The sequence below is a fragment of the Paracoccus chinensis genome, from assembly GCF_900102885.1.
GTDB classification, from domain to species: Bacteria; Pseudomonadota; Alphaproteobacteria; order Rhodobacterales; family Rhodobacteraceae; genus Paracoccus; species Paracoccus chinensis.
The window spans coordinates 56,313-99,288 of the sequence record NZ_FNGE01000012.1 but is presented as its reverse complement, the minus strand read 5'-3'; the positions used below and the strand labels follow the sequence as shown (position 1 = coordinate 99,288).

46 protein-coding genes, 1 tRNA gene and 2 pseudogenes are annotated in these 42,976 nt (G+C 67.0%); 35 read left to right on the top strand and 14 right to left on the bottom strand.

Annotation, left to right across the window (positions count from 1 at the left end):
* Together BLQ03_RS12970 and BLQ03_RS12965 are read left to right on the top strand one after the other, a co-directional pair.
* A partial coding sequence (locus BLQ03_RS12970) for an integrase core domain-containing protein (RefSeq protein ID WP_139166738.1) occupies window positions 1-288 on the top strand: 288 nt, incomplete at its 5' end.
* A gap of 57 nt (window positions 289-345) precedes the next feature.
* The gene (locus tag BLQ03_RS12965; RefSeq protein ID WP_090756758.1) at window positions 346-1,053 is read left to right on the top strand and encodes an IS6 family transposase; all 708 of its coding nucleotides are present in this window, start codon (window positions 346-348) and stop codon (window positions 1,051-1,053) included.
* Window positions 1,054-1,734: 681 nt separating this feature from the next.
* Here BLQ03_RS12965 and BLQ03_RS12960 read toward each other — a convergent pair.
* A complete protein-coding gene (locus BLQ03_RS12960; protein ID WP_245688898.1) occupies window positions 1,735-2,778 on the bottom strand; it encodes a pseudouridine synthase in 1,044 nt (347 codons plus the stop codon).
* Between the two features lie 93 nt (window positions 2,779-2,871).
* Here BLQ03_RS12960 and BLQ03_RS12955 point away from each other — a divergent pair, with 93 nt between their 5' ends.
* The 17 genes and pseudogenes from BLQ03_RS12955 (at window position 2,872) to BLQ03_RS12900 (ending at window position 12,025) form a co-directional block, all read left to right on the top strand.
* Window positions 2,872-3,399 (top strand): PCC domain-containing protein, encoded by a 528-nt coding sequence (locus BLQ03_RS12955; protein WP_090756744.1) that lies wholly within the window; start codon window positions 2,872-2,874, stop codon window positions 3,397-3,399.
* Window positions 3,396-3,701, top strand: coding sequence for a c-type cytochrome (locus tag BLQ03_RS12950; protein WP_217629740.1), 306 nt, complete (start codon window positions 3,396-3,398; stop codon window positions 3,699-3,701). Before BLQ03_RS12955 ends, BLQ03_RS12950 begins: the two co-directional genes overlap by 4 nt.
* On the top strand, window positions 3,698-4,978 hold the full coding sequence (locus tag BLQ03_RS12945; protein WP_090756743.1) for an NAD(P)/FAD-dependent oxidoreductase: 1,281 nt from the start codon (window positions 3,698-3,700) through the stop codon (window positions 4,976-4,978). The genes BLQ03_RS12950 and BLQ03_RS12945 overlap by 4 nt, the downstream gene beginning before the upstream one ends.
* The gene (locus BLQ03_RS18670) at window positions 4,975-5,208 is read left to right on the top strand and encodes a hypothetical protein (RefSeq protein ID WP_217629739.1); all 234 of its coding nucleotides are present in this window, start codon (window positions 4,975-4,977) and stop codon (window positions 5,206-5,208) included. Before BLQ03_RS12945 ends, BLQ03_RS18670 begins: the two co-directional genes overlap by 4 nt.
* 6 nt (window positions 5,209-5,214) lie before the next feature.
* The gene (locus BLQ03_RS18665; protein ID WP_217629738.1) at window positions 5,215-5,358 is read left to right on the top strand and encodes a hypothetical protein; all 144 of its coding nucleotides are present in this window, start codon (window positions 5,215-5,217) and stop codon (window positions 5,356-5,358) included.
* Window positions 5,319-5,702: a hypothetical protein gene (locus BLQ03_RS18660; RefSeq protein ID WP_217629746.1), complete on the top strand. Its 384-nt coding sequence runs from the start codon at window positions 5,319-5,321 to the stop codon at window positions 5,700-5,702. The genes BLQ03_RS18665 and BLQ03_RS18660 overlap by 40 nt, the downstream gene beginning before the upstream one ends.
* Complete coding sequence (locus tag BLQ03_RS19200; RefSeq protein WP_217629737.1) at window positions 5,585-5,941, top strand: YeeE/YedE thiosulfate transporter family protein; 357 nt, start codon at window positions 5,585-5,587, stop codon at window positions 5,939-5,941. The genes BLQ03_RS18660 and BLQ03_RS19200 overlap by 118 nt, the downstream gene beginning before the upstream one ends.
* A complete protein-coding gene (locus BLQ03_RS18650; protein WP_217629736.1) occupies window positions 5,938-6,255 on the top strand; it encodes a hypothetical protein in 318 nt (105 codons plus the stop codon). Before BLQ03_RS19200 ends, BLQ03_RS18650 begins: the two co-directional genes overlap by 4 nt.
* Window positions 6,230-7,282, top strand: a complete 1,053-nt coding sequence (locus tag BLQ03_RS12935) for an NAD(P)/FAD-dependent oxidoreductase (protein WP_217629735.1) — start codon at window positions 6,230-6,232, stop codon at window positions 7,280-7,282. The genes BLQ03_RS18650 and BLQ03_RS12935 overlap by 26 nt, the downstream gene beginning before the upstream one ends.
* Window positions 7,275-7,760, top strand: coding sequence for a thiosulfate oxidation carrier protein SoxY (locus BLQ03_RS12930; RefSeq protein ID WP_217629734.1), 486 nt, complete (start codon window positions 7,275-7,277; stop codon window positions 7,758-7,760). The genes BLQ03_RS12935 and BLQ03_RS12930 overlap by 8 nt, the downstream gene beginning before the upstream one ends.
* A gap of 9 nt (window positions 7,761-7,769) precedes the next feature.
* The gene (locus tag BLQ03_RS12925; protein ID WP_090756741.1) at window positions 7,770-8,096 is read left to right on the top strand and encodes a thiosulfate oxidation carrier complex protein SoxZ; all 327 of its coding nucleotides are present in this window, start codon (window positions 7,770-7,772) and stop codon (window positions 8,094-8,096) included.
* Between the two features lie 111 nt (window positions 8,097-8,207).
* Complete coding sequence (locus tag BLQ03_RS12920) at window positions 8,208-8,816, top strand: MarR family winged helix-turn-helix transcriptional regulator (RefSeq protein WP_245688897.1); 609 nt, start codon at window positions 8,208-8,210, stop codon at window positions 8,814-8,816.
* Window positions 8,806-9,942: an FUSC family protein gene (locus tag BLQ03_RS12915; protein WP_090756740.1), complete on the top strand. Its 1,137-nt coding sequence runs from the start codon at window positions 8,806-8,808 to the stop codon at window positions 9,940-9,942. The genes BLQ03_RS12920 and BLQ03_RS12915 overlap by 11 nt, the downstream gene beginning before the upstream one ends.
* 187 nt (window positions 9,943-10,129) lie before the next feature.
* Window positions 10,130-10,237, top strand: a pseudogene (locus BLQ03_RS19035) (LysR family transcriptional regulator); the annotation flags it as partial.
* 33 nt (window positions 10,238-10,270) lie between these two features.
* Window positions 10,271-10,921 carry an aldo/keto reductase gene (locus BLQ03_RS12905; protein WP_281201008.1) on the top strand — a complete coding sequence of 217 codons (651 nt, stop codon included), beginning with the start codon at window positions 10,271-10,273 and terminating at the stop codon, window positions 10,919-10,921.
* Entirely contained in the window at window positions 10,897-11,034 is a 138-nt protein-coding gene (locus tag BLQ03_RS18645; protein WP_217629733.1) for a hypothetical protein, read from the top strand. Before BLQ03_RS12905 ends, BLQ03_RS18645 begins: the two co-directional genes overlap by 25 nt.
* 50 nt (window positions 11,035-11,084) lie before the next feature.
* Window positions 11,085-12,025: pseudogene (locus BLQ03_RS12900) on the top strand (glutathione S-transferase family protein).
* Window positions 12,026-12,085: 60 nt separating this feature from the next.
* On the opposite strand, the gene BLQ03_RS12895 reads toward BLQ03_RS12900, so the two are convergent.
* Together BLQ03_RS12895 and BLQ03_RS12890 are read right to left on the bottom strand one after the other, a co-directional pair.
* Window positions 12,086-12,508, bottom strand: coding sequence for a hypothetical protein (locus BLQ03_RS12895; protein WP_217629732.1), 423 nt, complete (start codon window positions 12,506-12,508; stop codon window positions 12,086-12,088).
* Between the two features lie 967 nt (window positions 12,509-13,475).
* Window positions 13,476-14,495 (bottom strand): GlxA family transcriptional regulator, encoded by a 1,020-nt coding sequence (locus BLQ03_RS12890; protein ID WP_090756738.1) that lies wholly within the window; start codon window positions 14,493-14,495, stop codon window positions 13,476-13,478.
* Between the two features lie 94 nt (window positions 14,496-14,589).
* Between BLQ03_RS12890 and BLQ03_RS12885 the strand changes: the two genes are divergently transcribed.
* The 4 genes from BLQ03_RS12885 to BLQ03_RS12870 are packed head-to-tail and all read left to right on the top strand — an operon-like array spanning window position 14,590 to window position 19,710.
* Window positions 14,590-15,843, top strand: a complete 1,254-nt coding sequence (locus tag BLQ03_RS12885; RefSeq protein WP_090756737.1) for a sarcosine oxidase subunit beta family protein — start codon at window positions 14,590-14,592, stop codon at window positions 15,841-15,843.
* Window positions 15,844-15,854: 11 nt separating this feature from the next.
* Window positions 15,855-16,157 (top strand): sarcosine oxidase subunit delta, encoded by a 303-nt coding sequence (locus BLQ03_RS12880; protein ID WP_090756736.1) that lies wholly within the window; start codon window positions 15,855-15,857, stop codon window positions 16,155-16,157.
* Entirely contained in the window at window positions 16,154-19,150 is a 2,997-nt protein-coding gene (locus BLQ03_RS12875; protein ID WP_090756735.1) for a sarcosine oxidase subunit alpha, read from the top strand. Before BLQ03_RS12880 ends, BLQ03_RS12875 begins: the two co-directional genes overlap by 4 nt.
* A 5-nt stretch (window positions 19,151-19,155) precedes the next feature.
* Complete coding sequence (locus BLQ03_RS12870) at window positions 19,156-19,710, top strand: sarcosine oxidase subunit gamma (RefSeq protein WP_090756734.1); 555 nt, start codon at window positions 19,156-19,158, stop codon at window positions 19,708-19,710.
* Window positions 19,711-20,009: 299 nt separating this feature from the next.
* Here BLQ03_RS12870 and BLQ03_RS12865 read toward each other — a convergent pair whose 3' ends face one another.
* The 3 genes from BLQ03_RS12865 to BLQ03_RS12860 all read right to left on the bottom strand — a co-directional run bounded on the left by BLQ03_RS12865 (window position 20,010) and on the right by BLQ03_RS12860 (window position 22,277).
* A complete protein-coding gene (locus BLQ03_RS12865) occupies window positions 20,010-21,209 on the bottom strand; it encodes a Hint domain-containing protein (protein WP_245688895.1) in 1,200 nt (399 codons plus the stop codon).
* An 83-nt stretch (window positions 21,210-21,292) separates the two neighbouring features.
* Entirely contained in the window at window positions 21,293-21,433 is a 141-nt protein-coding gene (locus BLQ03_RS18365) for a hypothetical protein (RefSeq protein WP_175558865.1), read from the bottom strand.
* Between the two features lie 79 nt (window positions 21,434-21,512).
* Window positions 21,513-22,277 carry a DeoR/GlpR family DNA-binding transcription regulator gene (locus BLQ03_RS12860; RefSeq protein WP_090756733.1) on the bottom strand — a complete coding sequence of 255 codons (765 nt, stop codon included), beginning with the start codon at window positions 22,275-22,277 and terminating at the stop codon, window positions 21,513-21,515.
* A 121-nt stretch (window positions 22,278-22,398) separates the two neighbouring features.
* On the opposite strand from BLQ03_RS12860, the gene glpD reads away from it, so the two are divergent.
* From glpD to BLQ03_RS12810, 11 genes are all read left to right on the top strand, one after another.
* The gene (glpD, locus tag BLQ03_RS12855) at window positions 22,399-23,949 is read left to right on the top strand and encodes a glycerol-3-phosphate dehydrogenase (RefSeq protein ID WP_090756732.1); all 1,551 of its coding nucleotides are present in this window, start codon (window positions 22,399-22,401) and stop codon (window positions 23,947-23,949) included.
* Window positions 23,946-25,013, top strand: a complete 1,068-nt coding sequence (locus BLQ03_RS12850; RefSeq protein WP_090756731.1) for an ABC transporter ATP-binding protein — start codon at window positions 23,946-23,948, stop codon at window positions 25,011-25,013. Before glpD ends, BLQ03_RS12850 begins: the two co-directional genes overlap by 4 nt.
* Entirely contained in the window at window positions 25,014-26,093 is a 1,080-nt protein-coding gene (locus BLQ03_RS12845; protein ID WP_090756730.1) for an ABC transporter ATP-binding protein, read from the top strand.
* Window positions 26,093-26,959, top strand: a complete 867-nt coding sequence (locus BLQ03_RS12840; protein ID WP_090756729.1) for a carbohydrate ABC transporter permease — start codon at window positions 26,093-26,095, stop codon at window positions 26,957-26,959. Before BLQ03_RS12845 ends, BLQ03_RS12840 begins: the two co-directional genes overlap by 1 nt.
* Window positions 26,956-27,768, top strand: coding sequence for a carbohydrate ABC transporter permease (locus BLQ03_RS12835; RefSeq protein WP_090756728.1), 813 nt, complete (start codon window positions 26,956-26,958; stop codon window positions 27,766-27,768). Before BLQ03_RS12840 ends, BLQ03_RS12835 begins: the two co-directional genes overlap by 4 nt.
* Window positions 27,768-28,268, top strand: coding sequence for a hypothetical protein (locus BLQ03_RS17980; protein WP_139166736.1), 501 nt, complete (start codon window positions 27,768-27,770; stop codon window positions 28,266-28,268). Before BLQ03_RS12835 ends, BLQ03_RS17980 begins: the two co-directional genes overlap by 1 nt.
* Window positions 28,265-28,669 carry a DUF2160 domain-containing protein gene (locus BLQ03_RS12830; protein ID WP_245688893.1) on the top strand — a complete coding sequence of 135 codons (405 nt, stop codon included), beginning with the start codon at window positions 28,265-28,267 and terminating at the stop codon, window positions 28,667-28,669. Before BLQ03_RS17980 ends, BLQ03_RS12830 begins: the two co-directional genes overlap by 4 nt.
* A gap of 38 nt (window positions 28,670-28,707) precedes the next feature.
* A complete protein-coding gene (locus tag BLQ03_RS12825) occupies window positions 28,708-30,423 on the top strand; it encodes an ABC transporter substrate-binding protein (RefSeq protein WP_090756727.1) in 1,716 nt (571 codons plus the stop codon).
* A 52-nt stretch (window positions 30,424-30,475) separates the two neighbouring features.
* Window positions 30,476-31,963, top strand: a complete 1,488-nt coding sequence (gene glpK / locus BLQ03_RS12820; RefSeq protein ID WP_090756726.1) for a glycerol kinase GlpK — start codon at window positions 30,476-30,478, stop codon at window positions 31,961-31,963.
* A gap of 147 nt (window positions 31,964-32,110) precedes the next feature.
* Complete coding sequence (locus tag BLQ03_RS12815; RefSeq protein WP_139166735.1) at window positions 32,111-34,486, top strand: AI-2E family transporter; 2,376 nt, start codon at window positions 32,111-32,113, stop codon at window positions 34,484-34,486.
* 49 nt (window positions 34,487-34,535) lie between these two features.
* Window positions 34,536-35,243 (top strand): type 1 glutamine amidotransferase domain-containing protein, encoded by a 708-nt coding sequence (locus tag BLQ03_RS12810; protein WP_090756724.1) that lies wholly within the window; start codon window positions 34,536-34,538, stop codon window positions 35,241-35,243.
* Between the two features lie 153 nt (window positions 35,244-35,396).
* On the opposite strand, the gene BLQ03_RS12805 is transcribed toward BLQ03_RS12810, so the two are convergent.
* The 5 genes from BLQ03_RS12805 to leuB form a co-directional block, all read right to left on the bottom strand.
* Window positions 35,397-35,882: a hypothetical protein gene (locus BLQ03_RS12805; RefSeq protein ID WP_090756723.1), complete on the bottom strand. Its 486-nt coding sequence runs from the start codon at window positions 35,880-35,882 to the stop codon at window positions 35,397-35,399.
* A gap of 25 nt (window positions 35,883-35,907) precedes the next feature.
* The gene (locus BLQ03_RS12800) at window positions 35,908-36,825 is read right to left on the bottom strand and encodes a CBASS cGAMP-activated phospholipase (RefSeq protein ID WP_090756722.1); all 918 of its coding nucleotides are present in this window, start codon (window positions 36,823-36,825) and stop codon (window positions 35,908-35,910) included.
* A 247-nt stretch (window positions 36,826-37,072) separates the two neighbouring features.
* Window positions 37,073-37,149 (bottom strand) — tRNA-Pro (locus tag BLQ03_RS12795).
* 48 nt (window positions 37,150-37,197) lie between these two features.
* A complete protein-coding gene (locus BLQ03_RS12790) occupies window positions 37,198-38,139 on the bottom strand; it encodes a DMT family transporter (RefSeq protein ID WP_090756720.1) in 942 nt (313 codons plus the stop codon).
* Window positions 38,140-38,145: 6 nt separating this feature from the next.
* The gene (leuB, locus tag BLQ03_RS12785) at window positions 38,146-39,270 is read right to left on the bottom strand and encodes a 3-isopropylmalate dehydrogenase (protein ID WP_090756719.1); all 1,125 of its coding nucleotides are present in this window, start codon (window positions 39,268-39,270) and stop codon (window positions 38,146-38,148) included.
* 139 nt (window positions 39,271-39,409) lie between these two features.
* Here leuB and BLQ03_RS12780 point away from each other — a divergent pair, with 139 nt between their 5' ends.
* A complete protein-coding gene (locus BLQ03_RS12780; RefSeq protein WP_245688892.1) occupies window positions 39,410-39,814 on the top strand; it encodes a hypothetical protein in 405 nt (134 codons plus the stop codon).
* Here the strand turns inward: BLQ03_RS12780 and BLQ03_RS12775 are convergent.
* The 3 genes from BLQ03_RS12775 to leuC are packed head-to-tail and all read right to left on the bottom strand — an operon-like array spanning window position 39,768 to window position 42,915.
* Window positions 39,768-40,859, bottom strand: a complete 1,092-nt coding sequence (locus BLQ03_RS12775; protein WP_090756717.1) for an endonuclease/exonuclease/phosphatase family protein — start codon at window positions 40,857-40,859, stop codon at window positions 39,768-39,770. The two genes, BLQ03_RS12780 and BLQ03_RS12775, sit on opposite strands and share 47 nt — an antisense overlap.
* The gene (gene leuD, locus BLQ03_RS12770) at window positions 40,850-41,455 is read right to left on the bottom strand and encodes a 3-isopropylmalate dehydratase small subunit (protein ID WP_090756715.1); all 606 of its coding nucleotides are present in this window, start codon (window positions 41,453-41,455) and stop codon (window positions 40,850-40,852) included. Before leuD ends, BLQ03_RS12775 begins: the two co-directional genes overlap by 10 nt.
* 17 nt (window positions 41,456-41,472) lie before the next feature.
* Window positions 41,473-42,915 (bottom strand): 3-isopropylmalate dehydratase large subunit, encoded by a 1,443-nt coding sequence (leuC, locus tag BLQ03_RS12765; RefSeq protein ID WP_090756713.1) that lies wholly within the window; start codon window positions 42,913-42,915, stop codon window positions 41,473-41,475.
* Window positions 42,916-42,976 lie beyond the last annotated feature (61 nt).

The following is a 42,976-nucleotide window of genomic DNA, read 5'->3' as shown; positions in this document are numbered from 1 at the left end:
CGGCATCCGTATGAACTTTATCTCGACCTCAACGGTATCGAGCATCGCCGCACCAAGGTCCGAACGCCCCGCACCAATGGCTTCGTCGAACGCTTCAACGGCACCGTGCTGGATGAATTCTTCCGCGTGGCCATGCGGGACAACTTCTACGATGGCGTCGAGGCACTGCAGGCCGATCTCGGTGCCTGGCTTGTCCGCTACAACACCGAACGGCCGCATCTCGGCTATCGCAACATGGGACGCCGACCCATCGAGACCGTTATGTCTTTCGTAAGCCAAGAAGGTTAAGTGGACAGAAAAACTCGGCTTGCCCGGCTGGTAACACCAGTCCCCTACCTTTCCGGCATGACCCAGCGCTCACCCTTCCGGTACTTCAAGACGTCTCCCGAGATCATCCGGCTGGCCGTGATGCTCTATGTCCGCTTCCCACTCTCGCTGCGCAATGTCGAGGACCTGCTCCACGAGCGGGGCATCGAGGCCACCCACGAAGCGGTGCGTTTCTGGTGGCACAGGTTCGGCCCGCTGTTCGCCGCCGAGATCCGCAGGAAGCGAGCCTCCGCCATGCGCTTCGGTCCACAATGGAGGTGGCACTTCGACGAGGTCTTCGTGAAGATCAACTGCATCCAGCATTATCTCTGGCGCGCCGTCGATCATGAGGGGGAGGTGCTCGAATCCGTGGTGACAAAGACCCGGGATTGCAAGGCTGCGTTGAAGTTCCTTGGGAAGCTGATGCGCCGGTACGGGCGCCCTGAGCAGATCGTCACCGACCGGCTGCGCTCTTACGGGGCCGCTCTTCGGGAACTCGGCGCAGGCGCCCGGCAGTACTCGGCACGGCACGCGAACAATCGGGTCGAGAACTCGCACCTGCCGTTCCGGCGACGAGAACGTGCCATGATACGCTTCCGGCGGATGAAAACGCTTCAGATCTTCGCCGCCGTCCATGCCTCCGTCTCCAACCACTTCAATCAGGATCGCAGCCTCCCCCGACGCCAACACTTCAAGGACAATCGCACCGCCGCCCTCGTCGAGTGGCGCCAACTCGGTTTCGCCTGAAGGCTCGTCTCGCCGCAAACACTGAGACGAGTTCGCATTCGTCTGACAGCACACGGGCGCCGGCTGCGGTTATGAGAGCAAGACCAACCGCAAGAGCTCGGACACATTCGTCTGTGACGCCTGAGGCATGACAATGCATGCCGACCTGAATGCATCCCGCAATTTGCCGGCTGAACGTTTTAGGTTCAACAGGCGTGCGCGTGTCAAGAAAACGGCAGGTTTCCAAGCGATCGTGATCCGTCATCTGGAACAAATTTCTACATACTAATCAATATTTAATAAGAATTTGGCTAGTGCATCCAAGAGGTTGTCGCGCCTGCTGTTCAGCCTGCCAAGCATGATTTCGGCCCTATCACGCCGATTGTGACGTCGTGCTCGACCGCGCATTGTCGCCGGCAAGATTCGATACCGGCGAGCTTGTCCTAGGCTGACAAGATGCGATCTCAGTTCCAATTTCCCGCTGAACCAGGAAAAGGAAAAACGTGCTTCAAGCGTTCAAATCAGGGCGTTTCCCTTAGGGTCAATCGCCTGAGACGACGTGGCGCGATGGACGAATTGGCTGCCGTCAGATTGCTCCGGCCGGACGTCCAAGATGGCCGCAAGCCGGATGGCTCTGCCCTCAGAAGATGCAGAAAGAAACCGTCGGCATGTCCTCCGCGCAGATGGATGTCGTTCATCCTTTCATGCCGAGATCACGCCGCTCTCGGACTGTTCAAAGATCAGGGCGATCTCTTCTTCGTTCAGCAGGGTCCACTGACCGGGCCCGAGGTCGTCAGGCAGGGACAGACCGCCCAGGCGTTCGCGGTGCAGTTCCTCGACATGGTTGCCGCTGGCAGCAAACATGCGGCGCACCTGATGGTATCGGCCCTCGGTGATACTGAGCAGGGCTTCGGTTTCCGAGACCACCTCCAGTTCGGCAGGAGCAAGGGGCTTGTCCTCGCCCTGCAGGATCAGATTGCCCGAAGCAAACATCTCGGCTTCGGTGCCATCGAGCGGGCGGGCCAGCCTGGCGCGATATGTCTTCCTGATGCAGCGCCTGGGGCTGATCACACGGTGCAGCAGGTCGCCATCGTCGGTCAGCAACAGAAGACCGGACGTCTGCTTGTCCAGACGGCCAATGGTCGAGATCGCCGGATCCCGCCGTTTCCAGCGCTCCGGCAGGAGGTCATAGACGAGTGCGCCGTTTTCCTTGTGCGAACAGGTCATGCCCAGAGGCTTGTTCAAAAGGATGACCATGCCAGGAAGGGGATCGAGCGCCTCGCCGTTGATCTTCATGCGGGTCGGCAGATCCGGCGTGACCGGAATGCGTCGGGTGACGTCCAGAAGGGCGGCAGCGTCCAGAGTGATGGCGCCCGCCCTGGCCAGTTGCGCCACTTCCTTGCGCGAGCCATAGCCCATGGAGGACAGGAGCTTGTCGACGCGGAAGGTCGGGATCTTCGCCATTACTTTCGGCCCCTCAAACAGCCCGAAGGGCGACAGCAGCCATTCATTTGACGCCTCGAGGATTCTGAAACCGCCTTCGGCGACGGCTATCGTCACGCCTTTGAACGCGTCTTCGATCTCTGTCTCATAAGGCAGGTGACGATCGGTGACCATCAGCGCAACGCAGACGTTCTTCAGCCGCTCGGCAAAGTTGCGGCTCTGTTGGAAGAAGGCGGGGCTCCTCGGACAGGGGCGCGGCCAAGTTTCGGCCGTCGACGAGGAAGCTAGGGCTGCGTTGGCCATCGCCTCAGGCCGCCCCGGCCCATGGTCGGCCCTCTGCCCCGGTTCGATTGACAAGCCGCCAAGGGGGGGAGCAAGAACAGACAAAGGCTGCGGATGCACCTTGAATGTCTCATGCCCCGGTGGGGCTGCCTGGTTCAGTCATCTGCAGGGCGAGTTCGCGTGACCTCCCGGTCCTCATCATCATTTGGCGATACGCAGGTCATGCACTCTGGCGGCGTCTTCGCCGCCGTGCGCCTGTTGCCCGGCGACGAACTAATCGCCGGTCTCCGGTGCCTTCAGCCGGATACCGGCAACGAAGCCATGACCGTTGTGACCTGCGCGGGCCGCCTCCGGTCAGCGAATATCGGGCATGCCGATGTGAACTGCGGCAGGCTTTACGAAGGGCGGTCCGAGATCGTTTCCCTGGCGGGCACGATGGACCGGCACCACCGGCACCTTCACATTTCGAACGTGGACACGGAGGGCGAGGTCTTCGGCGCGCATCTGCTGCCGGGTTCCGCGGTTTGTACGACGGCCGGGATCGTGGCGCTGATCCTGCCCGATCTCAGCTTCGGCCGCGCGCCCTGCGACCGCTCGGGCTTCGACGAACGAACCATCACCAAGCGGAAGGCCGAGGCATGATCCGTCTTCTTTCCATCATCCCCCTTGCCGCCGGGCTGGGGGCCGCTCATGCGCAGGACCTCGATCCTGCGGCCGTGCAGGTGCTCGCCGGTCCCTGCGCGAATTGCCATGGGCCAGACGGCCGGTCGCCAGGGGCCATTCCCTCGATTGCCGGGCTGCCCGAGGCAGACGCGGTCAAGCGGATGCTGGCCTTCCGGGACGGCACCGATCCGAGTGCCACGGTCATGCCGCGGCTGATGAAGGGCTATGACGAGGCCGAGATCCGGGCGCTCGCCCGCTGGTTCGCGGAGATCGGGCAATGAAGATGACGATGCGGCGGGACGTGCTTCTGGGGATGGGTGCGGGCATGGGCGCGATGGCGCTGCCCGGGATCGTGCGGGCGCAGGGGGCGGCCCGCGTGGTGGTGGTCGGCGGGGGTTTCGGCGGGGCGACGGCAGCACGGTATCTGCGGCGGCTGAACCCGGAGCTGCGGATCACCTTGGTCGAGCCGCAGGAGCGGTTCGTGACCTGCCCCTTCTCGAACCTTTACCTGGGCGGATTGCGGGACTGGGACAGCATTACGCATGGCTATGACGGCTTGCGTGCGGCGGGGGTCGAGGTGGTCCATGCCTTGGCCGAGGACGTGGACGGCTCGGCCCGCACGCTCACGCTGGCGGACCGCACACGGCTGGACTGGGACCGGCTGGTGCTGTCGCCCGGCATCGACTTCCGTTGGGGCGAACTGGCGGGCTATGATCAGGCGGCAGCGGAGCTTGCGCCCCATGCCTGGAAGGCGGGACCTCAGACGCAGCTTCTGCGCAGACAGCTCGAGGAGATGGAGGATGGCGGCACCTTTGCCATCGTCGTGCCGCAGGGCGCCTTTCGCTGCCCGCCCGGCCCCTATGAGCGGGCCAGCATGGTTGCGCATTACCTCAGGACCCACAAGCCGCGGTCCAAGGTCCTCATCCTGGATTCGCAGGACAGGTTTTCCAAGCAGGCGCTGTTCCAGCAGGGCTGGCAGGCGCTTTACGGCGACATGATCGAATGGATCGGCCAGTCCGACGACGGGCTGGTGGTCGAGGTGGACGCAGGGGCCCGCGAAGCCGTCACCGCCTTCGGCACCCGCCACAAGGCCGACGTGCTGAACATGATCCCGCCGCAAAGGGCCGGTCTGATCGCGGACCGCGCGGGCGTCACCGATGAAACGGGCTGGGTGCCGGTGCGGGCGGACCGCTTCGAATCCGCGCGGGTTCCGGGGGTTCATGTCCTGGGCGACGCCACCATCGCAGCGCCGATGCCCAAGTCGGGCTTCTGCGCCAACGCCCAGGCCAAGGTCGCGGCGGCAGCCATTGCCGCCGACCTGGCCGGGCAGGAACCGCCGCCCGCGAGCTTTGCCAACACCTGCTACAGCCTGGTCGGCCCGGGCTATGGCATCTCGGTCGCGGGCGTGTACCGCGCCGAGGGCGAGAAGGTGATTGAAGTCGAGGGTTCCGGCGGGGTCAGCCCGCTGGAGGCGGGCCCCGGGTTCCGGCAGGCCGAGGCGGATTATGGCGCGGGCTGGTATGCCTCGATCTGTGCCGACGTCTGGGGCACGGCATGAACGCAGTGCTGCCGGGCCGGGTCCTCGGCGTGATCTTCGGCGCGGCGGCAAGGGCCGGCGGCTTCTGCCTGCTACGCGGCCTCAGGGGTCTGCGGCCCGGCGGCGACCTGTCGGCGCTGCTGGCCTTCGGCCTGGCCATGCTGGTGGCGCTGCTGGCGACGCAGGCGCTGAACCTTGCGGGCGGCACGGACCTGAGTGCCGGGATGCCGTTGAGGGCGAACAATCCCTGACCCTCCATGCTGGCGGGGGGCGTGATCTTCGGAATCGGCATGGGGCTTGCCAATGCCTGCGATGCGCGCCCGCTGGTGCTGCTGGCGGGGGCAACCTACGCGCGCTTCCTGTGCTGCTCTGTCTCGGCCTCGGGGCACAGACCACGCTGACCGAGGTGCTGGCGCCCCTGCGCGCGGTGGTGCAGCAACTGGGGCAGGCGCCTGCCGCTTCGTCCCTGCCGCAGCTTCTTGCCGACGCGGGAACTGTTTTTCCCCTTCTGCTGTCGGTTGCTCTCCCTGCCCTGCTGCTTGGCTGGTTCGCCCTGCCCCTGCTGCGCCGCAGCCCGCGCGAGGAGGTAATGGCGGCAGTCATCGGACTGACCGTGGCGGGCGGCTGGTGGATCACCTTTGCCACCGACGATCCTTTCGACCCGAGGCCCCTGACCTCGATCAGCTTTGTCGGACCGATGGGCGAAAGCCTGCTCTGGACGATGCTTTCAACACGGCGATCCTGACCTGCAGCTTCCATCCGGAAAGCTTCAGCTCACTCCGCCAGATGCTGCGCGCCATCGCGGGCGGCGTCCTGATGGGCTTCGGGGGCGTCCTACCCCTTGGCTGTTCCATCGGCCAAGGGCTTTCGGGTGTTTCAACCCTTTCACTGGGCAGCATCGTTGCCCTTGCCGGCATCGCCGCAGGGGCCTTGGTGGCGCTGTCGCCTTTTCCCCAACCCACTTCCGCAGGAGCCACGACATGAAGATCCGCCGCCGCACCCTTCTCACGGCCGCGCCCGGCCTTGCCGTGGGCGGCGCGCTGGCCGGCATCTCGCCCGCTCTTGCCGCGTCCGCCGCGCTGACGGGCGACACCATCCTCAAGCCGCGGAGCGGAAAGAACCCACGCATTATCATCTGCGGTGGCGGCTGGGGCGGACTGACCGCGGCCCGCTACCTCAAGGCCGAACTGCCCGAGCCCAAGGTGATCCTGCTGGAGCGCAACCCCCTTCTTCCGGTCCGCGCCGTTTTCCCACAAGTGGCTGATCGACGTGGTGGACACGGGCTTCCTTGTCCATGACATGCAGCGGCCCGCCAACAGGTACGGCTATACCCTTGTCCAGTGCGACGTCACGGGGATCGAGCGCGACCGCAAGGTCGTCCGCACCTCGAAAGGCGCGGTGGACTACGACTACCTGATCCTGTCGGGCGGCATCCGCGATGCCTGGGACGCCTGGTTCAGCGGCGACCAGACGGCGATCGGCCATACCCGCGCGCATTACGCCTCGGCCTATATCCCGCAGGGGCAGATGCTGGGGCTGAAGGACAGGGTTCGCAGCTTCAAGGGCGGCACCATCGTGATAACCCTGCCCCCGCCGCCCCACCGCTGTCCGTTCTCGCCTTACGAACGCGCCTGCCTGATGGCCTGGCACTTCAAGACCAACAACATTCCGGCGAAGATCGTGATCCTTGATCCCAAGCCCCAGGTCGCCCCCATCGGCGAGGGCTACCGCACGGCGTTCCAGGAGCTTTACCCCGACATCATCACCCATGTGCCGAATGCGAAGGTGAAGGAGGTCGATCCCTTCAACAAGCGGATCATGACCGAGGCGGGCGACTTCGGCTTCGACGACGCCACCTTCATGCCGCCGCACAAGGCATCCGACATGGTCTTCCACGCCGACCTGATCGGCCGCGATGCCGAAGGGAAATCCACCGGCTGGGCCGATATGAACCCGCGGCTTTACCACGCCAATGCCGACGACAGCGTCTGTATCGTGGGCGACAGCATGGGCCCGATCTCGCCCCATTTCGGGCATTACCCGAAAAGCGCCCATGTCGCGAACTGCATCGGCAAGATCGTGGCAAGGAACATCGGCGAGCGCGTGCGCGGCGAGGAGGTCGTGGCGCGGCTGCCCGACAACCTGTGCTACATGCTGGTGAACGGCGACCCGCGCGAGGCCATCTTGGTCGAGTTCGCCTATGAGGTCGGGGCTGACGACCTCGTGCACCGGACGCAGATTGATATCGACGTCCGTACCCCCGACCTGATGGAAGAAGACTTTGGCTGGATCAACGGGATGTTCGATGACTTTGTCCGTGTCTGACCCCGACCGGCGGCGCCTTCTGGCAGGGGGCGCTTCGCTTGCCGGTATCGCTGCGCTGGGGCTTTGCCCCGCGCCTGCACGGGCGCAGTCCTCGCTGGCGATGCCGCAGCCCGACTCGGCCGAAGCGGACCGCCTTGCCGCCGAATTTGCAGACGGGGCCGAGCCGCTGGCCGAAGGGCTGACACTTGATCTGCCCGCCCTCGGCGACAACCCCGCCGCCGTGCCGGTCCGCGTTCATGTCACCGAGCCGATCACGGAAGCCTCGTGGTGCGAGGAAATCATCCTGATCGCCGATCTGAACCCAAAGCCCTTGGCCTGCCGCTTCCGCTTCACCGCTGCGACCGGGTCGGCCGATGTCGCGGTGCGGGTGCGGCTGATCCAGTCGATGCCGATCCGGGCCTATGCCCGCATGAGCGATGGCCGTGTGCTGATGGCCCGGCAGGACATCACCGTCGCGGCCGGCGGCTGCGGCCTGTAGGAGACAGTCATGGCCCGTCCCCCCCGTATCTGGATCAGCAACGAGGCCCCGGCACCGGGAGAGGTCGTCCGCGTCCGTACCCAAGTGGTTCACGTTATGGAAAGCGGCTTTCGGCTGGATGCCGAAGGTGAGCCGATCCCGGAGGACCTTCTGACCGGCTTCACCGCGACGCTCGACGACGCGCTGCTGATGGAATGGCTGCCCGAAACCGCGATCTCGCAGAATCCCTATATCGAGTTCACCTTTGCGGCCCGCCAAGGCGGTACGCTGCGCATGATCTGGTCAGATACCAAGGGCGTCGTGGCGGAAGCGGAACGTGCGGTAAAGGTTGGTTGAGGGAAGCATCCGCATGAGCGGGCAACCGCTGCACCTTGGCGAGATGTTTCAGAATTCGTCTCCATCGGGCGGCGGATCTGCAGCACGCGGCGCCCGGCAGACCCAGGCCGGATGTTGGCTGCCGCTGCATCAGCACCGGTCCGGCGGCGCTTGAGGGCAGCAGGAACACAGGCTGAGCCACGATCACGGCGGCAGATGATTTGTATTGCAATACAAATCACCTACTCCTACATGCTTCCGATGACACATCCTGCATCCTCTTCTCGCTCGCGCTTCGGTTTCCGCTTCTCCCTGCTCGGAAGGCGCTGGCGCCGCACGATGGAGGCCGAATTGTCCGCCGCGGGACTGACCGATGCCACCTGGGTTCCGCTGGTCCATCTCAACGAGACCGGGGGCGGCATCACCCAGAAAGAACTGGCCGGCCTTGTCGGGGTGGATGGGTCCAGCCTCGTGCGCGTCCTTGATATCCTGGAACGCGAAGGGCTGATCGAGCGGCGCCGGGACGAAAGCGACGGCCGGGCGCGCCTGATCCATCTCACATCCCAGGGCGAGCGCCGGGTCTGCCTGATCCGCAAGGAACTGGCTCGCGCCGAAGAGGCGGTCCTGTGCGATCTTTCGGACGAAGAGATCGCCCGGATGCTGGATTGCCTTGACAAAATCGATCACCGCATGACCGCCCTTGCCGCGGAGGACAAGGCGGTAATACCCCATGAGGACTGACCGATCCGGCAGCCGGGCGGTCACGGCCCGGGCCAGGCGCCGCGATGCCGCGCGCCATCTTCTGCATCCTGACCAGCTGCGGGACAGCGCGGCGCTGGCGCGGCAGCCCTCGCTGCGCAACTCGGCGCTGGCAGGACTGCAGGCCGCGATCACCTCGGCGATCGCCCTGCCGCTGTTCCATCTCTCGCCCTGGTCGCATCTGATCGGCTTTGCCTCGCTGGGGGCGCTCGTGGCGCTGTTCGGGCGCTTTGCGCCTGCCCGCAGGCGGAACCGGATCGTGCTTCTGTGCGGCATCTGGCAGGTGCTTGCGGTGCTGGTCATGTCCGGCGCGGCATGGATGGGCGCCCCTGTCGCCCTGCAACTGCTGCTGCTGGCAGTTTCTTGCGGGGTTTTCCTGTTCGTGGCGGTCACGGGCAGGTTCGGCGCGCCGGGTCCGCTGATCTTCGTCTTCGCCGCCGGCGCCTCGATGTCAGCCGGAGGACTGACGGGCCCGGAGGTCGTCGAGCGGGTCCTGGCGACGGCCACCGTCGCGGCCCTGGCCCTGCTGGTCTGCACCGTGACCGAGGCCTTCCGCCATCATCCGACACCGGACCACCCCCTTCCTGCCGAGCCGGTCCGCCCTCTGAGCCACCGCCTGGCCGCAGCCGCCCGCAGCAGCATCGCCGCCGGGATCGCCGTCTTCCTCGGCCATGTCCTCGGGGCCGACCATCCCGCCTGGGCGGCGATGGGGGCCCTGGCGGTGATGCAGGGGGCGCATCTGCACATCACCATGAACCGCGCACTGCAGCGCATGGCGGGGACGGTTGTCGGCTCTCTGCTGGCCTGGGTGCTGCTGGTGCAGGATCCGTCCGTCTGGACCCTGATCGCGGTCCTGATCCTGCTTCAGGTCGCCACCGAGATGGTGATCGGCATCAACTATGCCTTCGGCCAGATCCTCGTCACGCCCATGGCGCTGCTGATGACCCATCTGGCCGCGCCCCAGGGGGCGGGGCCCGCCCTGGTCCCCGAGCGTGTCTTGGACACGCTTCTGGGCGCAGGCGCGGGCATCGTGATCGCGGTGCTGCTGTCCACGATGGACGACCGCCGGTACCTGGCAGAGCTGCGGAAGGAAGCAGCGGACACATAGCCCCTTCACGCGACGCATGGCAGCGCAGGGATCGCTAAGGGGCCAGAGCCGCCGGGGTTTTCCCCTTCCGCTGAGTTCGGCAATGATGAGGCAGGGGTTCGGGCATCGGGTCGAGGAAACATGAACCGACTGGATTGCGACCGGATGTTCCTCTCGGTGATGGAGGCGGGCAGCTTCACCAGCGGCGCAGATGCTCGGCACCAGCTCGGGCCAGGCGTCGAAGCTGGTCTCGCGCCTCGAGGCGGAACTGGGCGTGCGGCTGCTGAACCGCACCACGCGCTCGGTTTCCCCGACCGAGGCGGGCCGGGCCCATCACGACCGGCTGCGGGTGCTGATCGAGGAACTCGACAGGCTCGGCACCGAGATCCGCAACATCTCGCAGACGCCGCGACGACGTGGTCCTGATGACCAAGGTCGGCATGTGGACCGGCGCTCAGGCCTGTCGGCGGCCAACATCGGGACAGCGCTGGATGACTCGCTGCGCCGCCTGCGGACCGGTCATGTGGACGTCTGTTTCGCCCATGTGGACGACGAGAGCGTGCCCTTCAAGGAAACTCTGGGCGCCTTTTCCCGGCTGGTCGAGGCGGGCAAGGTCTGCGCGATCGGCGCCTCGAACCACTCGGCCGGGCGCCTGCAGGCCGCGCTGGATACCGCAAGGGCCACGGGCCTGCCCCGCTGCGAGATCGTCCAGCCCGCCTACAACCTTTACGACCGCAAGGACTTCGAGCAGTCGCTGCTGCCCGTCATCCAGTCGGAAGCGCTTGGCGCCGCTAGCTATTTCTCGCTGGCGAGCGGCTTCCTGACCGGGAAATACCGCAGCACGGCCGATCTTGAGGGCAGCAGCCGCAAGGACTTCCTCGAGGGCTACTTCAATGACCGCGGCCAGCGTATCCTGACGGCGCTGCGCGTCGTATCCGGGGAGGTGGGCGCCCCGCAGGTTCAGGTCGCGCTGGCTTGGCTGATGTCGCGCCCCGGCTGACCGCGCCCATTGCCAGCCCCACCAGCACGGCGCAACCGGACGAGATCATGGGCCCCGCAGGCTTGGACCTGCCCGCAGCCGCCCGCGAGCGGCTCGACGCCGCGAGCCGCTGACCGCAAAGCCCGGCGGCTCTCGCGCCGGGTCCAGCCACAGGGAGAGACAGATGCTCGTGCAAGGAAAATGGGTGCCGACTGGCAGCCGGTGCAGGCGAGGGATGAAAAGGGCGGCTTCGTCCACCAGACCTCGAGCTTCCACAACTGGGTGACGCCCGAAGGCAGCCTTGGCCCGACCGGCGAGGGCGGCTTTGCCGCCGAAGCCGGCCGCTATCACCTTTACGTCGCGCTGATCTGCCCTTGAGCCTCGCGCACGCTGATCGGGCGCAGGCTGAAGAAGCTGGAAGACGTGATCTCGGTTTCTGGGGTCGAGCCGGAGTTGGGCGACCAGGACTGGCGCTTCACCGCGCCTGACCCGCTGACCGGCGCCGACTATCTGCACCAGATCTACAGCGGGGCCGATCCCCCCGAAGTCTCGGGCCGGGCGACGGTGCCGGTCCTCTGGGACAAGCAGCGGCGCACCATCGTCAACAATGAATCCGCCGAGATCCTGCGGATGATGAACGAGGGCTTCGGCGACCTGGCCGATCCGACGCTCGACCTCTATCCCGCCGAGCTGCGGGACGAGATCGAGGCGCTGAACGCCCGCATCTATCCGCGCCTGAACAACGGCGTCTATCGTGCGGGCTTCGCCACTACGCAGGAAGCCTATGAGGAAGCCTTCCACGACGTTTTTGCCACGCTGGACGAGCTCGAGGCGCGTTTCTCGGCCCACCGCGCCTTCCTGTCGGGCGAGCGGGTGACCGAGGCCGACATCCGCCTCTTCGTGACGCTGGTGCGCTTCGACGCGGCCTACCATGGCCTTTTCAAATGCAACCTGCGCCGGCTGGCCGACTATCCGGCGCTCATCAGTTATCTGGAACGCTTCCTCGCCCTGCCCGGCGTGCGCGACACGGTCAGCATCGACCACATCAACCGCGGCTATTACTCGATCAAGGCGCTTAACCCGCCCGGCATCGTGCCGCTTGGACCGAAGTTGGACCGGGCCTGAGCCGAAGCCCGCGAGCGCGAGGTTTCCTGTGTCACGGTTATGATGCCCGGAAGGGTGTCATTATGGCCAGCAGCCCTGAGGGTGATGACCTGCCGACAAGGTCGCGCCCGGCGTACTGCTCGGCGCCTTCCGCGTCCGGCCCGAATTTTGGTCGTTGTTGGCCGGAATGCCGGTCAGCACGTCGATCAGGTGCGACAACCTGCCCGTCGCCTGATCGTAATCGAGATGGACGACCTTGTTGAACGTCCGGCAGTAGGAGTCGGCCTTGTCCGAGCGCGAGGGATCGGTGCGCGCCTCGTCCATGTAGGTGAGGCAAACGAAGGGCTGGTCGGACCCTTGGCCGAACTGGGGATGGAAGGCAAAGCCCATCACTTTCGTCTGGGTCCCACTGGTGATCGGCGGCAGCGTGAACTCGTAGGCGCTTCGCACGCTGCTATTTCCGGGGTCCACGGGAATTAGCCGGCCTGCGGTGCGCTCGGTCACCCAAAGCCAGCTGACGGGAGGCGCACCTCGAAGAGATTGCCCAGACTCTGGATAAGGACCGCCTTTTCAATTGGCAACTCGGCCGCAGTCACGTCCTTGGGGGATTGCTGGGCGGCTGCCGGGCCAGGCCTGTGCGGGCATGACGCCCCGAGAGAGCGCGAGCGGCTGGCGCGCTAGCCAACCATGGATGACACCGGAGGCCGCGGCGATATTCCAGAGCGCGTGAGCTTGCCATGCTCTCCTGTTCAGCTTGGCGATCAGGTTGGTCGGACGCATCGGAGTCGCAGAGGCGCCTGCAGGACAAACCTCATTGCACAGCAGGATGGCACATGCGCTTTGGGGACGCAGTAAACTTGGGCGGCTATGATGACCGATGGCATCGGCCTGTACGCCAGCGTCGGTTGTTTTCCAACCAGCACCTTGATTCAAATGTCGCAGCAGAGAGGCACCTTTCCGCTTGCCAGGCCGACGCGACGAGCTCTTTCGCAGTTACCTTGAGCCTGCGGTGAATGGCAGCGGCAATCCATAGATGGCGGACGGAGTGTCCGCTGAACAATCCCCTTGTAGACACGCTCAGTCCAGCCTGCGCATAGCAGGTTGTGCGCCAGTCTTGATTTCGCACAGCGCGCACGTTCGTACGTGGTCGGTATTGCCTCCGGCCCTTGCTACAGTACACGGCGGATCGAGCCGTTAGGAATCTAGGTGAGTAACAACTCGTCGTTCCTGCCACTGCCGCCGAGAAGATGTAGGGCACCGGCATTCCGCAATTGAAGCACCGTCTCTAAGTGAGGCGGCTCGGTCGGCCCGATCACCATAAGCGCGACGGACACCATGAACCCGCGACAGGTCATCCGCAGGTTCGCGCAGGATCGGCTGAAATATCACCGCAAGCTGGACAGCCGGGAGACTTCGGACAGGGCTGGACGAACCGCACGAACAGGGTCGAGCAGGCCGCGCTCGAGATGGTTCAGCAAACCCGCCCGATTGCTTGGCCTGCCGCTTCCATCGGAAAGCTCCTGCGGTACTGCGCCGGGGTGATGCCGCGCTCGGCCTTCAGCACGCGGGTCAGGTGCGGGGCGTCGCAGAAGCCGCAGGCGAGCGCGATCTCGGTCGTGGAATCCCTTGTGCTGCGCAGGCGCAGCAGGGCGCGTTCGATCCGGAGTTCGGCGTAGATCTTCAGGGGCGACTGCCGCAGGTCGGACAGGAAATGCCGTTCCAGCGTTCGGCGGCCGACGCCAAGTTCTCGGGCAAGGTCCTCGATGGGCTTCGGGACTTCTATGTTCTGCTGCATCTTCAGGACGGCCCGCTTGACCAGAGGATCGGTCGCCCGCTGCGCCAGAAGCTGGCCGGGCTGGGGGCGCTCGCCGCTCAGCGCCTCCTCGATCATCATGATGTTGAGGCTTTTCGTGGCGGCCGACTTGCCGATGTGGCGCTGAACCAGATGCGCGGCCAGATGCGCCGCCCCCTGCCCGCCCGAACAGGTCAGGCGGTCGCGGTCCACGACGAAGATCTGGTCGGCGACGGGGGTCACGGCCTCGAAGCGATCGATGAAATCCTGGTGGTGGAACCAGCTGACGCAGGCGCGATAGCCCTTCAGCAACCCTGCCTGCTGTAGGATGAAGACTCCGGTGCAAAGCCCCACCAACGCCGTTCCCGAGACCGCCGCCGACTGGAGGTAGTCCATTATCCCGTTGCCCAGCGCCACGTCGTCCCCGATTAGGCCGCCGACGACCACGAGATAATCGAACCGTCCCGCGTGGCGCAGGCGGCTGTCGGGCTGGACGCGCACCCCGCAGCTGGACCGGATCGGCGCCATGTCGTCCGACAGCACCGCCCAGTCGCACAGGATCGGTCGCGACTTGTCGGCCTCGTCCGCCGCAAGCCGCAGCACGTCCACGAAATTGGCAAAGGCCGACAGGGTGAAGCGGTCGGCCAGGATGAAGCCGACCCTCAGGCGCTTGCGAAGCGGGGACAGGGGCTGGGCCATGACGCGATCCTTCAACTGGGATGGCGCGAATCTACCGCCGTGCGCAGGTCCCGCAAAGTAGCTTTGCCGCCAGCCCTCCTGAGCCGGTGTGACCATGGCGCGCTTCAATGCTTTATCCCTTCTGAAACACAGCCTGACCGGCCACAAAAACTGGCCCGAGCAATGGCCCGAGGCCCAGCCAAGGGCCGAATACGACGTGGTGATCGTGGGCGCGGGCGGCCACGGGCTTGGGGCGGCCTATTACCTCGCCAAGCAGCACGGCATTACCAATGTCGCGGTCATCGACAAGGGCTGGTTGGGCGGTGGCAACACGGGGCGGAACACGACGATCATCCGCTCGAACTATCTTTATGACGAAAGCGCCCGGCTTTACGACCATTCAGTCGACCTGTGGGAGGATCTGAGCCAGGAGCTGAACTATAACGTCATGTATTCCAAGCGCGGCGTGCTGATGCTGGCGCACACGGTCCACGACGTTCAGAGCTTCAAGCGCCACATCCATTCGAACCGGCTGAACGGCGTGGACAACCGCTGGCTGACGGCCGAGGAATGCAAGGAATACTGCCCGCCGCTGAACATCTCGCGCAACGCCCGCTATCCGGTGGTCGGCGGCGCGCTGCAGGAACGCGCGGGGACCGCGCGGCATGACGCGGTGGCCTGGGGCTATGCCCGTGCGGCCGCGGCGCGGGGCGTGGACATCATCCAGAACTGCCCCGTGACGGCGATCCGGCGCGGCCCCGATGGTCGCGTGACGGGGGTCGAGACGGCCAAGGGTTTCATCCGCGCGAAGAAGGTCGCGGTCTCGGCCGCCGGCCATACCTCGGTCGTGATGGAAACGGCGGGCGTGCGGCTGCCGCTGGAAAGCTTCCCGCTGCAGGCGCTTGTGTCCGAGCCGGTGAAGCCGATCTTCCCCTGCGTCGTCATGTCGAACGCGGTCCATGCCTATATCAGCCAGTCCGACAAGGGCGAGTTGGTGATCGGCTCGGGCACCGACCAGTACACCTCGTATTCGCAGCGCGGCGGGCTGCCGCTGATCGAGCATACGATCGCCGCCATCACCGAGATCTTTCCGATCTTCAGCCGGATGCGGATGCTGCGGAAATGGGGCGGGATCGTGGACGTGACGCCCGACCGCTCGCCCATCATCGCGAAGACCCCGGTGCCGGGGCTTTACGTCAACTGCGGCTGGGGCACGGGCGGCTTCAAGGCCACGCCCGGCTCGGCCCATGTCTTCGCCTGGACCATCGCCAGGGACGAGCCGCACCGCATCAACGCGCCCTTCACCATCGAACGTTTCCGCACCGGCCGGCTGATCGACGAGGCCGCCGCCGCCGCCGTGGCCCACTGAGAGAGCCGCCCATGCTGCTGATCCACTGTCCTTATTGCGACGAGACCCTGCCCGAGGTCGAGTTCACCTATGCCGGACAGGCCCATGTCGTTCGCGCCGCCGATCCCTCGTCCCAGACCGACGCGGAATGGGAGAACTTCCTGTTCATCCGTTCCAACCCGAAGGGGCCGCACTACGAGCGCTGGCGGCACCTTCATGGCTGCGGGCGCTTCTTCAACGCGGTGCGCGACACGGTCAGCGACCGCTTCCTGACGACCTACAAGGCGGGCGCCCCGCGTCCCGATCTTTCCTCGCTGCAGGGGGACCGCACATGAGATCCTGTCGCGTTCCGGGCCGTGGCCGGGTGGATGCCTCGCGCCCCGTCGGCTTCACCTTCGACGGCCGCCGTTATCAGGGCGCGGCAGGCGACACGGTTGCCTCGGCGCTGCTGGCCAATGGCGTCCACCTGATGGGCCGGTCCTTCAAGTATCACCGCCCGCGCGGCCCCGTCAGTGCGGGGTCCGAGGAGCCGAACGCCCTTGTCGGCACCCGCCGCGGGCCGGGCCGGTTCGAGCCGAACACCCGCGCCACCGTGCAGGAGATCTGGGAGGGGCTGGAGGTCACCTCGCAGAACAGGTTCCCGAGCCTCAGGTTCGACGTTAGCGCGGTGAACGACGCGGGCTACATGCTGTTTTCCGCCGGGTTCTACTACAAGACCTTCATGTGGCCGCGCGGCTTCTGGGACAAGGTCTATGAGCCCTTTATCCGCCGTGCCGCTGGCCTGGGCGTCTCGCCGACCGAGGAAGACCCGGACACCTACGCCTCGCGCAACCTGCATTGCGACGTGCTGATCGTGGGCGCGGGTCCCGCGGGGCTGGCTGCGGCCCGTGCGGCTGCCGTCGAGGGCTTGCGCGTCGTGCTGGTGGACGAGAATGCCGAGGCCGGGGGCACGCTGCTCTCCGAGCCGCAGGTCCGCATCGACGGCCGCCCGGCCTGGGACTGGCTGGCCGACGAACTCGCGGCGCTGAAAGGGCTGGGGGTGCGGATCATGACCCGCACCACCGCCATCGGCTACTACCACCAGAACATGGTGGGCCTGTGCGAGAAGCTGACGGACCACCTGGCCCAACTGCCCGCCGACACCCCGCGCGAACGCCTGTGGCGTGTCCGCGCCCGTTGGGTGGTGCTGGCACAGGGAGCGATCGAGAAGCCGCTGGTCTTCAACGGCAACGACCGGCCCGGCGTGATGCTGGCCGGAGCCGCGCAGACCTATCTCAACCGCTATGGCGTGCGGGTGGGCGACCGACCCGTTGTGCTGACCAGCCATGACAGCGCCTGGTATGCCGCCTTCGACCTGCAGGGCGCGGGCGCGCGGGTGCAGGCCATCGTGGACACCCGCCCCTCGGTCCGCGAGGACCTGCTGCACGAGGCCCGCGCGCTGGGCATTCTGGTGAAGCTGGGGCACACGGCGACGGCGACCTCGGGGCGGCTGCGGGTGAAATCGCTGCGGGTGAATCCTGTCCAAGGCGGGCAGGTCGGCTCCCCGGTGACCATCGCCTGCGACGCGGTGCTGATGTCGGGCGGCTGGACGCCCTCGCTGCATCTCTTCTCGCACACCCAGGGCAAGCTGGCCTGGGACGAGGCGCAGACCACCTTCCTGCCCGCCGAGACGCGCGAGGATTGCGTGATCGCGGGCGCGGGCCGGGGCCTCTGGGGCGTGCAGGCGGCGCTTGAGGATGGCGCGGCACGCGGCCGCGAGGTGGCGGCGGCGCTGGGCAAGGACAGCGCGGCGCAGGCGCCCCGCGTACAGGGCGACCGCACCGGCACTGGCGTCACGCAGATCGAACTGCCGACCGACCTGAACGCCGGCCGCGCCAAGGCCTTTGTCGATTACCAGAACGACGTGACCGCCAAGGACCTGCGGCTGGCCGTGCGCGAGGGGATGCATTCCATCGAGCATGTCAAGCGCTACACCACCAACGGCATGGCGACCGACCAAGGGAAGCTTTCGAACATCAATGGCCTGAACATCGCCGCTGATGCCCTGGGCCGCCCGCAACCGCAGGTCGGGCTGACGACCTTCCGGCCGCCCTATACGCCGACCACCTTCGGCGCGCTGGCGAACTATCACCGCGGCGACCATTTCGAACTGACCCGCAAGACCCCCATCGACGCCTGGGCGGAAGCGCAGGGCGCGGCCTTCGAGCCGGTCGGCCAATGGCGCCGCGCCTGGTATTTCCCGCGTCCGGGCGAGGACATGGAGGCCGCCGTCCGCCGCGAATGCGCCGCCGTCCGCAGCAGCCTGGGCATCTTCGACGCCTCGTCGCTGGGCAAGATAGAGGTCATTGGGCCGGACGCCGTCACCTTCATGGAGCGGATGTACACCAACCCTTGGGCCAAGCTGGGCGTCGGCCGCTGCCGCTACGGGTTGTTGCTGGGCGACGACGGCTTCATCCGCGACGACGGGGTGATCGGGCGGCTCGCCGCCGACCGCTTCCATGTCACAACCACCACGGGCGGTGCCGCGCGGGTGCTGAACATGATGGAGGATTACCTTCAGACCGAATGGCCCGAGTTGAACGTGTGGCTCACCTCGACCACCGAGCAGTGGTCCACGGTGGCGCTGAACGGTCCCAATGCCGCGAAGCTGCTGGCGCCGCTGGTCGAGGGGGTGGAACTGACCGAGGACGCCTTCCCGCACATGTCCTGCGCCGAGTGCACGGTCGCGGGGCTGCCCGCGCGGCTGTTCCGCGTCAGCTTCACCGGCGAGATCGGCTTCGAGGTCAACGTGCCCTCGCCCATGGCGATGCAGTTGTGGGACCGGCTGTGGCAGGACGGCCAGCGCTACGGCATCACCGCCTATGGCACGGAAACGATGCACGTCCTGCGGGCCGAAAAGGGCTATATCATCGTCGGGCAGGACACCGACGGGACGGTCACGCCCTATGACGCCGGGATGGGCTGGGCAGTCGGCAAATCCAAGCCCGACTTCGTGGGCAAGCGGGGCCTCGCGCGCCCCGACCTGGTGGCGAAGAACCGCAGGCATCTCGTCGGGCTGCTGACCGAGGACGGTTCGCGGCTGGAGGAAGGGGCGCAGATTGTCTTCGACCCGAAGCAGCCGGTGCCCATGACCATGGTCGGCCATGTCACCTCCTCCTACCACTCGCAGGCGGTGGGACGTCCGATCGCGCTGGCCCTGGTCGAGGGCGGGCAGGACCGCATGGGCCAGACGGTCCATATCCCCATGCCCGACCGCACCATCGCCGCCACGATCACCGGCACGGTCTTCGTGGACCCCGAGAACACCCGCCTGAAGATCGAGGCATAGGCCAGATGAACAAGCTTGTTTCCTCATTCACGGCAGCCCCCCTCGCGCGGGGCGCCGTGGCCCGCGTCAGCCTTGCGCCGCCTGTCGGGCGGCTTGTCCTGCGGGCGCGCGGCGACCTTGCGGCGCTGAACGCGGCGCTGGGGCTCACGCTGCCCACCACCATCGGCCAGCGCGCCGCGGCGGCGGGGCTGGAGGTCCTGTGCCTCGGCCCCGACGAATGGATGCTGCACCTGTCCCCCGATCAGGTCGGCGCCGTGCAGGCCGCCTGCGCGGCGCTGATGGCCAGCCATCCCCACAGCCTCGTCGATGTCTCGGGGCGCGAGGTCACGCTGGTGATCGACGGCCCCCGCGCGGCGGAACTGCTGACCATCGGCTGCGCCCGCGACATCGAGGCGATCCCGGTGGGTCAGGGCCGCCGCACCGCCTTCGACAACGTCACCGTGATCCTGTGGCGCGACGGTTCCGCCGCCTTCCGGCTGGACGTCTGGAACAGCTTTGCCCCGCATGTCGCGGGTCTTCTTGAAACCGGCTGCCGCGAACTCGCCGCCGAGACCGCCTGAAAGTTGGAGGAGTCCGACATCCGGCTGCCGTCATCGGGGAAGCCGTCGTAGCCGTGACCTTGGCCGGGAAGCCAAGCACATCGGCGCGCCCCTGCGCACTCAACGGATCGGTTGCCTGTCGCGGGTTTCTTCGCGCAGGAACATTCTTGCGGAAGGCTTGGAAAGGCAGGCTCGCAAGGCGTGCCTTTCCATGAAGGGAACTGGGTCAGAACCAGCCCTACGCGCTGCCTTGCGCGGCCAGATCGGAACAGCGGCGGGTCCGCCTGGCAGAGCCGCCGTCCGACCTGCAGGACGGAGCTTCAGCCCGCGACAAGCACGTGGCGGCTTTCCGAATGACGCTGCGCAAGACGCCTTGCCCGGCTGCCCGGCACCAGCACGCGGGCAGGCTCCATCACCTCCAGCCCGTCGCAGATGTCGGGAAACAGCGTCAGGATCTCATCACGTGCGGCGGGTGAAACCGCGGCGAGTGCCTGCGCCCCGGCATACATCGACTCGGTCAGTGCGCCGTTCGACAGCACGACCTGGTGCGAACCGCACAGGAAATGCACGTAATCGACCGCCTCCGCCTCGACCTGCTCGATCCCGTCGATGGACAGCAACTGCTTCGCCGCGACCAGCACCTCGGTCGCTCCGAACATCCGCAGCGCGATCTTCGACTTCAGAAGGATGCGGTGCTGCGGCGAAACCAGCAGATCCCGCGTCGGGGTTCCGTTACCGAGCGCGCCCGCCGCGATGCGGATCGGCCGCAGCTGCGGGGCGCGTGCCAAGGCCTGCGCGTCCAGCCGGGTTTCACCGATCCAGCGGATCGGCTGATGCCCGGCATCCAGCGTCCAGATCAGGTCGCCAGCCTGCAGGGTCTCGATGGCGCGCGGGCCCTTGTCGGTTTCGATGATCGTGCCGCGGGTGAAGCAGGCCACCGCCGCGCTCAAGTCGATATCGTCGATATACGCCTGACCACCGTTTCCACCCGTGCGCCCGGCAAGGACGAAGTCCCAGTTCGTCTGGTCGGCTTCGGCCCATTCGTTGTCGGGGATCGTCGCAGCCACCGAAATATCGGAACCCCAGGAGGCGTTCACGTTACCGTCGCGATCGACGCTGATGGAGAACGGCTGCGGTCCCTGTTCCACGCCGACGGTCCCCAGCGGGGCCGTTGCAAGCGGCGCACCGTTCCACAGGATCTGCAGGTAGTTGCCCGGATCACCCGGCCACTGATAGGGCACCACCCGCACCGACAGGCCGACCGGCGCACCCTGTTCGTAGGAACCGGGGTTCGAGACCGCACTCTGGTCCGTCAGGTTGAACGACACGCCGTCGGGTTGAAAGTTGCCATAACCGTTGTAGTCACTTCGGCTGATGTCCAGCTGCATCGTGACGTTGAATGCGGTGACGCGTTCGCCTTCGCCGATGTCGGCATTAAGCTCCAGCCGCGCGCTGTCTCCATCTTCCGAGAAGAAGACATACTCGTTGTCCGCATCTCCGGACGCGGGCGAGTCCGCCAAGCCGACGAGCCCTCCGGTTGTCGTGTGCGTGGCCTCACCAAGGCCCGTGTCGAAACTGTTCGTGTAATCGAAAACTCGCGGCGCTATTCCAGCTCAACCTGCATGAAGTCAATCAACCCTAAGTTGATATAGTTCACTGAAGCGGCGAGCCAGCGTTTTCTCTGGCAAAGACTGATGATGAAAATCATGTGGAGATTGGCGGCGCGCGGGATCAGGGTGGTCATGGTACCCGAGTGAGGCCTTGTCGCGTGACGACTTCGCCATTGCCAAATCCTGACGGGCTGGTGGGACAGGCAGTGGGGTTCAGGCGCCCTCTGACGCCACGACAACGCGGGTGCCGCCCTCCTCGCAGACCCGGCCCAGCCCCTGGGGCAGCGGACGGTCGATGAAGACGGCGTCCAGTTCCCGCAGCGACACGACCCGGATCGGGGCCTTCTGCGCCAGTTTCGCCGAATCTGTCACCAGCCAGCGTTCGCGCGCCTGCCGCAGGATCGCCCGGCTGACCCGGACCTCGGCCAGGTCGAAGTCAAGGATGTCGCCGTCCTCGTCCAGCGCCGAGCAGCCGATGATGGCGAAGTCGGTCTTGAAGTTCGCCATGAACTCGCTGGTCAGATCGCCCACAAGGCCGCCATCCGTGCGGCGCAGCAGCCCGCCCGCCACCAGCACCTCGCAGCTGTCGTTGGCGGCAAGGATGTTGGCCACGTTCATGTTGTTGGTCACGACCGTCAGGTTGCGGTGGCGCAGCAGGGCGCGGGCCACGGCCTCGGTCGTGGTGCCGATGTTCAGGATGACCGAGCTGTTGTCGGGGATCTGCGCGGCGCAGGCGCGGCCGATGGCGGCCTTGGCCTCCTCGTTCATGCGCCGGCGTTCCTCGTAGGCGATGTTGCTGGCGCCGCTGCGCAGGATCGCGCCGCCATGGACGCGGTCCAGCACGCCCTGCTCGGCCAGCTCGCCCAGGTCGCGGCGGATCGTCTGGGGCGTGACTCCCAGCCCGGCCGACAGTTCCTCGACGCTGGCCCGGCCCGAGGCCCGCACGAGTTCGAGGATCTGCATCTGCCTGATGTTCATGTTTCCAGAAGAACGCGCAGCAACTATCTGTCAAGCGAAAGAAATTGCGCGCAAACGAACATCCACGTTGACAGAACGCACGCGCGGATGTTCGACTTGCCCTTGCGAGAGAGGAACAACCATGTCGGCAGAAACGGATCTGTTCGTCATCGGTGGCGGGATCAACGGCACGGGGATCGCCCGGGATGCCGCGGGACGGGGGCTTTCGGTCCGGCTGGCGGAACAGGGCGACCTTGCGGGGGCAACCAGCAGCGCTTCGACCAAGCTGTTCCACGGCGGGCTGCGCTATCTGGAATTCCTCGAACTGCGCTTGGTGCGCGAGTCCCTGCGCGAGCGCGAGGTGCTGCTGCGCGCCATGCCGCATATCTCCTGGCCCATGCGCTTCGTCCTGCCGCTGGACCCGAAGATGCGCTTTGCGGGCAAGACGCCGGTGTCACGGCTGCTGTCGGTCGCGATGCCCTGGGCACGGGGGCACCGGCCCAACCTCGTGATCCGCGCGGGTCTGTTCCTGTACGACCATCTCGGCGCGCGGGAGATCCTGCCGGGCACCTCTTCGCTGGATCTGCGCAACACGCCCGAAGGCGCGCCGCTGCAGGACCGGCTGACGCGGGCCTATGAATATTCCGACGCCTGGGTGGACGATGCCCGGCTCGTGGTCCTGAACGCCCGCGATGCGGCGGCGCGCGGGGCCGACATCATGGTCGGCGCAAAGGTGACCGAGGCGCGGCGCGAGGGCGAGGGCTGGACCGTCCGGCTGGCCGACGGCCGCAGCTTTCGCGCCAAGGTGCTGGTGAACGCGGCGGGTCCCTGGGTAGGGCAGGTCATACGCGACGTGGCGCATCTGCCCTCGACGGAATCGGTGCGGCTGGTGCGCGGCAGCCATATCGTCACGCGCAAGCTCTTCGACCATGCCAAATCGTATTTCCTCCAGGGACAGGACGGGCGGATCGTCTTTGCTATCCCCTACGAGAACGACTTCACCCTGATCGGCACGACCGACATGGACCACAAGGGCCCGCCCGGCGAGGCCGTCTGCACGCCCGAGGAGGTGGACTATCTCTGCCGCTTCGTCTCGGGCTATTTCAAGCAACCCGTGACGCCCGCGGACGTGGTCCGGACCTTCTCGGGCGTCCGGCCGCTTTACGACGACGGCGCCTCCTCGGCCACGGCCGCGACGCGCGACTATGTGCTGTCGCTGGACGACAAAGGACCGGCGTGCCTGCATGTCTTCGGCGGCAAGATCACGACCTACCGCCGGCTGGCCGAGGCCGCGCTGGCGAAGCTGTCCCCGCACCTGCCCGGCGCGACCGGCGCCTGGACCACGGGCGCCCCCCTTCCCGGCGGCGACTTCCCCGTGGACGGCGCGGGAGCTCTGACCGAGGCCTTGCGGCGCGACCATCCCTTCCTGACGCCCGGCTGGGCGAACCGGCTGGTGCGCGCCTACGGCACCGAGGCCGCGCAGATCCTCGGCGGCGCCAGGACTGCTGCCGACTTGGGGCGCGATTTCGGCGCGACGTTGACCGAATCCGAACTGCGCTGGATGATCGAGCGCGAGTGGGCCCGGGACGCCCAAGCGGTGCTGTGGCGGCGGTCCAAGCTGGGCCTGCGACTGACGCCCGAACAGGCGGCGGCCGTCGAGGACTACGTTGCAAGCGAAAGGGCCGCCGCATGACGCTGGAGCTTCGGGGCGTCGCCAAGGAGGTCGGGGGCCAGGTCTGGATCCACCCCGCCGACCTGACGCTCGCGCCCGGAAGCATGAATATCCTGCTGGGGCCGACGCTGTCGGGCAAGACCACGCTGATGCGGCTGATGGCGGGGCTGGACCAGCCCAGCGCCGGGCGGATCCTGTGGCAGGGCCGGGACGTGACCGGCCAGCGTGTGCAGGACCGCGGCGTGGCGATGGTCTATCAGCAGTTCATCAATTACCCCTCGATGACGGTCTACGACAACATCGCCTCGCCCCTGCGATTGCAGCGGGTGGCGCGAGCCGAGATCGACGCCCGCGTGCGCCAGACGGCCGAGATGATGCGCCTGACGCCGATGCTGGACCGCCGCCCGCTGGAACTGTCAGGTGGCCAGCAGCAGCGCACCGCCTTGGCCCGCGCGCTGGTCAAGGGCGCAGGGCTCGTGCTGCTGGACGAGCCGCTGGCGAACCTCGACTACAAGCTGCGCGAGGAGCTGCGGGCGGAAATCCCCCGCATCTTCGAGGCCTCGGGCGCGATCTTCGTCTATGCCACCACCGAGCCCGAGGAGGCGCTGCTGCTGGGCGGCAATACCGCGACCCTGTGGGAAGGCCGGGTGACGCAGTTCGGCCCCACGCCGCAGGTTTATCGCGCCCCGCAGGACGCCGTGACCGCGCGGGTCTTCAGCGACCCGCCCATGAACTTCAAGCGCATCGAGGTGAAGGGCGGCGAGGCTCTGCTGGAGACCGCCCGCTGGCCCGTAGACGTCCCCGACGGCCGCTATGCCGCGGGCTTCCGTGCACCGCACCTGACGCTGGAGCAGTCCCCCCGCGCCGTGCCCCTCTCCGCCCGGCTGGACGCGACCGAGATCACGGGGGCCGAGACCTACCTGCACCTGCTGCATGGCGAGGACCGCTGGGTCGGCCTCGTGCCGGGCGTCCGCAGGCTGCCGACCGGCGCGCCGCTGACCGTCTGGCTGGACCCGGCGCATGTGTATCTGTTTGACGAAGGCGGCCGGCTTGCCCGCGCCGCCCCCTATGCGCGGGCGGCGTGAATGGCGCGGATCACCCTGGACAACCTGGCCCACAGCTACAGCCCGGCGCCGAAGGGCGATGCCGACTGGGCGCTGAAGCCCATGTCGCTGACCTGGCGCGACGGGGGCGCCTATGCGCTGCTGGGATCGTCCGGTTGCGGCAAGACCACGCTGCTGAACATCATCTCGGGGCTGCTGCGGCCGTCGCGCGGGCGGGTGCTGTTCGGCGACCGCGACGTGACGGACCTGCCCACGGCGGCGCGCAACATCGCGCAGGTGTTCCAGTTCCCGGTCGTCTACGACACCATGACCGTGCGCCAGAATCTCGCCTTCCCGCTGAAGAACCTGGGCCTTCCCGCGGCGCAGATCGCCGCGCGTGTGGACGCCGTCGCCCGCATGATCGGGATGGAGGAGACGCTCGACCGCCGCGCCCGCGGCCTAACGGCGGATGCCAAGCAGAAGATCAGCCTGGGCCGCGGCATGGTCCGGCAGGACGTGAACGCGATCCTCTTCGACGAGCCGCTGACCGTGATCGATCCGCAGATGAAGTGGGAGCTGCGCACCCAGCTCAAGGCCCTGCACCGCGAGTTCGGCCATACGATGATCTACGTCACCCATGACCAGACCGAGGCGCTGACCTTCGCCGACGAGGTCGTCGTCATGTCCGAGGGCCGCGTGGTGCAGGCGGGCACCCCGCAGTCGCTGTTCGACACCCCCGCGCATACCTTTGTGGGCTATTTCATCGGCTCGCCCGGCATGAACCTGCTGGACGCCGAGGTTCGGGGCACGTCCGCCCGCGTCGCGGGGACCACCCTCCAGCTGGCCCGGGCCTATGCCCCGTGGAAAGGCCGGGTGCAGATCGGCATCCGCCCCGACGCCGTGCGTCCCGCCACCGAGGGCCTGCCCTTCCGCCTGATCCGCGCCGAGGACGTGGGTCATCACCGCATCCTGCGCGGCGAGGTCGCGGGCGCATCCTTCAACCTCGTCCTCCCCGAGGACGAGCCGATCCCCGCCGGTTTCGACCGCGTGGCGCTGGACCCCGCCCGCATCGGCGTCTTTGTCGATGACTGGCGCATCGAACCGCTGGAAAGGGCCGCGTGATGGACAAGCCCGTCAACAACCGTGCCTGGTTCCTGGTCCTGCCGGTGCTGGTGCTGGTCGCCTTTTCCGCCGTGATCCCACTGATGACGGTGGTGAACTACTCGGTGCAGGACACCTTCGGGAACAACCAGTTCTTCTGGAACGGCCTCGGCTGGTTCCAGGAGGTGCTGGAGTCCGACCGCATCCACGCAGCCCTCGGCCGTCAGCTTCTGTTCTCGGCCATCATCCTGGCCATCGAGATTCCGCTGGGCATCTTCATCGCGCTGAACATGCCCAAGCGCGGCTTCTGGGCGAGCCTCGTGCTGGTCCTCATGGCGCTGCCGCTGCTGATCCCGTGGAACGTGGTCGGCACGATCTGGCAGGTCTTCGGGCGCGTGGACATCGGGCTTCTGGGCCATACGCTGGCCGCGCTGGGCGTCGACTACAACTACGTCAACGACCCGCTGGACGCCTGGGCCACGATCATCGTCATGGACGTCTGGCACTGGACGTCGCTGGTCGCGCTGCTCTGCTACGCGGGACTGCAGTCGATCCCCGACGCCTACTACCAGGCCGCCCGCATCGACCAGGCGAGCCGCTGGGGCGTCTTCCGCTTCATCGAACTGCCCAAGATGAGCGGCGTGCTGCTGATCGCCGTGCTGCTGCGCTTCATGGACAGCTTCATGATCTATACCGAGCCCTTCGTCGTCACCGGAGGCGGCCCCGGAAACGCCACCACCTTCCTGTCCATCGACCTCGTGAAGATGGCGATCGGGCAGTTCGACCTCGGACCCGCGGCGGCCTTCAGCCTGATCTACTTCCTTGTGATCCTGCTGATCTCCTGGGTCTTCTACACCGTGATGACCGCGCAGAGGGACCTGCCATGACCCGGCGCGCCTCCTTGGGGTCGGCCGTCGTGATGACCCTGTACCTTCTGTTCCTGCTGGTGCCGATCTACTGGCTGGTGAACATGAGCCTGAAGACGAATGCCGAGATCACCGGCACCTTCAGTCTCTGGCCGCAGAACCCCACGCTGCGGAACTTCCGCGTGATCCTGACAGACCCCAGCTGGTACATGGGCTACGTCAACAGCCTGATCTATGTCGTGATGAACACGGCCCTGTCGCTGGCCGTGGCCCTGCCCGCGGCCTATGCCTTCAGCCGCTACCGCTTTCTGGGCGACAAGCACCTGTTCTTCTGGCTGCTGACGAACCGCATGGCCCCGCCTGCGGTCTTCGCCCTGCCCTTCTTCCAGCTTTATTCGGCCGTCGGCCTCTTCGACACCCACATCGCCGTGGCGCTGGCGCATTGCCTTTTCAACGTGCCGCTGGCGGTCTGGATCCTGGAAGGCTTCATGTCCGGCGTCCCGCGCGAGATCGACGAGACCGCCTATATCGACGGCTACTCCTTCCCGCGCTTCTTCACCCGCATCTTCATGCCGCTGATCGCCAGCGGCATCGGCGTCGCGGCCTTCTTCTGCTTCATGTTCTCATGGGTGGAACTGCTGCTGTCGCGCACGCTGACCTCGGTGAACGCCAAGCCCATCGCGGCGACCATGACTCGCACGGTCAGCGCTTCTGGCCTCGACTGGGGCGTGTTGGCGGCGGCGGGGGTGCTGACGATCCTGCCCGGCGCCTTGGTCATCTGGTTCGTGCGGAACTACATCGCCAAGGGCTTCGCCCTGGGGAGGGTGTGATGTCCATAGATACCAACCTTGATCCAGTTGCCATCTATGCTGCGGTGCTTTCTACTGCATTGGCTTTAGCCCAACTCTATCGCTGGCTAACTAGCGGACCCAGAGCATCGGTGAACATTATCAATCCGCTTGAGGTCCGAAGACATGACCGCAAGTTCATTGAAGTTGTCATACACAATATCGGCACAACACCGATCATTATCCGAGAGGTTTGTGTTTCCTACTCGGACAGCCGGAAGGGACGCCCCCTCAAGTCCAAAACGTTTGATTCAAATGCAGGATGGGATCCTTCGCTGCGGAGCGTTCCGCATCCTACAAGACCCAACAGTTCGTGGGTGATCACAAACGTTGTTGCGCCGGGGCATGAACATCATGAATTACTTCATCCATTTTCAGGCTTTGATCCCAGGTCTCACTGGCTTCGAGTTAGTGTCGCGCTTCGAAACTCAAACATTCGGTTCAATGGGTATGCTGCGCCGGTGAAAAGGACAGCAGCATGATGCACCGGCGCTCAACCAACCTCGGCTTCGCCACCGCCGGCCTGCTGATGTTCGGGCTGCTCGGTTGGCTCGTCAGCCTCGTTCCCGTCGATGACGGCGCGCGGGAATGGACCGAAAGTCTCAATCCCGGCGGCTGGATGGCCTGGACCTTTCCGACCGCCCTGTTCTTCTGGGTGATCGCGGCCTTGCTGCTGGCCTTCACCTGGCTCGCCATCCGTTTCCCCGAGACGCCCCGCCGTGGCGTTCTGGGGATCTGGACCACCCGGGGCGACCGGCTGTTCATCAGCCTGCTCGGCTCGGCCTTCATCAACCTCGCCTGGCTGGGGCTGGGAGGAGCCCCGGCCTGGGGAGGACTGCTCGCATCACTGATCTACGCCGCGGCGGTGTTCCGCTGGGTGTAAACCGGGCCGCCAAGGCCCATCCTGGGGAGGAAGCGACAATGAGACTGCAACTGACCACCGCCATGGCGCTGGTCCTGCTGGCGACCGGCGCGCAGGCGGGGATGGAGGAGGCGAAGGCCTTCCTGGACGCCGAGATCGGCGACATGTCCAGCCTCGACCGCGCCGCGCAAGAGGCCGAGATGCAATGGTTCATCGACGCCGCCCAGCCCTTCGCGGGGATGGAGATCAAGGTGGTGTCGGAAACCATCACCACCCATGAATATGAATCCAAGGTGCTCGCCCCCGCCTTCACCGCGATCACCGGCATCAAGCTGACCCATGACCTGATCGGCGAGGGCGATGTCGTTGAGAAGCTGCAGACGCAGATGCAGTCGGGCGAGAATATCTATGACGCCTATGTCAACGACAGCGACCTGATCGGCACTCACTGGCGCTATCAGCAGGCGCGGAACCTAACCGACTGGATGGCGAATGCCGGGAAGGACGTAACCAACCCGAACCTCGACATCGACGACTTCATCGGCAAGTCCTTCACCACCGCGCCGGACGGGAACCTGTACCAGCTGCCCGACCAGCAGTTCGCCAACCTCTACTGGTTCCGCAAGGACTGGTTCGACGACGAGACCAACAAGGCCGAGTTCAAGGCAAAATACGGCTATGACCTGGGCGTGCCGGTTACCTGGTCGGCCTATGAGGACATCGCCGAGTTCTTCACCGGGCGCGAGATCGACGGGAAGAAGGTCTATGGCCACATGGACTATGGCAAGAAGGACCCGTCACTGGGCTGGCGCTTCACCGATGCCTGGCTGTCGATGGCCGGGAACGGCGACAAGGGCATCCCGAACGGGTTGCCGGTGGACGAGTGGGGCATCCGCGTCGATGAGAACAGCCGTCCCGTGGGCAGCTGCGTCGCGCGTGGCGGCGACACCAACGGCCCGGCCTCGGTCTATGCGATCCAGAAGTACCTCGACTGGATGAAGGCCTATGCGCCGCCTGCGGCTCAGGGGATGACCTTCAGCGAAAGCGGCCCGGTCCCGAGCCAGGGCGAGGTCGCACAGCAGATGTTCACCTACACCGCCTTTACCGCCGACTTCGTCAAGGAAGGCCTGCCGGTCGTGAACGAGGACGGAACGCCGAAATGGCGCTTTGCCCCCTCGCCGCACGGCGCCTACTGGCAGGAGGGGATGAAGCTGGGCTACCAGGACGCGGGGTCCTGGACGCTGCTGAAATCGACGCCCGACGACCGCGCCAAGGCCGCCTGGCTTTACGCGCAGTTCGTGACCTCGAAGACGGTGGACGTGAAGAAAAGCCATGTCGGCCTGACCTTCATCCGCCAGTCCACCATCGACCACCAGTCCTTCACCGACCGCGCGCCCAAGCTGGGCGGCCTTGTCGAGTTCTACCGCTCGCCCGCCCGCCTGCAGTGGTCGCCCACCGGGACCAACGTTCCGGATTATCCCAAGCTCGCGCAGCTCTGGTGGCAGGCGATCGGGGACGCGGCCTCGGGCGCCAAGACCCCGCAGGAGGCCATGGACAGCCTCTGCGCCGAGCAGGAGAAGGTGATGGAGCGGCTGGAGCGCGCGGGCGTCCAGGGCGACATCGGCCCGAAGCTGGCCGAGGAGCATGACCTTGCCTGGTGGAACAACTACGCCAAGGAACATGGCGGCATCGCGCCGCAGTTGAAGCTGGAGAACGAGGACCCGCAGCCGGAAACCATCAGCTATGACGAGCTGGTGAAAAGCTGGCAGCAGTGACACCAATCGGGGAACCCGGATCGCCCGGGTTCCCCTTCTGCACGGAGACGCCATGCCGATCCTCGCTCTCGACCAGGGCACGACCTCGTCCCGCGCGGTGGTCTTTTCCGACGACCTGACGCCGCTGGCATCAAGCCAGCATGAATTTCCCCAGCATTTCCCCCAATCCGGCTGGGTCGAGCACGACCCTGAGGACCTGTGGAGTTCCACCGCTGCCACCGCCCGCGCCGCGATCGAGAAGGCTGGCGCGCCGCAAGTCGCTGCCATCGGCATCACCAACCAGCGCGAGACGACGGTGGTCTGGGACCGCCGCACCGGCCGCGCGATCCACAACGCCATCGTCTGGCAGGACCGCCGCACCGCCGACACCTGCGCGCGGCTGAAGGAGACCGGGCACGAGCCTGCCGTGACCGAAGCGACCGGGCTGCTGCTCGATCCCTATTTCAGCGCGACCAAGGTGGCCTGGATCCTGGACCACGTGGACGGCGCGCGCGAGGCCGCGGCGCAGGGGCATCTGGCCTTCGGCACGGTGGACAGCTTCCTGATCTGGCGGCTGACGAATGGCCGCGCCCATGTGACGGATGCGACCAACGCCTCGCGCACGATGCTCTATGACATCCGCCGCGGCGCATGGTCGGACGAGCTTTGCGCGCTGTTCAACGTGCCCCGCGCCATGCTGCCCGAGGTGCGCGACAGCGCGGCCGAGTTCGGCATGACCCGCGCGGACCTGTTCGGCCGCGAGATCCCGATCCTCGGCGTCGGGGGCGACCAGCAGGCGGCGACGGTGGGTCAGGCCTGCTTCCGGCCGGGAATGATCAAGGCCACCTATGGCACCGGCTGCTTTGCGCTGCTGAACACGGGCGAGACCGCCGTGCAGTCGCGGAACCGGCTGCTCACGACCATCGCCTATCAGCTGGACGGCACGCCGACCTATGCGCTGGAAGGCTCGATCTTCGTCGCGGGCGCCGTAGTGCAATGGCTGCGCGACGGGTTGCGGCTGATCCGCGCCGCGCCCGAGGTGGCGGGGCTTGCCGCAAAGGCGGACCGCGCGCAGGGGATCATCATGGTGCCGGCCTTCACCGGCCTCGGCGCGCCCTGGTGGGAGCCCGAGGCGCGGGGCGCGATCTTCGGCCTGACGCGGGCCACTGGACCTGCGGAACTGGCGCTGGCGGCGCTGGAAAGCGTCGCCTTCCAGACTCGCGACCTGACCGACGCCATGCGCCGCGACTGGCCCTCCCTGGGTGAGTCCGTCCTGCGGGTGGACGGCGGCATGACGGCCTCCGATGCGGCGATGCAGGCGCTGGCCGACATCCTGGGCGCGCCCGTGGACCGCCCCACGGACCCCGAGACTACCGTGCGCGGCGCCGCCTGGCTTGCCGCCTACCGCGCGGGGTTGACGGACGGCCCTGACGCGGCCCTGACGAACTGGCAGCGCGAGGCGCGGTTCGAGCCGCAGTTGGACCCCGCCACCCGCGAGGCCCGCCACGCCCGCTGGACCCGTGCCGTCCGGGCGGTGATCTCGATGCATGGCGAGACGTAGCCCCCGATCCCGGCAAATCGACCGGCATCTCGAAGCTGCGCTGCACGGGCGAACGCAAGGCAGACGGCGTCTCAACTGCTTTCGTTTGAACCACCTGCCGGGCCTCGGCGTTTCGGCTGCGCAATCCCCCAGCCTCCCGGTGCCCACGTGATCCTTCCGCCTCTGCCGTCCGGCACCGAACCGCCCCAGCCGCAGCAGACCGATGTGATGCGCGTGGCTGCGGGGCTGGTGATCGCGACCATCGTCGTCGCGGCCCTTTACTTCGGGCAGGTGGTGCTGATCCCGCTGGCGGTCGCCTTTCTCATCAGCTTCGTGCTGGGGCCGCTGGTGCACTGGCTGGTGCGGCACGGGCTGTCGCGCATCCTTTCCGTGGCGCTGGCGATGGGACTGGTGCTGGCGGTGCTGGGCGGGCTCGGCACCCTTGTCGCCGTGCAGGTGCAGTCGCTCAGCGCGCAACTGCCGACCTACCAGTCCACCATCCGCGCCAAGATCAAGGACCTGGGCGCGCAGATGGAAGGGCCGGGCATCCTGGAAGGCGCGCTGCAGACCGTGGACACCGTCCAGAAGGAGGTGGCCGAGGTCGTCGGCGAAGGCGAGGAGAACGCGGTCCCGCCGCAGCGGGTCCGGGTCATCCCCGAACCGGTCTCGCCCTTCAAGACGGCCATGCTGTGGCTGGCGCCGCTGTTGTCGCCCATCGCCACGGCGGGCATCGTGCTGGTCTTCGTGGTGCTGATCCTGCTGGACCAAGGCGACCTGAGGGACAGGCTGCTGAGAATACTCGGGGGCAACATCTACCGGTCCACCGACGCGCTGGAAGAGGCGAGCAAGCGCATCTCGAAATACCTGCTGATGCAGCTTGTGGTGAACGTCACCTATGCGATCCCGATGGCGCTGGGGCTCTGGCTGATCGGGGTGCCGGGCTTCATCCTGTGGGGGACGCTGGCGGCGGTCATGCGCTTCATCCCCTATGTCGGGCCGATCCTGTCGGCGGTCTTCCCCCTCAGCCTTGCCTTCGCGGTCGATCCGGGCTGGGACATGGTGCTGATGACGGCCGCGCTGATCCTGGTGCTGGAACTGGTGTCCAACAACGTCATCGAGCCACTGCTTTACGGCACCAGCACAGGCCTGTCGGTGCTGTCGCTGATCGCGGCGGCGACCTTCTGGACGGCGATCTGGGGGCCGATCGGGCTGGTGCTGTCCACGCCGCTGACCGTCTGCCTGCTGGTCGTGGGCCGCTATATCCCGCAGTTGTCCATCCTCGAAACGCTGCTCGGGTCCAGTCCCGCGCTCAGTCGCGAGACGCGCATCTACCAGCGCCTCATTGCCAACGACCCCGACGATGCCATCGACATCGCCGAGGACGTGATCGAGGAGGAGTCCGTGACCGAGTTCTACAACGACGAGGGCATGGAGGTCCTGCGGCAGGCCAGCATCGACTATATCAACAACGCCCGCCCCGAGCATCGCCTGCGCATCGCCAACGGCATGGACGAACTGCTGGAGGAGATCCGCGACGCCCATCCCGCCAAGCTGCCCGAGGGCGCGCGCCCCCGCGTCGCCTGCATCGCCGGCAAGTGGGAGATCGACCGCCAGGCCTGCGAGATGCTGGCCCACAGCCTGCAGCTGGAAGGTGTGCCCACGGTGGTGCGGGTCGCAGGCACCGTCACCTCGCGGTATGTCGCGGGGCTGGAGCTGGAAGGCGTGCAGGTCGTGCTGCTGAGCTTCTTCAGCCGAGAGCCGGACGCCGCTGCCCGCAATCTCACGCGCCGCATCCGGGCGCGCTGGCCCCGGGCCAAGGTGGTGCTGGGCCTGTGGGGCGTGGCGCCGGATGCGCTGGACGACCGGCGGCGCGAGGCCCTTGGGGCGGATGCCATTGTCGCCTCGATCAAGGAGGCGGTGGGCCGCATCTCGCTGCTGGTGCGCGACGCGGAGGGCGCGGCGGTCGAGGTCGTCCAGGACCCGCAGGCGGCCGCGGTCCGCGACGAGACGCTCAAGGGCGTGCGGCTCGAGGATCCCGAACTTCGCGAGGATCTCAACGACTACGCCATCCGGGCCGCCGATGTGTTCGACGTCAGGACGGCCGCGATCCTGGCCATCGAGGGCGCGCGGGAACTGGTGATCGGCGCGAGCCGCGACCTGCCGGGTGTGCGCACGGACGACGGGCGCGACCTGATCGTGCTGCCGCAGGACTCGCCCTTGGCCGCGCAGGTCCTGAGTGATGCCCGGCCGATGACGGTGTCCGACATCGAGCGCGATCCCGTGCTGTCGGAAAACGCCGTCCTGCACAAATGGTCCGCCCGCGCGCTGGCGGCCGCTCCTGTCCGCAAGGGAGACGGCGTGGTGCTGGGGGCGCTTTGCCTGATCCATGACGAGGCGCGCGAGCTTGACGAGGAAGAACTGCGTCTACTTGAAACGCTGGCCGCCGAGGTGGCAGAGCGGCTGACCGGCGAGGAAGCGGCCCCCGTCCCCGAGCCCGAGGCAACCTCGGCCTCCGCAACGGTCGGCCAGCAGGTCCCCGAGTGACGCGGCACGTGCTTCCGTGCATTCCATTTCCTGAAGAAGAGGTCCCCTCATGCAGAAGAAACCCCGCATCCTGATCATTGCCACCTCGGCCGCCACCATGACCGGCAGCGACAAGCCGACCGGCCTGTGGCTCGAGGAGCTGACGACCCCCTATTACGCCTTTCTCGACGCGGGCGCCGAGGTCACGCTGGCCTCGATCGCGGGCGGAAAGATCCCGGTCGATCCGAACAGCGTGAAGCCGCGCGGCGAAAACGACCCCTCGGTCGAGCGCGCGCTGAATGACAGGGTCTTCCAGACCCTGATCGGCGACACGCTGCGCTTTGACACGCTGGACACCACGGGCTTCGACGCCATCATGCTGCCGGGCGGCCATGGCACGATGTTCGACTATCCCGAAAGCGCCGAACTGGCGCAGCTGGTCGCGGACTTCGACGCCGCCGGCAAGGTCGTCGCCGCCGTCTGCCACGGCCCGGCCGGGCTGGTCAGCGCGCGTCGCGCCGATGGCACGCCTGTGGTCGCCGGCCGCCGCGTGGCCGCCTTCACCGACAGCGAGGAGCAGGCGGTCGGCCTTGCCGATGCCGTCCCCTTCCTGCTGACCACCCGGCTGAAGAAGCTGGGTGCCAGGATCGAGGCCGGCCCGGACTTCGAACCCTTCGCCATCCGCGACGGCAACCTCGTGACCGGCCAGAACCCCGCCTCTGCCGAGCCGATCGCCGCACTGGTCTTCGAGGCCCTTGAAGAGGCAAAGGTCGCCTGATGCGACCCGGGGTCGGCTCGGCAGCGCCGACCCCGGAAACAATGTGCGCGCCGAGCTGCACCGGGCTTCTCTCATCTCACCGCTCTGCCGACCCGAAGGTCCTGTCAGTTGCTCCAAGAAGCAGGCACGCACCTGAGCTGAACAGCCTGCAACTCAGCCGGGTCCCGACATCCGCAGGCGCTCGACGCATTCCTCCAGCCTGACCGGGGTGAAAGCCACCGCATCGGCACTGACGTTCCCCCGCCGCGGGGCCGACAGGAACTCGGGGTCATGCGTATGGGCGTGCAGGTGGACGGCGCCCTGCCACCAGCCGTCCCATTCCTCGATCGGGTAGTGGAACAGGACGACACCTGTCCGGTTCACCCTGATTCTCAGATAGGGAACGCCCCAGTCCTTGCGGTCGTGGTTCCCCCGGATCCTCACAAGCGTGCCGTTCAGCTGCTGTTCGTAATGTTCGGCGGGCGGGCCGCGGAAGGCGAAATCGCCGAGGTGATAGACCCTGTCGCGCGGGCCGACCGTGCGGTTCCAGTTCTCGATCATCGCCCGGTCCATCTCCTCGACCGAGGCAAAGGGGCGGCTGCAGAGCCTGAGGATGTTGGCATGGCCGAAATGCGTGCAGCCGATCACCCAGTCCGTCATCCCTCAGCCTCTGAAGTTGCCCATGTCACGCAATCCTGCGGAGCGGTTCATCGCGGCTTGCCTGCGCCCAGGCCTCAAGCGCCGGCAGTGACAGGCTTGCCGCCATCCGCGCCGCCGCAATCGCCTTGGCGTCTGCCCGGTCAAGGGCGACATCGCCCCGCAGCGGGAAGGCAGGATCGGCGTCGATGCGCGTGTAACGCTCGCCCAGAAGTCCTTTCATCAGCCGGCTCGTCACCTCGGCCTGCGCCCCGATCATCGTGCGAAAGATGCGGTTCCCCCGCAGCCAGTCGAGAACGCCCATGTCGGGATCACCCGGCTCTCCCATCGGGGGACAGGCGTTCATGGACCCCAGCGACAGCATGGAAATCTCGTCGGCCCCGGCGCCGGTGCGCAGCGCCAGTTCCATCGCCAGCAGGTCCGGGGCATTGGCGAAGATCGCGCCGTCGGCGTGCAGCTGACCGTTGATCGGGACGGCCGGGAACATGGTGGGCGCCGCCGCGCTGGCCATCACCACGTCGCGCAGCTTCGCCTCCGGCGACGTCTGGTTGCTGAAGACGACCGCCGCACCGTCATGCAGCCGGGTGGCGGTGACGGCCAGGGGCACCTCCAACTCGCCAAGGGCCGCATCGCCCGCGATCTCCTCCACCAGTGCCGCCAGCGGTCCCGCCATGTAGCGCGACCGCCCCCACATCCGCCACAGGTCGCGCGGGCCGGCGATGCTGCGTCGGCGGAAGGCCTCGGCCCCGCGCTGCTCGAAACCGGCGCGCAGCTCGGCCATGGGCATTCCCCTCGCCCCCGCCGCCGCGACGATCGCCCCCGCCGAGGTGCCGCAGAACAGGTCGAAGCTGTCCTTCACCGGGCCCGTGAGCCTTTCCAGCTCCTCCAGCAGGAGCACGTTGTAGAGCGCCTGGAAACCACCCCCGCTGATCGACAGGATCTTCATGGAAAAGCACCTCCTTCCAGACAAGATATCAGTGTCTTCGGAGGTTCCTCCAAGATGTCCTTCCGACACCCGGACCGACCGCGGCGACCATTCAAGGCAGGTCCGCGCCCGAGATCCCGCAGGCGGCGATCAGTGTCGTCACCCGCGCCTTGCCGCATTGCTTCGGTGAACCGGAAAATCCGGCGCATCTTCCCGAGTCTGTGCCCAGACAAGGACGCCAGTCAGGATTTTTCGGGATTTTCTGAATTGGTCGGAGCGAGAGGATTCGAACCTCCGACCCCCTGCTCCCGAAGCAGGTGCGCTACCAGGCTGCGCTACGCTCCGACCGTGACGGGGCAGGTATCGCGGGGCGCGCGGGATTGCAAGGGGAAATCAGCGGCGCAGCAGGCGGCGGAAGCCCGCGATGCTGGGAGACGGCAGCGCCTCGCCTTGGGCCTCGGCTTGCAGGACGGGACGATGGGCTGCGGGCGCCCGTGCCTCGCGCCACAGGATGTAAAGCCCCGAGCCCATGATGACCGTGATCCCCAGCAGGGTGGCGCCATCGGGCAGTTCCGAAAACAGCAGCCAGCCGTAAAGCGTCGCCCACAGGATCTGGCTGTATTGCATGGGCGCGACCACGGCGGCCTCGGCCGCGCGATAGGCGCGCACGTTCAGCACCGCCCCGATCAGGCCGAACAGCGCCACCAGCCCGGCAAGGCCAAGGTCAGAACCGGGCATGGGTTGATAGACGAAGGGCAGCGCCAGCGCGCAGACACCGAGGTTCAGCAGGACCGGCCAGATGACAAGGACCAGCGTGCGCTCGGACCCGCCCAGGCGGCGCGCGATGACCGCCGACAGCGCCCCGCAGAGGGCCGTGACGATCGCGCAGAGATGGCCGACGCCAAGTTGCGCCTGTCCCGGCCGCAGCACGATCAGCACGCCCACGAGGCCCAGCAGGACCGCCGCCAGCCGGTGCGGGCCGATCCGCTCGCCCAGCATGGGCACGGACAGCAGCGTGATCAGCAGCGGCATGGTGAAGAGGATCGCATAGACCTGCGTCAGCGGCAGCAGCGCAAAGGCTGTCATCGCGCTGAGCACGTTCAGCGTCATGCAAAGGGTCCGCAGCCCGACCCAGCCCGGATGCCGGGGGACAAGGCTGACCTGCGGCCGCCGGGCGGCCACGACCGCCAGCGCCGGCAGGGACAGAAGCGCCACGAAGAAGGCGGTCTGCAGGGGCGAATAGCTCGCCCCCAGCAGCTTGATGACGGCGTCGTGGGTCGCATAGGCGCCCATCGCGCCAAGGCCCAGCGCGGCGCCCGCCAGGTTGCCGCGCATGGGGGATCAGCCTGCCGACAGGGCCGCGACGATCCGGTCGCCCATCTCGGCGGTGCCGATCGGCGTGCCGCCTTCCGGGCCCATCAGGTCGGCGGTGCGGGCGCCCTGGGCCAGCACGCGCTCGACGGCGGCTTCCAGTTCGTCGGCCGCGGCGCCCTCGTTGTAGGAATAGCGCAGCGCCATGGCGAAGGAGAGGATGCAGGCGATGGGGTTGGCCTTGCCCTGCCCCGCGATGTCGGGGGCGGAACCGTGGACCGGTTCATACATCGCCTTCGGCCGGCCGTTCGCCGCAGGCACGCCCAGCGAGGCCGAGGGCAGCATCCCCAGCGAGCCGGTCAGCATCGCCGCCGCGTCCGACAGGATGTCGCCGAACAGGTTGTCGGTCACGATCACGTCGAACTGCGAGGGGCGGCGGACCAGCTGCATGGCGCCATTGTCGGCATACATGTGGGTCAGCTCGACCTCGGGATATTCGTTGTCATGGACCCACTGGACCTCCTCGCGCCAGAGGACGCCGGACTCCATGACATTGGCCTTTTCCATCGAGCAGAGGCGGTTCTTGCGCTTCCTGGCCAGCTCGAAGGCCGCACGGGCCACGCGCCGGATCTCTCCGCTGGTGTAGCGCTGGGTGTTGATGCCGACGCGGCCGCCCTCGTTTTCAGGGTTGTTGCCGTCGGAATGGATGCCGCGCGGCTCGCCGAAATAGACGCCCGAGGTCAGCTCGCGCACGATCAGGATGTCGAGGCCGGACACGACCTCGCGCTTGAGCGACGAGAAATCCGCCAGCGCGTCGAAGCACTGGGCCGGGCGCAGGTTGGCAAAGAGGTCCATTTCCTTGCGCAGCCGCAGCAGGGCACGTTCCGGCTTCACGCTGAAGTCGAGGTTGTCATAGGCCGGGCCGCCCACGGCCCCCAGCAGAACCGCGTCCACGGACTGCGCCTTGGCCATTGTCTCGTCGGTGATGGGCTTGCCATGCACGTCATAGGCCGCGCCGCCGACCAGGTCTTCCGACACGTCGAAGCGCATCCCGCGGTTCGACTGGAACCAGTCGATGATCTTGCGCACCTCGGCCATGACTTCGGGGCCGATGCCGTCGCCCGGCAGAATCAGAAGGGAGTAGCTGTCGCTCATCTTGCGCCTTTGTCATTCGAGGATGCGGGTCGCGTCCCGCCTAGCCCTGCCCCGCGCGGGGGTCAAGTTCACGGCCATTTGGGTTGCCCCCGCGGCCCGCGTCCTGTGGGTAGGGGCATGACCCATCAAGGGGAGACGGATGATGAAACCCATGCTTGCTGCCGCCCTGCTGGCGCTTGCCACGACCGGAGCAGCCCTTGCCGACGGAGGCATGACGGTGCCCCTGCCCGACACCTCGGGGCTTTCGGCCGACGAGGCGCGGGCGCTGATCACTGAACTGGCGCAGGTGAACGTCATCACCTCGAACTGTCCGGCCTATCCGGTCTCGGACGCGGAATGGACGCTGATCGCGGGCACGGGCGACAAGCTGGCGGCGCAGCTGGGGCTGGACGCCTCGGCCTATGACAAGCAGTTCTACGGCCCTGCCTTCCAGTTGCTGGACGATCCCGGCGCCTGCGACCGGGTCGGGCCGCGGGCACAGCCGCTGATCGCGCGGCTCAAGGCGATGGGCGGGGCGACGACGCCGCTGTCGCGGTCCCAGTAAGGGGCAGCTCGAGGTCCACCCAGGCCAGCCGGTGCCGCGAGGCTGCAGCCACCGTGTCCGCCAGCGGCCGTCCCGGCGCGGGCCACAGCACACCCGAACCCGTAACCGTCAGGTCCGGCGAGGGCAGCACGACGTCCACCCGCAGGTTGCCCGGCCCGTCGGCATCCGGCCAGTCGGCGGTGTCCAGCGCCGGGTCGCCCTTCTGCACGGCATTGGCGCCGTCCTGCGGGGCCAATGCAGCCCCTTCGCTTTTCGGCCGGGGGTCCTGCACGCGGTCCAGCAGGGCAGCGATGCCCTCGCGCCGCCCGTCGCCGTCCACGGGGTCGAGGTTGGTGTCGCCCATAAGGACGAAGCGATCGGGCGGCAGGCGCGTCAGCCAGAACACCGCCTCGTCATGGTTGCGGCGGCCGTTGCGGTCCTCGGGTCCGTCGAAGATGGGCGGAGTCGCGGACCAGGCCATCAGCGTCAGGGTCGTACCGCCGACGCTCACCGGCACCTCCCAATGCGCGGTCGAGGAGAGGCGCTGCACCTCGTCTACCTCGGGCGACGCCTTCGGCATCAGGTTGCCCGGCATGTCACGCCACAGCAGCCCCGAGTGGTCCGTGACCTCGCCCAGAGGCAGCCGCGACAGCAGCACCATGCCCCCCTGCCCCGAGAACAGCCCGAAGCCCTGCGCGTCGTCGCCCGTCCCCGTGCGCCCGTCGCCGTCGAGATCAAGGCCGGTCGCCATCCCGCTGTTGGGGCGGCTCGCATGGCGGTGAGGATAGCCCGCGCCCGCCGCTTCCAGCAGGTCGGCAAAGGCGGACAGCGTCGCGCCGTCGTGATCCCAGTCAAAGCCGGTCAGCAGCAGCACGTCCGCGTCCGCCGCCGCGATCACCTGCACGACGGCGGCAATCTGCTCGTCCTTGCCCGACAGGATGTCGCGCAGCAGAAGCCCCGGCCCGTCGCGTGACAGGTCGGGGCTGTAGGTGGCGATGCGGATGGTGTCGGCTAGCGCCGGCCCTGCGGCCAGCGCCAGCGCGAGGGTCAGCGCCCTCAGACCCAAGGCTGGGACTGGGCGATCCGCGCCTCATAAGCCTCGATCGACGGCGCCTTCTCCATCGTCAGGCCGATGTCGTCCAGGCCGTTCAGCAGGCAGTGCTTGCGGTGCGGGTCCATCTCGAATGGATAGGCCGTGCCATCCGCGCCCGTCACCGTCTGCGATTCAAGATCGACGGTCAGGCGCGCGTTCGCCCCGTTCTCGGCGTCCTTCATCAGCGCCTCGACCGCGTCCTGAGGCAGGATGATGGGCAGGATGCCGTTCTTGAAGCAGTTGTTGTAGAAGATGTCCGCGAAGCTGGTCGAGATCACGCAGCGGATGCCATAGTCCAGCAGCGCCCAGGGCGCGTGCTCGCGCGAGGACCCGCAGCCGAAGTTGTCGCCCGCCACGATGATCTGCGCGTCCCGATACGCCGGCTTGTTCAGCACGAAGTCCGGGTTCTCGGTCCCGTCGGGGAAGAAGCGCATCTCGTCGAACAGGTTCTTCCCCAGTCCCGAACGATGGATCGTCTTCAGGAACTGCTTGGGGATGATCATGTCGGTGTCGATGTTGACCAGCGGCATGGGCGCGGCGATGCCGGTCAGGGTGGTGAACTTGTCCATGTTGTCCTCGTATCCCCTCAGGCATCCACCGGCGCGGCCATCAGCTCGCGCACGTCGGTCAGGTGGCCCGTCACGGCCGCAGCCGCCGCCATCACCGGCGACATCAGGTGCGTGCGGCCGCCCCGGCCCATCCGGCCCTCGAAGTTGCGGTTCGAGGTCGCGGCGCAGCGCTCGCCCGGCGCCAACTGGTCGGGATTCATGCCCAGACACATGGAACAGCCCGCCAGCCGCCATTCGAAGCCCGCGTCGAGGAAGACCTTGTCCAGCCCCTCCTCCTCGGCCTGCATCCTGACCAGACCAGAGCCGGGGACGACCATCCCCCGCACGCCCGGCGCGAGGTGCTTGCCGCGCAGCACCTCGGCGGCGGCGCGCAGGTCCTCGATCCGGCCGTTGGTGCAGGATCCGATGAAGACCGCGTCCACCTTGATGTCGGTCAGCTTCATGCCGGGCTTGAGGCCCATGTAGTCCAGCGAACGGCGCGCAGCCTCGACCTTGCCGCCCTCGAAGTGCTCGGGCGCAGGCACGGTCGCGCCGATGGGCAGCACGTCCTCGGGCGAGGTGCCCCAGGTCACGACCGGCTCGATGTCCTCGCCCCGGATCGTCACGACCTTGTCCCACTGCGCGCCCTCGTCCGAGAACAGCGTCTTCCACCAGGCAAGCGCGGCCTCCCACGCGGCACCCTTCGGCGCGTGCGGGCGGCCCTTGACGTATTCGAAGGTCTTCTCGTCCGGCGCGATCAGGCCCGCCCGGGCACCGCCCTCGATCGCCATGTTGCAGACGGTCATGCGGCCTTCCATCGACAGGTCGCGGATCGCCTCGCCGCAATATTCGATGACATAGCCGGTGCCGCCCGCCGTGCCGGTGTGGCCAATGATCGAGAGCGTGATGTCCTTGGCCGTCACACCGGGGCGCAGCTTGCCGGTGATCTCGACCTTCATGTTCTTCGACTTCTTCTGGATCAGCGTCTGGGTCGCCAGGACGTGTTCCACCTCGGAGGTGCCGATCCCGTGCGCCAGCGCGCCGAAGGCCCCATGCGTCGCGGTGTGGCTGTCGCCGCAGACGACGGTCATGCCGGGCAGGGTCCAGCCCTGTTCGGGGCCGACGATATGGACGATCCCCTGACGGATGTCGTTCATCGGATAGTAGTTCACGCCGAAGTCGCGGGCGTTCTTGTCAAGCTCGGCGACCTGGATGCGGCCTTCCGGGTTCTCGATCCCGGCCACGCGGTCGGGCGTGGTCGGCACGTTGTGGTCCGGGACGGCGATGGTCTGGTCGGGGCGGCGCACCTTGCGGCCCGACATCCGCAACCCCACGAAGGCCTGCGGGCTGGTCACCTCGTGGACCAGATGGCGGTCGATGTACAGCAGGCAGGTGCCGTCGGGCTGGCGGTCGACGACATGGGCGTCGAAGATCTTGTCGTAAAGCGTACGGGGGCCGCTATGGGTCGGATTGCCGGTCATGGCTGTCTCTTTCGGAAGGGATGGCGATCAAGGAAAAGCAGGCGCGCGAGGGCGCCGGGCG

Coding starts and splice junctions, on each gene's coding strand:
- BLQ03_RS12885 (WP_090756737.1), top strand. CDS start 14,590: ATGGCGCGCTTCAATGCTTTATCCCTTCTGAAACACAGCCTGACCGGC.
- BLQ03_RS18365 (WP_175558865.1), bottom strand. CDS start 21,433: ATGACCACCCTGATCCCGCGCGCCGCCAATCTCCACATGATTTTCATC.
- glpK (WP_090756726.1), top strand. CDS start 30,476: ATGCCGATCCTCGCTCTCGACCAGGGCACGACCTCGTCCCGCGCGGTG.
- BLQ03_RS12915 (WP_090756740.1), top strand. CDS start 8,806: ATGAGGACTGACCGATCCGGCAGCCGGGCGGTCACGGCCCGGGCCAGG.
- BLQ03_RS12925 (WP_090756741.1), top strand. CDS start 7,770: ATGGCCCGTCCCCCCCGTATCTGGATCAGCAACGAGGCCCCGGCACCG.
- BLQ03_RS18650 (WP_217629736.1), top strand. CDS start 5,938: ATGAAGATCCGCCGCCGCACCCTTCTCACGGCCGCGCCCGGCCTTGCC.
- BLQ03_RS12835 (WP_090756728.1), top strand. CDS start 26,956: ATGACCCGGCGCGCCTCCTTGGGGTCGGCCGTCGTGATGACCCTGTAC.
- BLQ03_RS12780 (WP_245688892.1), top strand. CDS start 39,410: ATGATGAAACCCATGCTTGCTGCCGCCCTGCTGGCGCTTGCCACGACC.
- BLQ03_RS12950 (WP_217629740.1), top strand. CDS start 3,396: ATGATCCGTCTTCTTTCCATCATCCCCCTTGCCGCCGGGCTGGGGGCC.
- BLQ03_RS12965 (WP_090756758.1), top strand. CDS start 346: ATGACCCAGCGCTCACCCTTCCGGTACTTCAAGACGTCTCCCGAGATC.
- BLQ03_RS12955 (WP_090756744.1), top strand. CDS start 2,872: ATGCACCTTGAATGTCTCATGCCCCGGTGGGGCTGCCTGGTTCAGTCA.
- BLQ03_RS12880 (WP_090756736.1), top strand. CDS start 15,855: ATGCTGCTGATCCACTGTCCTTATTGCGACGAGACCCTGCCCGAGGTC.
- BLQ03_RS12870 (WP_090756734.1), top strand. CDS start 19,156: ATGAACAAGCTTGTTTCCTCATTCACGGCAGCCCCCCTCGCGCGGGGC.
- BLQ03_RS12860 (WP_090756733.1), bottom strand. CDS start 22,277: ATGAACATCAGGCAGATGCAGATCCTCGAACTCGTGCGGGCCTCGGGC.
- BLQ03_RS12960 (WP_245688898.1), bottom strand. CDS start 2,778: ATGGCCAACGCAGCCCTAGCTTCCTCGTCGACGGCCGAAACTTGGCCG.
- BLQ03_RS12805 (WP_090756723.1), bottom strand. CDS start 35,882: ATGACGGACTGGGTGATCGGCTGCACGCATTTCGGCCATGCCAACATC.
- BLQ03_RS12850 (WP_090756731.1), top strand. CDS start 23,946: ATGACGCTGGAGCTTCGGGGCGTCGCCAAGGAGGTCGGGGGCCAGGTC.
- BLQ03_RS18665 (WP_217629738.1), top strand. CDS start 5,215: ATGCTGGCGGGGGGCGTGATCTTCGGAATCGGCATGGGGCTTGCCAAT.
- BLQ03_RS12825 (WP_090756727.1), top strand. CDS start 28,708: ATGAGACTGCAACTGACCACCGCCATGGCGCTGGTCCTGCTGGCGACC.
- glpD (WP_090756732.1), top strand. CDS start 22,399: ATGTCGGCAGAAACGGATCTGTTCGTCATCGGTGGCGGGATCAACGGC.
- BLQ03_RS12920 (WP_245688897.1), top strand. CDS start 8,208: ATGTTGGCTGCCGCTGCATCAGCACCGGTCCGGCGGCGCTTGAGGGCA.
- BLQ03_RS12875 (WP_090756735.1), top strand. CDS start 16,154: ATGAGATCCTGTCGCGTTCCGGGCCGTGGCCGGGTGGATGCCTCGCGC.
- BLQ03_RS17980 (WP_139166736.1), top strand. CDS start 27,768: ATGTCCATAGATACCAACCTTGATCCAGTTGCCATCTATGCTGCGGTG.
- BLQ03_RS12945 (WP_090756743.1), top strand. CDS start 3,698: ATGAAGATGACGATGCGGCGGGACGTGCTTCTGGGGATGGGTGCGGGC.
- BLQ03_RS18670 (WP_217629739.1), top strand. CDS start 4,975: ATGAACGCAGTGCTGCCGGGCCGGGTCCTCGGCGTGATCTTCGGCGCG.
- BLQ03_RS12830 (WP_245688893.1), top strand. CDS start 28,265: ATGATGCACCGGCGCTCAACCAACCTCGGCTTCGCCACCGCCGGCCTG.
- BLQ03_RS12800 (WP_090756722.1), bottom strand. CDS start 36,825: ATGAAGATCCTGTCGATCAGCGGGGGTGGTTTCCAGGCGCTCTACAAC.
- BLQ03_RS12810 (WP_090756724.1), top strand. CDS start 34,536: ATGCAGAAGAAACCCCGCATCCTGATCATTGCCACCTCGGCCGCCACC.
- BLQ03_RS12840 (WP_090756729.1), top strand. CDS start 26,093: ATGGACAAGCCCGTCAACAACCGTGCCTGGTTCCTGGTCCTGCCGGTG.
- leuB (WP_090756719.1), bottom strand. CDS start 39,270: ATGAGCGACAGCTACTCCCTTCTGATTCTGCCGGGCGACGGCATCGGC.
- BLQ03_RS12890 (WP_090756738.1), bottom strand. CDS start 14,495: ATGGCCCAGCCCCTGTCCCCGCTTCGCAAGCGCCTGAGGGTCGGCTTC.
- leuC (WP_090756713.1), bottom strand. CDS start 42,915: ATGACCGGCAATCCGACCCATAGCGGCCCCCGTACGCTTTACGACAAG.
- leuD (WP_090756715.1), bottom strand. CDS start 41,455: ATGGACAAGTTCACCACCCTGACCGGCATCGCCGCGCCCATGCCGCTG.
- BLQ03_RS12845 (WP_090756730.1), top strand. CDS start 25,014: ATGGCGCGGATCACCCTGGACAACCTGGCCCACAGCTACAGCCCGGCG.
- BLQ03_RS12790 (WP_090756720.1), bottom strand. CDS start 38,139: ATGCGCGGCAACCTGGCGGGCGCCGCGCTGGGCCTTGGCGCGATGGGC.